Source organism: Bifidobacterium miconisargentati (assembly GCF_019331675.1).
GTDB classification, from domain to species: domain Bacteria; phylum Actinomycetota; class Actinomycetes; order Actinomycetales; family Bifidobacteriaceae; genus Bifidobacterium; species Bifidobacterium miconisargentati.
Genome location: NZ_JAHBBJ010000019.1, coordinates 1 through 57,584, shown reverse-complemented (window position 1 = coordinate 57,584; position 57,584 = coordinate 1). Strand labels below are relative to the sequence as shown.

Genomic DNA, 57,584 nt, shown 5'->3' with positions numbered 1-57,584 from the left:
CACGCCCCAATTCAACCCCTCCCAGGGAACCCAACCAAAACAAGGCCGGGCTTGAGGCATACTGGCAATCATTGACTATAAAGAAGTAGTACAAACACGCTCTTGAGTTCTCAAACCACCACCACACCAGCAGGCGACCAACCAACCAAAGGAAGGAAACCCGCCGTGCCGAGCGGCAACAGGTGAATAACTTACACGCCACAAACCAAACACGCAAATCGGCATCACAAAAAGCGCCGAAAAACGTTGCAACGCCGGCGTTCTCTCGGCGTGTCGCAAACCAGCCATATAAGGGCTCAACCACGCCGTTACTGCTCAACATACGCCGCAGATACGCTCCACAACCCCGGATATCCAAAAATATGAGATGCGTTTACCGAAATATCTTCTTCGGCGGGGTTCTCCCCTGCCCCGCCGTTCACGCAACGCGGGTATACCTGTATCTATGACAAAGAAGATTGCTGTATTGACTGGTGCCGGCATCTCGACTTCCGCCGGCATCCCCGATTTCCGTGGCCCCGACGGCGTGTGGACCAAGCACCCCGATCAGATGAGCGTGTATGACATCGATCTGTTCCTGCGCAACAAGGAGGATCGCGAGTACTCCTGGCGCTGGCAGAAGGAGTCGCCGGTGTGGAACGCGCAGCCGGGCACCGCGCATAAGGCGCTGGTCAAGCTGGAGAAGGCCGGCATGCTCACGTTGCTGGCCACGCAGAATTTCGACGCGCTGCATGAGAAGGCCGGCAACAGCCCGGATCTCATCGTGAACCTGCACGGCACTATCGGCACTTCGCATTGCATGAAGTGCCATCAGAAGTACGATACGGCGGACATCATGGCCCGACTGGACGAGGAGCCGGATCCGCACTGCCATCGCAAGCTCAAGTATCGCGGCGACATGCCGTGCAACGGCATCATCAAGACGGACGTGGTGTATTTCGGCGAGGCGTTGCCGGATGGTGCGATGGAGAAGTCGTACGACCGCGCCACCAAGGCCGACGAACTGTGGGTGATCGGCTCCACACTGGAGGTGTTCCCGGCGGCGAGCATTGTGCCGGTGGCCGCGCAGGCCGGGGTGCCGATCACGATCATGAACATGGGCCGCACGCAGTACGACCGTCTGGCCACGCGACTGATTCACGAGGACATCGCCGTGGCGCTGCCGCAGTTGGTGGACGAGACGATCGCGGAGAACGCGGAGTAGTCCCCCGACGATCAGATCGACGGACTAACGCAAGAACGGCTTCCCTCAACAGTATCGAGGGAAGCCGTTCTTGTATCACAGCAGATGCGCGAAACACCCAATCAGTAGATGCGCTTGGGCTGGAAGCCGGCCTGGCGCAGGGCCGCGAGGATGCGGTCGATGTGGTCCGGGCCGTTGGTCTCCACGGTGACGCCGAGGGAGACGGCGTTGGTGTAGTGGCCGGACGCCTTGAACTGGTCGTGGTCGAGGGCGATGACGTTGGCGCGCTGTTCGGCGAGCAGCGTGGCCACCTTGACGAGCTGGCCCGGCGTATCGGGCAGCTCCACCTCGAAGTTCATGATGCGGCCGCGGGCGATCATGCCCTTCTGGATCACGGCGCCCATGGTCACGGTATCGATGTTGCCGCCGGACATGATCGGCACCACCACATGCGGGCCACCGGCCTGCGCGAACTTGCGGGAACGCAGGTTCAGGTGCTCGAGCGCCGCCAGGGACACGGCACCGGCCGCCTCCACCACGAGCTTGTGCTTCTCCAGCATGAGCAGGATCATCTCGTTGATGTCACGCTCGGAGACGGTGACCAGATCGTCCAGGAATTCGTTGAGCAGCGCGAACGGCAGATCGCCCGGGTGCTTGACCGCCACGCCTTCGGCGGAGGTGAGCACCTGATCGGCCGGAGACACATGGCCGGAGGCCAGTGAATCCTTCCATGCCGGGGAGCCTTCCGGAATGGCGCCGATCACGCGCACGTCCGGCTTGAAGGTCTTGATGGCCAGCGCCACGCCGGCGCCGAGGCCGCCACCGCCGAGCGGGACCACCACATCGGTGACGTTCGGCACGTCTTCGAGAATCTCCAGGCCGATGGTGCCCTGGCCGCAGATGACCTCGTAGTCATCGAACGGCGGCACGTAGATCATGCCCTGGGTTTCGGCGAGTTCGGCGGCGTGGGCGGCGGCCTCGTCGAACACGTCGCCGTAGAGCACCACGTCGGCGCCGTAGGCCTTGGTGGCGTCCACCTTGAGCGGCGGGGTGATCTGAGGCATGCAGATGGTGGCCTTGGCGCCACGTTCGCGGGCCGCGTAGGCCACGCCCTGCGCGTGGTTGCCGGCGGACGCGGTGACGATGCCGCGGGCCAGCTGTTCCTCGGAAAGGGATGCGATCTTGTTGTAGGCGCCGCGGATCTTGAACGAGCCGGTGACCTGGAGGTTCTCCGGCTTGAGCAGAATCTCATGGCCGGTCATGTCGCTCAGGGCGGGCGAGGGAATGATCTCCGTGTGACGGGCGGTGCCCTTGAGTCGTTCGGCGGCGAGCTTCAGTTCCGCTGCGTGGTCACGCTGCAGCGCTTTCAAAACATCCTTTTGTTCCATGGTGGATATTGTAAGACGGCGGGCCGTTTTCCACGGTCCGCCGTCTCGGGTTTGGGTTGCTTTGGGGCTATAGGGTGCAGCCACCCATCACTTACAGCTGGACGACCACGGCCTCCCACGGGTCGAGCTCGCGGTTGGCCAGCGAGACCACGGCGTGGGATGCGTCGTAGGTGGAGATGACCACATCAGGTTCGGTGACGCCGCCGGCCACCAGTTCGGCGGATTCGCGCGGCAGATCGACCGTGCGGCCGGACATGTTGACCACCACGAGCAGCTTCTCCGCGCCCAGCGTGCGGGTGAAGGCGTAGACGTGCTCGTCGTCGGCGTCCAGCAGATGCCAGTCGCCGGCCGCGATCACCGCGCGCTCGTGACGCAGGGCGATCAGCGACTTGTAGAACGAGTACACGGAATCCGGATCGTCGAACTCGCTGGCGGCGTTGATCTCCGCGTGGTTCGGGTTCACCGAGATCCACGGTTCGGTGGCGGCGTCCGGGGCGGTGAAGCCGGCGTAGGCCGAGGCGTCCCACTGCATCGGGGTGCGGGAGTTGTCGCGGCCGCGGGCGGCGATGCCGGCCATCATCGATTCGGCCGTCTGCACCTTGGCCTCCTCGACGCGCTGGCGGTAGGCGTTGAGGGATTCGAGGTCGCGGTACTGGTCGAGGCGGGTGAAGTGGGCGTTGGTCATGCCCAGTTCCTCGCCCTGGTAGACGTACGGGGTGCCGCGGTGCAGGTGCAGCATGAGGCCGAGGGCCTTGGCGGAGCGGACGCGGTTCTCCTCGTCGGAGTCGTCGCCCCAGCGGGAGACCACGCGCGGCTGGTCATGGTTGCCGGTGAACAGGCTGGCCCAGCCGGCGTTCGCCACGGCGGTCTGGTAGCCGGCCATGATGCGCTTGAAGCCCGGCAGGTCAAGCGGCAGCGGCTTCCACTTGACGCCTTCGCAGTCGAAGTCCACGTGCTCGAACAGGAAGAGCATGTCCAGCTCGCCGTTGACGGGGTTGGTGATGTGCTCGTTGCGCTCGGCGGTGATGCCGGGGGCCTCGCCCACGGTGAGGAAGCCGTCGCGGCCCTCGAACACCTCGCGGCGCATCTCGGCCAGGAACTCGTCCTGACGCGGGCCGTCGGCGCAGAACGGGTTCGGGTTGGAGTAGCCCTCCTCGCCCACCGGCAGGTCCTCCAGTTCGGAGCCGGCCTCGCCGGGCAGCTTGCCATTGGCGTCCGTACGCTTGGAGATCAGGGTGATGACGTCCATGCGGAAGCCGTCGACGCCGCGATCGAGCCACCAGTTCATCATGTCGTAGACCGCGCGACGCACAGCCGGGTTCTCCCAGTTGAGGTCGGGCTGCTTCTTGGAGAACTGGTGCAGGTAGTACTCGCCGCGCTCCGGGCTGTACTCCCAGGCGGAGCCGCCGAAGTAGGAGCCCCACTGATTCGGTTCGGCACCCGGGGTGCCCGGCTCGTGGCCCGGACGGGCCGGACGCCACCAGTACCAGTCGGCGTGCGGGTCGTTCTTATCCTTGGAGGCCTTGAACCAATCGTGCTCGTCGGAGGTGTGGTTGACCACGAGGTCCATCACGATCTTCAGGCCGCGCTTGTGGGCCTCGGCCAGCAGCTCGTCCATGTCCTCCAAGGTGCCGAACAGCGGGTCGATGTCCTGGTAGTCGGAGATGTCGTAGCCGTTGTCGTCCTGCGGGGACTTGTAGACCGGGGAGAGCCACAGCACGTCCACGCCGAGGTCGGCCAGGTAGTCGAGGCGGGAGGTGATGCCCTTGAGATCGCCGAAGCCGTCGCCGTTGGTGTCCTGGAAGGAGCGCGGGTAGATCTGGTAGACCACGGCGTTCGACCACCACGGGTTCGGGGTGGCGCCGTTGGTGCGGATGGAGTCGGGGATGATGGTGCGCTGCGTGGTGGTCATCGCGTGAACCTTTCTGGTGCGGATATCGTCTTTGATTACTGCTTGGTAGTTATTAAAACAGCCCGATGGTTTTATTCCCATCGGGCTGTTTGGCGGGCGTGGCGGAAAGTAATTACTTGACCGCGTCCTGCAATTACGGACTCGCCTTTGGCGAGGCTCAGTATTACCTCGCGAGTACGCGGCCTATCGGCCGCCCGAGCCGGGAAACAGCCCAGTGGGCTGTTTCCTAATCGGCTCGTCTCGCTCGGCGCTGTGAAGTAATTGCAGCGCTTGCGCTGCAATTACTTCACAGCGCCCCTCATAACGCCACCCACGACCCACTTCTGGGCGAAGATGTAGACGACCAGGATCGGGGCCATGGCCATGAGGTAGCTGGAGAAGGCCATCGGGTAGTTGGTGGCGAACTGCGAGCTGAAGACGTACTGGGCCAGCGGGATGGTCTGGTTCGACTGGTCCGTGAGCACGATCAACGGCAGGAGGAAGTCGTTCCAGGCCCACAGGGCGGTCAGGATGGCGATGGTGGCGTTGATCGGGCTCATCAGCGGGAAGATGATGGTCCAGAAGATGCGCCAGGTGGACGCGCCGTCGATGCGGGCCGCCTCTTCAAGCGAGACCGGGATCGAGCGGATGAAGCCGGTGGCGATGAACAGGTTTGTACCCAGGCCGAGCACCGTGTACAGGATGATCAGACCCACCTGGTTGTCCAGGTGCAGGGAGCCCATCTGCTTGGCGATCGGCAGCATGACGACCGGGAACGGCACGAACATGGCGGCGATGAAGAAGTAGTACAGGAAGCGGAAGAAGCGCTTGTCCATGTTACGGGCCACCGCGTAGGCCACGAACGTGTTGGTCAGGAGGGTGAGCACCACGGCGGCCACCGTGATGATCGCCGAGTTGAGCGCGGCCTTGGGGTAGTTGACCTTGGCTGAGGCGTCGGCGAAGTTATGCCACTCCCACGAGGTCGGCAGGGCGAACGTGCCGGCTTCGGCCGGGGTCTTCAGGGCCGTGACGATGGTGAAGTACAGCGGCACGAGAATCGTCAGCGAGAGCACGGCCACGGCGGCGGTCAGCCACCAGTTGATGTTGTGGTCGCGACGGAACTTGGTAACGGAAGTACCGGTTGCAGTAGTCATGATTAAATCCTCTCCCCGTAGAAATCAGATCTGTTCCTGGCTGCGGGAGATGCGCAGCTGTACGAAGGCGATGATGGCCAGCACGATGAAGAAGAGCACGGCGTTCGCGGTCTGGTAGGCGTACTCGCCACCGGTCAGACCACCCTTCCAGATGAGGTAGGTGACCGTTTCGGTGGCGGAGTTCGGACCGCCATCCGTCAAGGCCACGACCTGGTCGAAGGTGCCGAGCGCGTTCTTCATGGACAGCACGAGGTTGATGGTGAAGAACGGTCCGATCAGCGGGAAAGTGATCTTCCAGAACTTCTGCCAAGCGTTGACGCCGTCGATGGCAGCGGCCTCGTAGATCTCGTCGTCGATGGTCTGCAGACCGGCCAGGTAGATGAGCACGGAGTAGGCCACGCCCTGCCACACGGCGAGGAAGACGATCGGAATCCAGCTCAGCTTCTCGTTGGTGAGCAACGACGTGGACAGCCAGTCGATACCGAGCGCCTTGCCGAGCTCGGGCAGCGGGTTCATGAAGATGTACTTGAACACGTAGCCGATGACCAGCACGGAGAGGGTGTAGGGCACGAAGAAGATGGCTCGGAAGCCGTTCTTGAAGGCGATCTTCGAGTTCAGCAACACCGAGAGGAACAGCGCGATCACGTTGATGAGCACCGTGATGGCGATGGCGATGAGCAGCGTGAACAGGTAGGCGTGGCCCACGCGGTTGTCCTGGAAGAGGGCGATGTAGTTCTTGAAGCCGATGAACTTGTAGTCGCCGTAGCCCTGGGAGTTGGTGAAGGAGTACTTCACGCCGTCGAGGAACGGCAGGTAGAGGAAGAAGGCGAAGATGATGGCCGCCGGGACCACCATCCAGTAGTAGGCCGGATCCACCTTGCGCTTGGAGAAGGCGTCCACCTTCTTCTTGGTGGCTTTGCGGGTTGCGTTGGACATGATTACTCTCCTCTCCTACTCGTCACTCGAAGGTCCTGGCCTGGACCTTGTCCCATTCGGTCTGCATCTGGTTCAGGAACCGGTCGGTGTTGCCGGAGGTCACCATGGTCTGCAGGTAGCCGCCGATGTTGATGGACGAGGGGATGTAGTGGTCGCAGAAGTCGGCCAGGCGGTTCTCCTCGAAGAACGGACGCACGGTCTCCAGCGCGTCATTGCCGAAGTACGTGTCCTTGAGCGGGGTGATGGCGGACTGGGCGTCGGCGTAGGAATCCAGCTGCTCCTTCTGCATCATGAACTCCACGAGCTTCATCGCCTCTTCCTTGTGCTTGGTGTTGGCGCCGATGGTGAGCATCACGTCGTCGCCGGCGGTGAGGATCTGCTCGTCAGCATTGTCGGTGGCGGGCATCTGGGCGAAGCCGAGGTTGATGTCTTTGTTGATGAGCAGAATCTGCGGGATGGCGTAGGTGCCGAGCGGGATGATGGCGGCCTTGCCCTGGGCGAAGCTCTGCGTGCCCTGCTGGTAGGTGACGCCGGTGTCCTCGGTGGAGTAGGTGAAGAGCTCGGCCTCCTTCTCGACCGTGGTCTTCCACAGCTCCTGGAACGTGGTCTTGCCCTGCTTGAGTTCGGTGTACTTGGTTTCGGGAACCAGCGTGCCGGCCAGGGATGCGAGCGGGGCCTGCGTGGTCCAGGCGTCGGCCACGGAGCCCTGCAGCGGGTTGATGCCGGCCTCCTTGAACTTGTTGAGCATGTCCGTGAACTCGGTCCAGGTGGTAGGCGGGTTGTCCGGGTCGAGGCCGACCTGCTCGAAGAGGTCCTTGTTGTAGATGTAGCCGGAGGCGTTGCCGGCGAACGGCAGGCCATACAGGCGCTTCTTGGCCGGATCGGTGGTCTGCACCAGGTTCTTGGCGATCTTCACCATGCCGGGGTTGAGGGTGTCCACGATCGGCTCATCGGTGAAGTCGTAGAACACGCCGGAGGCGGCGAACATGCCGAAGCTGATGTCGCCGTTGAAGGTGATGACGTCCGGCACGCGGTTCTTGACGAAGCGGGTGCGCAGATCGGTCTGGGCGTTGGCGGAGTTGTTGATGTTGACCTTGATGGTCGGGTTCTGCTTTTCGAAGTCCTTGACGATGGCCTTGAACGTGTCCGCGGCCTCGGACTTGAACTGGAAGAAGTCGAGGGTGACGGTTCCGGCGGTGCTGGAACCGCAGCCCGCCAGGCCGAAGCCGACGGCGAGCGCGCATGCCGCCGCGGCGATGCGCACGCCCAGACGCTTCAGTCTGGTTGTTGAGTTGGTGGAATCTGACAGCATATTGTGACTCCTTTATCTTTCCTTCCGAACCACCGGCCCCTATGCCCGCGGTCCTTCCACCATTCAAAGGTACCGATTCGGCCATTTCATTCCCACCGCCAGCGAGCCCGCTTGCATGTGCAATAAAAAAGGCGGTATTTTGTGATTAACGCAATTAATTCTTTCGCGAAGGGGCATGAGTTGGCTGAGTCCAATGCGATTCCGCAGTGGTTTTCCGGTTCAGAACACACGCATCGGGTGGCCGCGGCGGTGGCCCAGTACGGACCGATCGCACGCACCACGCTGGCCCAGATGCTGGGGCTGAGCCAGGGGGCGCTCTCCCGCATCACCAGCGACCTGATTTACGCGGGAGTGATCGAGGAGCTGCCATCCGCCGCCGGGGTCACCGGCAAGCTGCCCGAACGGTTCACGCCCAAGGAGAATTCCGATCGCAGGGGCCGTCCGCAGACCTCGTTGGTGCTGTGCTCGAACGCGCGCACGTTCGTGGGCGTCAAGGTGCATGGCACGTCGATCGTCTCGGCGGCGGTGAACGCGCACGGCGAAGTGGTCTCGAACCGGCATGAGGCGCCCATCGGCGAGGACCAGTCGCCCGAATACGTGACCGGCGCGATCGCCCGGCTTACGGCGGCGTGCACGGACGATGTGGTTTCGGCGGGCCTCCCCTCCCCCACCGCGGTCGGCGTGGCCGTGGGAGGCCATGTGGTCAACGATTCGGTGGTGACGTTCGCGCCGTTCCTCCATTGGGACGGCGAGACCGATTTCGGCGCGATGGTGGGCAAGGCCACCGGGCTGCCGTGCGGGGTGTTCAACGACATCGATTCGCTGCTGGTGGATGCCTCATGGTTCGGGCCCGGCGTCGGGCTGGACATGTTCGCCGTGGTGACCATCGGCATCGGCGTGGGCTATTCGCTGGCCGTGCATGGCGAGCCGGTGAGCTATCCGGACAAAAGCTACGGTCTGGTGGGCCATGTGCTGGTCGATCCGGAGGGGCCGCGCTGCACCAGCGGGCACATCGGCTGCTCGCAATGCCTGACCGATGATTCGATCGCGGAGCAGTATTCCGCGATCGTGGGCCGTCCGGTGACGTTCGAGGACTTCGCCCGCGACGCCCGCGCACATGTGCCGCAGGCTTCGCAACTGGTGCATCGCACGTGCTTCCGACTGGGTGCGCTGGTGTCCATGGTGGCGAACATCGCGATGCCAGGCCATGTGATGATCGCCGGGGAGTCGGCGTTCCTGGCCAAGCTGGGCACCGATTCGCTGCGCGACGGCATCAGGCATTACCGCCACAGCCAGGCCGCACCGGTGAAGTTCACGATCGTGAACCACGACTGGCAGCTGTGGGCCAAGGCCGCCGCCAGTCGCGTGATCGTGAAGCATATCGGATGATCAGCATTTCTTGGCTCCCCTTGACAGGGGAGCTGTCGAACGCAGTGAGACTGAGGGGTAGCTGAAGAGCAGACGTACACGTCTGCGGGCCAATGTATCGGCCATAGGCCGATTCCATATTTACGGCGATGCCGCATGTTTGGTATCGGCTTATGAAAGCCGATACTGTTTTCCCGCAAGCTTTGCCTGCTCTTCAGCTACCCCTCAGTCCGCTTCGCGTCCAGCTCCCCTGTCAAGGGGAGCCAAGTATGGCTTATTCCGCCACGGCCTTGAACAGGACGGCCTGCTGGGGGTGGAGGGACGGCGGACGGATGCCGTAGCGCTGGAGGGCTTCGCCGGTCATCAGCACGCCTTCCTCATTCCACCAGCCGAGCGTGCTCTGGCCATTGCCCAGACCGGTCAGGTCGAGGCTCGGGTCGAGCGGGCTGACGCGGTACGTGCGCTCGGGGTCGAGGCCGGGCAGGCGCACGGGCGCGGCCGGGTAGGTCTGGCCGGTGGTGAGCTGGGTGAAGCGGTAGATGGCGGCGTCCTTGCTGGGCATCACCATGCCGTCGAGGCGGACGGCCGGATCGTTGGCATCGGCGTGCACGCAGGTGTCGATGGCGAACCAATCGCGATGCTTCTTGAACTCGGCGACCCACACGGCCAGCTTGGCGAGCGCCTCGTCCGGTTCCTTGAGCAGGTTCCATTCGATGCCCATATGGCCGAAGAACGCCATGGCCATACGCAGTTCCTGGCTGGTGGCGCGCTGGGTGGAGTGCGCCGGGCTGGCGCCCACATGCTCGCCGATCATGGCCGGCGGCACGAGCAGCGAGGTGTAGCGCTGGATGTCCGCGCGCTCGACCGGATCCACGCAGTCGGAGGCCCAGATGCGGTCGGCGACTTCGAGGATGCCGAGGTCCACGCGGCCGCCGCCGGAGGAGCAGCTTTCAATCTCCAGTCCCGGATGGCGGGTCTTGAGTCCCTTGAAGATTTCGTAGACGGCGAGGGTCTGCGCGTGCACGGCCGGGCGGCCAGAGCGGCGGGAACCGGGCTCGGTGACGAGCTTGTTGTGATCCCACTTGATGTAGTCGATGCCGAGCTCGCCCACGAGGGCGTCCATGGCGCCGAAGATGTAGTCGAACGCATCCTGGTTGGTCAGGTCGAGCACCTGCTGGCTGCGGCCCTGCATGGGCAGACGGCCGGCCGTGGGCGAGAGGATCCACTCCGGGTGGGCGCGCACCACATCGGAATCGAGGTTGACCATCTCCGGCTCGAACCATAGGCCGAACTGCATGCCCTTGGCGTGCACGTAGTCGGCGAGCGCCTTGAGGGACTTATCGCCGTCGGGCCAGACGTCCTGCGAGATCTGCCAGTCGCCGAGACCGGAGGTGTCGTCGCGGCGGGAGCCGAACCAGCCGTCGTCCACCACGAAACGTTCCACGCCGGAAGCCGCGGCCTTGTCCGCCAGGGCCTTGAGCGTATCGAAGTCGTGGTCGAAGTACACGGCCTCCCAGGTGTTGAGGATCACCGGACGGCCCTGCGAGAACAGGCGCGGGTGACGGGAGCGCACGTAGGCGTGGAAGCGAGCGGCGATCTCGTTGAGGCCTTCGCCGAACGAACCGAACAGCCACGGGGTCTCGTAGGAGCTCTCGCCCTCGCCCTGGGCGGTGAGTGTCACCTCGCCGCCGAACAGGAGTTCGCCGCCGCCGATGATGCCCTGCGTATACGGCAGTCGCTCCGCGGACAGCACGGAGTTGCCGCTCCAGCCCACGTGGACGGACCATGCCTCGCCGTGCTCGAAACCGAAGCCGGGCACGCCGGCGGTGAGCAACAGGCTGGCGTCGAAGTCCGGGCGGCCGGCGAGCTGCGGCTTTTCGAAACGGCCGACGGTCAGCGGCTGACGCTGCGGACTGCGTTCGCGCAGGTGATGGCCGGTGGTGGTGAGGATTTCGCCGGCCAGTTCCGGCACGGGGAAGCCGAGTTCGATCTTGCCGATTTCCAGCGGGGTCTGGTCGGCGCCGGCGAGGTTGGTGACCGTGGCCTTCTGCCGGGCCAGTCCGCCGGGCATGAGCTCAAGACGCCATTCGATGCCGACGCCGTTCTCCTGGTCCTGGGCGGCGACCACGACGGCCGGCACGCGCGTCGGGCCTGTGGTGCGGGCATGGCCGGTCACGTCCGTGTACTGCTCGGCGGTGACGGCGTCCAGCGATGCGCCCAGCACGCCTTCGGTCTCGATGCCGGTCACGGTGAACTTGGGGAACAGTTCGACGCCGTCGCGGCGCAGGACCACGCGCTGCTCGCCGATCCAGCTTTCGGACTGGGTGGGCAGCACGGACGGCCACGCGGTTTCGTCGAGCGCGCCGGAGACGCGCTGCGGCTTCAGGGCATCGTACGCGGCGAGCAATGTCTGCGGATTGGCGAGCGGGCGGCCCCAGTGGACGATGTGCGGCAGGTCGTCGCCGGCGAAGACCAGGCCCAGGGCCACGTTGGCGGTGGGCTGGGCGAGGTATACGGCGGTGAGTGCGGTGCCGTCCGAGGCTGCGCCGGTGAAGGTGAGGGTTTCGTTCTCGGCCATGATGGCGGTGTCTCCTTTGACTTGATGGTTGCGGACGCTTTACTACTGGTTCCGATGGTAGGAAAAACGGAATATGTTGACTCGGTGCAGCGTGTTGGCCGGGGGAAGTAAGTATTTGGCGATTATCTGGCTCCCCTCTTTGAGGGGAGCTGTCGCCAAAGACGACTGAGGGGAGTCTCCCGGCATGATGAGTCACTCCCCTCAGTCAGCTTCGCTGACAGCTCCCCTCAGAGAGGGGAGCCGAAATATAGTACGGGGCTACGCTCAACAGAGTTAGCGACGGGCGGCGAAGAAATCGGTGAGGATGATCTGGCAGTCGCGTTCGAGGACGCCGCCGTACACTTCGGGCGTGTGGCCCACGTGCGGATCGCGCGGGATGTCCCAGATCGAGCCGCAGGCGCCGAGTTTGGCGTCCCACGCACCGAACACGATGCGGCCGATATGCGTCTGGATGCAGGCGCCCGCGCACATCGGGCAGGGTTCGAGCGTCACCGCGAGCGTGCAGTCGGCAAGGTTCCAGGAACGGTCCGGACCGGAAACGGCACCGGCATCATCGGCACGGGTCCGGCCGGCCGGCACGGTCGTATCGCCGATGGTCGCAGCCCGTTGCCGGCGCATGGCCGCGGCTTCGCGCATCGCGATGATCTCGGCGTGGGCCAGCGGGTCTCCCCCGGCCTCGCGGGTGTTGTATCCCCGGCCGATGATCCGCCCGTCGGCGTCCAGCACCACGGCCCCGACCGGCACATCGCCTGCGAGCGCGGCCTTACGGGCCAGGTCGAGGGCGGCGAGCATCGCTTCCTTATCGTTCATACGACGAGTCTAAGCCCGGACGAATCAAGCAACCACGTCCGATCCGCCGGTTTCCTCGCGGCGACTGTCCACTCTGGGCGTACGTTTACGCATGAGTTCCAATTGTTTTTCTATACTTTTCACGACACGAGAGAGGGTGGGATCATGGCGGTATTCGAGCTCATTGTATGCATCATCGCGGCAGTGGTGTTGAGCTCGTTCGTCAGTCGCTTCATTCCCAAGGTTTCCACGCCGCTGGTCCAGATCGTGCTGGGTGTGCTGGTGGCCTACCTGCCGTTCTTCCCGGACGCAAGCCTCGACCCCGAGCTGTTCATGGTGCTGTTCATCGCGCCGCTGCTCTATCTTGAGGCGCACGAGATCGACAAATCGTCCCTGCTGAAAACGCTGAAACTGAGCCTTTCGCTGGCCATCGGACTGGCCATAGCCACGATGGTGGCGGTCGGGTTCATCCTGCACGCCGTCTGGCCGGCCATCACCCTGGCTGCCGCATTGGCACTGGGCGCCGCACTGGGACCGACCGATGCGGTGGCGGTGAGCTCGCTGGGCAAGGAGGCGTCGCTCACGCAACGCCAACGCGGCGTGCTCAAGGGCGAATCGCTGTTCAACGACGCTTCCGGCATCGTGGGATTCCAGTTCGCGCTGGCGGCGGCGTTCACCGGAACCTTCGCCGTGGGCGAGGCCGCCGGCGAGTTCGCGGTCTCGTTCATCGGCGGCACCGTGTTCGGCCTGGTGGTCGGCATGCTGGCCAACTGGGTGTTCGAGACCGTGCGGTCGATGGGTTGGGAGACCACCACCACGCGCATCCTGATGGAGCTGTTCCTGCCGTTCCTGCTGTACCTGGGTGCCGAGGACTTCGGTCTGTCCGGCATTCTGGCGGTGGTGGCCGCCGGCCTGTTCACCCGGTTCGACCGCACGGGCGTGGGCCCGAACGTGGCGCGCACGAACATCGTTTCCGCCTCCGTGTGGGGCGTGCTGAGCTTCTCGCTCAACGGCGCGGTGTTCATTCTGCTCGGCATGCAGCTGCCGCTGGCCATGCAGGCCAGCTGGTCCGACCCGCACATCAGCAACAACAAGCTCATCGGCATCATTCTGCTGGTCACCGCGGTGGTGATCGTGCTGCGGTTCATCTGGGTGGCGGCCATGCTGCGCATCGCGCGCGACATCAACACCGGCCAGCGCCGCAAGATGACGCCGGAACGCTGGCGTTCGGCCGCGGTGATGACGTTCGGCGGCCCCAAAGGCACCATCACGCTGTCGCTGATGTTCACCATCCCCTACTATCTGGCGAGCGGCGTGCCGTTCCCGATGCGCGACGAGCTGATCTTCATCGCCTCGGGCGTCATCATCGTCACGCTGCTGCTGGCGAACTTCCTGCTGCCGTTGCTCGCACCGAACCGCGGCAAGGATCCGGCCGCAGAGATGGTGCCGATCACCATCGAGGTGCTGCGTTCCACGGTCGAGGAGCTGACCGGGCGTATCACGCCGGAGAACCGTCGTGCGGTGCTGGTGGTGATCGACCTGTACACCAAGCGCATCAGCCGTCTGAAGCAGCGCATCGGTGAATCCGACCCGCAGGGTCTGGAGCATCTGCAGATCGAGGCGCTGCATTGGGAGAAGGAGTTCGTGCGCGACAGGCTGGCCGAGCTCAAGGCGCATCCGGATGCGGATCAGGCCACGCAGGAGCTCAACATCGAGGCCTGCGAACGTATGCTTGACCAGATCATGAACACGCTGCGCCATACGTCCACCGACCCCACTTCCGGGCACACGGTCTCGCAGATCCGCGGCCGCGGCCGCATGCTGCAGCGCCGACTCAGCAACCTCACCAAGCGCACGATTTCGAAGATCCGCCATACCACGCCGCTGGTGAGCGAGGACCAGATCTTCGCCCGCACGCGAGAGATTCAGGTGGAGGCGATTCACCACGTCATCGACCGCCTGGTGGATGAGATGGGGCAGGATACGTACAACACCGAGCACTGCTCGGCGCTACTGCTCGACTACCGTCGTGCCGAGGCCTCGCTGCAGTCACGTCCGAACATGAGCGGCAGTGCGGCGGCCATCACGCAGATCGAGGAAGTCAAGAAGGAAAGCTACGGCATCGAGCTCAGCGTGATTCAGGACATGTTCGAGGCCGGCGACATCAACCGCGCCCAGATGCGTACGCTGAGGCGCAACATCTACGTGATGCAGGTCGATGCCGATTCCGGCATCTGATCTTTTTCTTGGCTCCCCTCTCTGAGGGGAGCTGTCGAACGAAGTGAGACTGAGGGGAGTCGTCAGGTGATTCCCGTGGCGCTCCCCTCAGTCGCCTTCAGCGACAGCTCCCCTCGGAGAGGGGAGCCAAAGGTCTCACCGCCGCGTGGCCTTGATCGCCACCCAGAGGGAGCGGACCAGCAGCACGCACAGGTAGACGGTGAATAGGATTGCGCCCACGCGCGGGGTCACGGCGGCGGCCATCCACGTGCCGAGCGGCGCAGTCAGGGCGGCAACGATACCGATGATCAGAGCGGCCTTGACATGCACGAGCCGCCGTCGCGTGTTCGCCACGGACGTGGTGATGGCGTTCGGGAACATGGCCAGCAACGACGTACCACGGGCGATCAGATCGCTCGCACCGAAAATAATGGACAGCGCCGGCACGCAAATGGCGCCACCGCCGATGCCCAGCAGACCGGCCAGAATACCGGCGATCACACCGAACGCGATGAGCCCGATCACCGTACCCACGCTCATGACGATCTGCGAATCACGCGACGGATTCGACATGGCCTGATTGACGATCACGAACACCAGGAACAGCACGAACGCCCATCGCAGTACGAGTTCCGGCAGCTTGGACAACAGCCACGATCCGATCTGCCCGCCCACGAACATGCCGCAGAACACCAGCGCGGCCGCGGCCCAATCCACATCACCCTCCACGGCGTAGGAGACCACGCCGGAAATCGCGGTGGGCACGATCGCCATCATCGACGTGGCCGCCGCATGGCGCTGCGTCAGTCCCAGCCAGACCAGCGCGGGGACGATCACCGTGCCGCCGCCGATGCCGAACAGACCGGACAGGATGCCCACGGCCACGCCCACCACGGCCATGATCACAATGCCGCGCGGGGACTCATCCAGATGGTTCTCGTTGATGCTCACTTCACTCATGGCATCAGTCTATGACCGGATCCCGCGGAAGCAGTCCCGGCGTCCGTTCCCGCATCACGTACCGCGCCTGGGACGGCTCACGGCCTACAGTACGCCGGAAGTGATGTCGTGGTCGAGCAGCCATTGGCGCAGGTCGGCGAATTCCTCAAGGCTCACGTTGTGGTCGAGGCCGTGGTAGCTCTTGGTCTTGAGCCACGTGTGCTCCTCGAGCCAGGCCGCGGCGGCGAACAGCTCGTACTTGGGAATCACGTCGTCGAGTTTGCCGTAGGTGTAGAAGACGGGGATGTCGTAATCGGCGAGACGTTCGTCGGCGGGGGCCGTGCCGGGCACCTGGCCGGGCGCGTTGAAGCCGGACAAGGAGATCACCGCACGGTAACGCTCGGGATTGAGCCGCAGCAGATGCACGGCCACGAGCCCGCCCTGCGAAAAGCCGAGCGGCACCACGTCACGATCGGCGGGAATGTTGGCGGCGACCCAGCGGTCGACCGCCACAGCCGCCGCGTAGGCGTCGTAATCGAGATCCTCGCCCACGGGCAGCGAGTCATGCAGCCAGGCGTAGTTGCCGGGCTCGCGACTGCCGGGTTCCGGTTCGGCGAGCGTGAGCGGCCCGCGCAGGGCGGCGAAGTCGTTGTAGGGGGCGATGAGGCGCATGATGTCCGCCATCTCCTCCTCGTTGGAGCCCCAGCCGTGCAGGCACAGGAACAGCGGATGCGTGGGGTGCTGTCCGATGCCGCCGCGGGAGGCCAGCACGTGCTCCACGGTCAACGGGTCGCCGAAATGCCCCGGAACGGTGGTGGATTCGCGGCCGATGAGCGGCCGTTCTGCATTCGCTTCGTTGCTCATACCTGCCAATGGTACGGCCGCGCCGTTACGCCCCGCCCGACCCGGCTCATGATCTGGGTCACAAAAAAGAACCCCGGCGGGGTGTCCGCCGGGGAGAGAAAGGAGAGAGAAGAAGAAAGGGGTTCAATTGTCGGGAACTGCTGCGGCTCCTGATCAGCGTCTTGTTTTGCTGACATGACTTATATAACCATTGGTTTCTGGGTCTATCTCTAGGTTTTTCTGAGAATAACCTGAAAATCGGTGTCTCCACACAGAACGCTAGACTGGGCAACAGTATAAGAAAGCAAGGAGTTTGTATGCTGCTGTCCGACCGCGATATTCTCGCCGCCCAGGCCGCCGGTCATATTGCATTGGATCCGTGGACCCCGGAGATGGTGCAGCCCGCCTCCATCGATGTCCGTTTGGACCGTTATTTCCGTCTGTTCAACAACCATGCCTACACGTATGTGGATCCGGCCGAGAACCAAGGCGCGCTCACCGAGCAGTTCGAGGTGGGCCCGGACGAACCGTGGATCCTGCATCCCGGCGAGTTCGCGCTGGGCTCCACGTGGGAGTACGTCAAGCTCGATCCGACCGTCGCCGCCCGTCTTGAGGGCAAGAGCTCGCTGGGCCGACTCGGCATCCTGACCCACTCCACCGCAGGTTTCATCGACCCCGGTTTCGAGGGGCACATCACGCTGGAGCTGTCCAACGTCTCCACGCTGCCGGTCAAGCTGTGGCCGGGCATGAAGATCGGCCAGATGTGCTTCTTCCAGTTGAGCTCGCCGGCCGAGCACCCGTACGGTTCCGCGGGCACCGGCTCGCATTACCAGGGCCAGCGCGGCCCGACCCCCAGCCGGTCCTACGAGAACTTCTACCGTGCGCATATCGACGACTGACGTCCGCCCAGCGCGTTCCCCCATACTTTCGGCCGGCCTCAGCGCCGGCCTTGCCGTTCTGCCCGTTGTTTTCAAGGAGATGCCATGACCAATATCGATGGCGGTTTTGATTTCGATTTCCAGCACCATGAGAAGTCCTCCAAGCCCACGGTGCCGCCGCTCGACGCCCCCACGGTGGCCCAGCCCGCTGCGGTCTCCCCCACCGTGCCGGTCGCCCAGTCGGCCCCCACAACGCCCGCCGCCCCCGCAGCCGGCGCCTCGACTGCCGGCCAGCAGCAGTACATCTGGGATCAGGCCACCCAGCGATTCATCCCCATCGCCCCCACCGCGGCTCCCGCAACCGCACAGCCCGCGGCCGCAACCCAGCCGATGATGCAGCCGCCCGCACAGCCGTCCGCCTACGCAGAGGCGACGCAGCCCATCACTTCCGCCGCAACCCAGGCGACCATGGCGTACGGCCAGCCCGTCCAGCCGACCCAGCCCGTGCGTCCCTCGGCCTCCTCCGCGGCGACGCAGGTGTTCCAGCCCACGCAGGCCGGCGCCACGCAGGCGATGCCGTACGCAGGTGCCGCCGCTCCGGCTCAGTCCGCACAGGCGACTCAGGCGACTCAGGCATACGCCCCGCTGGGCACCACGCCGATGCCCCGATCCACGGCACCGGCCGCACAGCCGCTGGCGCAGTCCGCCCCGGCTTTCGCACCGTCGGGCATGCCGTCCGCAGCCGCAGACAACGAGGCCGCCACCCAAGTGTTCCAGCCGTTGACCGATGTCGTGCAGCCCGCCGCCCAGCCGGCCACGCTGCCGCCGTCGATCCTGCCGGGCGATCCGGTGGATGACGAACCGGACGACGACGAGTCGAAGGGGCACGGCTCCCGTCGTGGCGGCGGCAAAAAGAAGAAGCACACCGGTGCCATCGTGGGCGGCGTCATCGCGGCTATCGTGGTCATCGCGCTGATCGTGGGCGGCGTGATGTTCTGGCGCGCCAACAGTTCCAAGGTGAGCCATGCGGCGGCGTTGGTGGAGTGCAAGGCCGCCGCCACCCAGTATGACGCGGCCAAGGCCAAGCTCACCGCCGCCGTGACCAACGGCCAGGCCAGCGCGCAGACCTCCTCCAGCCAGGTGGCGGACTCCACCACCATCGACACGCTGAACCAGGCGCTGCAGGATGCTGCCAATCCGACCGAAACCGCCAGTTGCGATTCCTCGCTGACCGCCGACGAGCTCAAGACGCAGGCCAAGGACATGCAGACCAAGGTGAGCGACGTGACCGACAAGACGGACGCCATCAACAACGCGATCAAGGCCCTCAAGGCCTCGAAGGACACGGCCAGCACCGATTCGCTGAAGTCCAACCTGAGCTCGGCCATCTCCAGCGCGCAGACCACGTTGAACAACTCGGCCGGCGCCGTGGCGGACGAGTCCACCCGCACCGCGCTGCAGAGCGCCATCACCGATGCGAACAACGTGCTCGGCAGCTCCAACCCGTCCGAATCGGATGTGAACAACGCCATCTCCGCGTTGCAGAAAGCGGAGTCGGACGTGAACGCCTCGATGCAGGCCCAGCAGCAGGCCAACTCCAGCACCTCGAACAATTCCGGCACCAGCAACGGCAACGGCACCACGGAGAACGGCACGACCGGCGGCACCACCACGAATAACGGCGGCACGACCGGCAACGGCACGGGCACCGATTCGTCCAACACCGACGACTCCGGCACGGCGGACGACTCATCCGCCAACTAAGCCACGGCTTCCCGCCACATGGTGTAGGGGATTCCCCATGATGTAGGGAAATTCCCATGATGCAGGGTCGCAAAACGGCTCTATTCCGCCAAAACCGAAAATCGCATCCCTACATCATGGGACTTTCCCTACATCATGTGCCCCCGCAACACCCGCCGAACACATGTGCAACGGCCCGGACCTTCGCAATTGAGGGTCCGGGCCGTTGGTTTTTGTCCCTAGGATTAGAAGAATTCAGGCGTTATTGGCGCTTAGCCATTATTCTTAGCACAATCTTGCGCAACTCGGAAGCGACAAGCACAAATGCCGCCAAACCGATACATTCGAGCCACGCCATCGCGCCGAGCGGCGTGGTGCCGAACGCGGAGTTGAGGAACGGCACGTAGATCACCACGAGCTGCAGCACCACGGACAGGCCGATCGCGCCCCACAGCCACTTGTTCGAGAACAGGCCCACGAACGCGGACTGCAGGTGGGAGCGGGAGGCCAGCGCGTTGAACAGCTGGGCGAACACCAGGATCGTGAAGCCCATGGTGCGGGCCTCGGTCATCTGAGCCTCGTGGCCGAGCGCGTCCACCGAACGGTCGGTGAACAGACCGCCGGCGAGGTGCATGTCCATGCCGATCAGCGTCACGACGGCCATGATCACGCCGATGTAGATGATGTCGCCCCACATGGAGGCGTCGATCACACGGTCGGTCACCTTGCGCGGGCGGCGGCTCATCACGTCGTCGGTCTGCGGGTCCACGCCCATGGCCAGCGCCGGCGCGGCGTCGGTCAGGAGGTTGATCCACAGCAGCTGCGTGGCAAGCAGCGGCACGGTCACGCCCACGGTCTCCGGCTGTCGGATGCCGAGGAAGCCGGCCAGTACCACGCCGAAGAACACGGTGAACACCTCACCCACGTTGGAGCTCAGCAGGTAGCGCAGGAACTTGCGGATGTTGTCGAAGATCACGCGACCCTCGCGCACGGCGGCCACGATGGTGGAGAAGTTGTCGTCCGCCAGGATCATCTTGGCGCTCTGCTTGGTCACCTCGGTGCCGGTGATGCCCATGGCCACGCCGATGTCCGCAGACTTGACGGCCGGGGCGTCGTTCACGCCGTCGCCGGTCATAGCCACGATGTTGCCCTGGCGCTGCAGGGACTCGACGATCTTGAGCTTGTGCTCGGGGGCGACTCGGGCGTACACAGACACGTCCGCGGTGGCCTTGTCGAGCGCGGCCTCGTCGGGCAGGGCGTCCAGCTGGTCGCCGGTCAAGGCCTTACCGTCCTTGGCGATGATGCCGAGGTCGGAGGCGATACGGGCCGCGGTGAGCGGGTGGTCGCCGGTGATCATCACCGTGCGGATGCCGGCGCGGTGCGCCTCGGCCACGGAGTCGCGGACCTCGGTGCGCGGCGGGTCAATGATGCCGACCATGCCGTTCCAGATGAGGTCGGTTTCGATGGCCTCGGACTGGTCGGCGATGTCCGCCACCTGTCCGGCGGCGTTGACGGTCACGCCGGGCACATCGGCCAGACTGCTGGTCTCCAGCGGGCGGCAGGCCTGGCCCAGCGTGCGGTAGGCCTCGGAGGAGAGGCGCTCCACGGTCGACAGGATGGACTGGCGGTCGCCTTCGGTGAGCTTGCGCACGTGACCGCCCACGCGGATGCGCGAGCAGTAGCTCAGGAGCACGTCGGGCGCGCCCTTGGCGAACACGGTGAGCTTGCCGGAATCGGTGTCGTCCTTGGCGATGATGGACATGCGCTTGCGTTCGGAAGTGAACGGGATCTCGGCCACGCGGGTGAAGCGTTCGGCCTTGCGATCGGCCTTGACCTTGCGGGCGGCCACGATGAGGGAGACTTCGGTGGGGTCGCCCACGATCTCCCAGCGACCGTTGGCGTCCTGCCGCAGTTCGCCGTCGTTGGCCAGCGCGCCGGCGGCGAGCGTGGCGACGACCTCGTCCGCGATGGTGCGGGCCTCGCCCGATTCGGGCGAGACGCCGCCGGTCATGACCATGCGGCCTTCCGGAGCGTAGCCGGTGCCGGTGATCTGCACCTCGCCGGACGGGGTGACCACACGTTCGACGGTCATCTCGTTGCGGGTCAGGGTGCCGGTCTTGTCCGAGCAGATCACGGATGCGGAGCCGAGGGTCTCGACCGAATGCAGCTTCTTGACGATGGCGTTGTGGGCGGCCATGCGCTGCACGCCGAGGGCCAGTACCACGGTGAGGATGGCGGCCAGGCCTTCCGGCACGGCGGCCACGGCCAGCGAGACGGCGAGCAGCAGGGAGTCGATGACGTCCTGCGTGTCGTTGAAGCCTTCCAGCACGGCGAGCGCCGCGAGCACCACCACGGCGATGATGCACACGGCTATGCCGAGGATCTTGGAGACGTAGTCCATCTCCTTCTGCAGCGGGGTCTTCTCGTCCTCGGTGGCGGAGAGCATGTCCGCGATCTTGCCGACCTGCGTGTTCATGCCGGTGCCGGTCACGATGGCACGGCCGGTGCCCTGCGTGACGGAGGTGCCGTTGAAGATCATGTTGGCGCGGTCGCCCAGGGCCTTGGCGGATTCCAGGGTGTCTGGCTTCTTGCCCACCGGCACGGATTCGCCGGTCAGCGAGGCCTCGGCGATACGCAGGCTCGCGGCGTTGACCAGTCGGCCGTCCGCGGAGACCGAGTCGCCTTCGGCGAGGACGATGATGTCGCCGGGGACCACGTCCGCGGTGTTGATGCGCTGCACCTTGCCGTCGCGCAGCACGGAGGTCTGCGGGGCGGTCATCTGCGCGAGCGCCTCGACCGCGGCTTCCGCCTTGGCCTCCTGGATGTAGCCGAGCACGGCGTTGACGATGAGGATGAGGACGATGACGATGGCGTCGAACGGCAGCGCCTCACCGCCTTCGGCTCCCGGGTGGGCGTTGGCCTTCTCGATGAACCAGGCGATGACCGAGATGACGGTGGCCGCGAGGAGCAGATAGACCAGCGGATCCTGGAACTGGGCCAGGAACTTCTTCCATTTGGGCACGGGCGGCGCGCTGGCGAGCTCGTTCGGTCCGAATTTGGCGAGGCGGCGCTTGGCCTCCTCCTCGCTCAGGCCCCGGCTTGGGTCCACATTCAGGGCTTTGGCCACATCGGCGGCACTGGTCAGGCTGGGATCCGTATCCCCCAACAGCGCTTTCTGGGCGCGCACTTCTTCTGATTCCGGGACCTCTTGCGTTGCGGTCGCGGACTGTTCGGATTGATCCTTCAGGCGATCAACCATACTGTTCTCCTTGGTATAGCCGCGGAGTAGTCAGTCCTGCGGCCTTTGCCGGGTTTTCTCTCCCGGCCGCCACGCAAGGACTGCGCGGTTATGGGCATCGACGCAACTGCTGCCGATGCATACGATTGCCATTATTCCATAACTGCGCGGCGCGCTTGGCGCACAGCGTAATGGCGTTTTGTATGGTTATCCCCGCATGGCCGATGCGGCCGGCGTGGACGTGCGGCTCAGCCGGCGAGCTGGTCCTGGAGATTGCGGGCGATGGCACGGTCGCGGGAGGATTTGGTCAGTCGCAGGCCGATGGTGACGGCGATGAGCACGAGCGTGCAGGCGATCCACAGCGTGCGGCCGCCGAAGCCGCTGATGGTCCAGCCGCCCACGAGCGGCGCCAGCGCGATGGAGACGGACCAGATCACGTTGTAGACGCCTTGGTAAGTGCCGCGCGCGGAGGCCGGGGCCATGGCGGCCACGGTGGTGGTGGCGATGGGGAACGTGCCCAGTTCGCCGAGTGTCCAGAGCACCACGGCGAGCGCGAATCCGGCCCAGGAATGGGCCACGATCTGCACCGCGTATCCCACGACCGTGACGGCGAGGCCCACGACGAGCACGCGCGAGTTGCCCATGCGCGCGAACAGTTTCATGGCGGGGATCTGCAGCGCGCACAGCATGAAACCGTTGATGGTGAGCAGCACCGAGTACTCCCCCAGCCCCAAGCCGAGATCGGTCATGGCGATGGGCAGGCCGGAGGTCGACTGGAAGTAGACGAGATAGTAGCCGAACATCAGCACGGAGAAGGCGAGGAAGGGTACGTCGGTCAGGACGCGGCGCCAGTTGTCGCGCAGGGACGGGGCGGCTGGCTTGGCAGTACCGGGATCGGAAGAGGTGGCAGTCACGTCGGCGGTGGCCCTGTCGCCACTGTTGGTCGTGTCACCGTCACCGGCGATGCCCACGTTCGCCGCACCGTCGCCACCGTCCTTGCCATCCGCACCGGCAGTGGCCGCACGTACGGCACCGGACGGACCGGGCGCGGTGATGCCGAGGTGCCGCACCTCGCGGAAGAAGGCGATCAGCAGCACGGTGACGGCCACCATCACCGCAGCCTCGACGTAGAACATCAGCGAATACGAGACCTTGACGAGCTGGTTCGCCACGATCGGGCCGATCGCGTACCCGAAGTTGATTGCCCACGATTGCAGCACGTAGGCGCGCTGCTGGCGTTTGACGGGCACCACGTCCGCGATGTACGCGGCGATGGCGGGGCTGGGCAGCGAGGCGAACGCGCCGTAGACGAACAGGGCGGCGCCGATGGCCACCGGTGCGGTGAGCGCGGAGACCACGAGCAGGGCGATGGCCGCGCCGATCTCGCCGATGATGATCATGGATTGACGGCCGAAACGGTCGGAGAGCGTGCCGCCGAACAGGCAGCCGATGATCGAGCCGAAGCCGTACATGGAGACGACCGCGCCCACCACGCCTTCGTTGATGTGCAGCGCGGAGACCAGGTAGATGGAGAGGAATGAGGTGACGAACCGGCCCATCCACAGGATCAGAATCGCCAGCCACAAGCCCCAATACACCAGGGGCAGTCCGAATATCATGCGCTGCTGCTTCACGCTCAATACCTTAGCAACACCCGGCACGCTTGGGCTGGGGTGCTGGGAGAATGGCACCTATGGCTATTAAGAAAGGACCGACCAAGGGGTCGGGTGGCAAGCATCGTAACAAACTGAAGGGTCACGGCCCCACTCCGAAGGCCGAGGACCGCGTCTATCACAAGGCCTACGCGGCCAAGAAGGCGGCTGATCGCCGTAAGATGGCCGATCCGCGTCTCGCGGCCCGCAGGCGCGTGGACAAGTTCGCCTCCGCGGACACCTCCGATCTGGTGTTCGGCCGCAACTCCGTGCTGGAGGCGCTGCGCGTGGGCGTGCCGAGCTCCACGCTGTACATCATGTCCCGCATCGAGCATGACGACCGCACGCGCGAGATCGTGAAGCTGGCGGGCACGTCCGGTCTGCACATGATGGAGGCCGACCGTCTGGAGATGGACCGCATCGCCCGCTCCGGCAACCATCAGGGCGTGATTCTCAAGGTCAACCCGTTCGAGTACTCCTCGCTGGCCTCGCTGGCCGACCGTGCGGAGAAGAAGGCGAAGGCGATGGAGGCCGCGAACTCGGCGGCCGCGCGCATCGCCGCCCGACCGCTGTTCATCGCGCTCGACGGCGTGACCGATCCGCAGAACCTGGGCGCCGTGATCCGTTCGGCGGCCGCGTTCGGTGCCAACGGCGTGATTCTGCCGGAGCGTCGTTCCGCTTCCGTGACCGCCGCGGCTTGGAAGGTGTCCGCCGGTGCCGCCGCGCACATGCCGGTGGCCCGCGTGGTGAACCTCAACAAGGCGATCGAGGGCTTGAAGGAGCGCGGCTACTACGTGGTGGGCCTCGACGGCGGCGGCGACAAGCTCGTGGGCGAGACCGGTTTCGAGACCGATCCGCTCGTGGTGGTGCTGGGCTCCGAGGGTAGCGGCCTGAGCCGTCTGGTGCGCGAGGCGTGCGACGCCATCGCCGGCATCCCGATCAGCTCGTCCGTGGAATCGCTCAACGCCTCCGTGGCGGCGGGCATCAGCCTGTACGCCGTGGCCAACGCCCGCCGCAAGGCCGGCGCGGCTGAGGCAGCGAAGTGACGGATACTGAAGTGACGGCTTGACGGCCGATTCAGCCGATTGACATAAGTGAGGCGGCTCTCCCCATACCAAGGGGGAGAGCCGCCTCACTTGTTTTCTATGACACATATTGGGCACGGAAGCCCTCATGGCGTTTGAGAGCCCAAACCCACACTATGTATGCGGCTGAACGAAGGGCCCGCATACTTAGTGTCGTTTCGCACGTCCAAACCCACACTATGTATGCGAGGGCATGGTCGAGCCGCATACTTAGCGCCGGTTTGAGACAGGCGCCGACTCGAATCTATATAAACCAAGATTGACATGTCCCCCTATTCTTGGCTCCCCTTGTCAGGACATCGCCGTGAAGCAAACAGCAGAGCTGTTTGTAGGCGATGTCCTTCAAGGGGAGCCGAGAATACGGGTGTCAATCCTGGTGTAACGGCGAATAGCGAACAGGCCGGTACCGTGATGGCCTTGAGGGCTTCACGGTACCGGCCTGCTGTGTTCGTTATTCAGTTATCAGTCCTTGGACCAGAGGGCGTAGAGGGTGCCGTTGCGGTCGATCGGGATGAGGCTCTTGCCGTCGGTGTCGAAGCCGAAGGCGCTGCCGCCCGAGAACGTACCGTTCTTGTTCGAGGCGAAGGCGTCGTTACGCACGGTGGTCCAACCCTGGAAGGTGTAGCCCTCGCGGGTCAGCTTGGTCTTCGGCTTGGTCAGGTACTCGCCGTCCGGCACTGTCTGCGTGGCAAACACTTCAGAAAGGTCGCCCGCATTGGTCTTGAACGTAATCGTCCACTTCCTGCCTTCCTTCACCCACTTGGCATAGAGGGTGATGTCGGCCGTCACCAGCGAAGGCTCCTCGTCCTTGCTGCCCTTGAACACGAACTTCGTGCTCAGCTCGGTATCCGCATACCATCCCTCAAACGTGTACCCCTCACGGGCCGGCTTGGGCGAAGGCTCCGCAACGTAAGCGTTCGCGCCATCGTCCACCATCTGCGCGGGCACCGAACCGTCCTCACCGGCAGCCGGAGCGCCCTCGTAGTTGAGGTCGAACGTCACCTTCCAAGCCCGCACCCAATGCGCGTACAGCGTCAGATCGCCGGTCACGCCCGTCGCGAAGTCGTACGCCGTGCCGCTGCCGTCCGCGGCCGTGTACCAGCCGGTCAGACGGTACCCGTCGCGGGTCAGCGTAGGCGCGGTCAGCTTCTCGCCGGACTTGACGTACATCGCCGTGGCCTCGTCGGCGCCGGTCGTGCCGTCGTTGCGGTGGAACGTCACCAGGTAGTACTTCGCGGACGGCTCGTCATCCCACTTGGCGTACAGCGTCAGGTCGCCGGTCACCGCCGAGCCGAACACGTACGGCGTCTTGCCGTCCGCGTCCGTCGTCCAGCCGACGAACGTCTTGCCCGCCATCGTCGGATCGGCCGGCCGCGTGACCGCATCGCCGTGATTGACGGTCTGCTGCGCGATATCCGAACCACCCTCGCCGGTCACGAACGTCACCGTGTACTGCTTGATCTTCCACACCGCGTACAGCGTGATGTCACCGTTCACCGGGGTGCCGCCGTCACCGATCGTGAATTTCGGTTCCGTCGCTCCCTTCTCAGTGCTCCAGCCGAGCAGGTCGTAGCCGTCGCGGCGCGGCACCTGGTTGGCGGCGATCGGAGCCACGGTTCCACCGGTCCTCACGGTCTGCGACGAGACGTTCCAGTCGATGCCCGTATCGAACTTGACCACGTTCGCCTTCTCGTACTGGGCCCACAGCTTGAGACGTTCGGTCACCGGAGTGCCGCCCTCGCCGATCGTGAACGGCTCCTTGCCGTCCGCGTCGGTGGTCCAACCGGTGAGGATGTACCCCTCGCGCTTCGGCACCTGGTTGTCGGCGATCGGGCGGACCGTGCCGCCGTAGACCACGGCCTGCGGGCTGACGTTCCAATCGAAACCGGTCTCGAACGTCACGCCGAGCACCGACGGACGGTACGTGTAGATCGTCGGATCGCCGCTCACCAGCCAGATCTCGGCCGTACCGGTCTCCGTCTGGCCGGCCGCGACCTGAATCGCGGACTCGGGGATCAGTCGGTCGTTGCCGTCCGGATCCTTGCTCATCCACGAATCACCGCCCTGGCGCAGGACGAACTCGGGCGTGCGGTTGCCCTTGGTCGGCTGGTCAAGCGTGTAGCGCGCGATCATGCCGTAATCGTCATGCTCGGTGAACGAGACCGGGGAGCCGGACTGCTCACCCGACCATGTCCACAGATCCCAGCCCTTCCAGGCGTCCGTGTCGAGGTCGTACTCCTGGTAGTTGCCGTCGGCTCGCATGTAGTGCACGATCACGTTGAGCTGCTTCGGGTTCTTCACGTCGTTCGGCGTGGGCACGGAGGCCGGGTTGCGCGATTCTTCGGACGAGTCGTACGACTTGCCGTCGGAACCGTCGGCCCATGCTTCGATGGAGCCGCGCACCTTGGCGACCACGCTGCCTTCCTTCTTGTCGATCACGGAAGCCGTGTACGAACTCTCCGTGCCGGAGACCGCATCAGCGTCCACCGAGCCGCCCTCAGCGGAGACGATACGGTAGTTCACCGTGGTAAAGTCGCCGCCCAGCGTCGTGCTCATGCGCTTGCCCCACGAATCGGAGGTCTTGTCGAACGCATGGTACGTCTTGCCCAGCGGGTTGCCGTTCACGTCCGTACCCCAGACGACCACGCCGGTCGCCTGCTTCTGAGCGTCGCTGGCGGCCTTGAAGTGCACGGTGAACGTGGTCTTGGTCGAGGCGACGCACACGAACGGCACGCCGATCGTCTCGTCGTGGTTCTCGACCGCGGTGATGGCCGTGCCGACCGCGTTCTCGTACGGCTTGGAGCCGCCGGCGTTCGAATAGCCGTCGCGGTAGTCCCACAGCGCGCTGTCGGCACCGGCCGGGTCGTTGGTGAACCGGTACTTGAGACGCTTCGCCGTGGCGTCCTTGATGGTGGTCTTGTACCAGCCGTCCGCCGCCTCGCAGGCCGCGTCGCTGCCGGAGACCTTCTCCATCTTCACGGGCGTGCCGTTGAGTAGCGTGTCGCCGATCGCGTACTGGATGTACACGTCGTCGCCCCAGTCGGAGCTGGGCTTGTAGTAGATCGTGGCCGAATCGTCGCCGATGCGGTCGGTGTTGACCTGATCGTCGTAACCGGTGTCCGCGGTCTCGTAGCCAACCCAATCAGCCGGCTTGTCAGCGGCCGCGTAGATCGCGACGGCGGAGCGCTTGGCGATCGTCACGCTCAGCTTGCCGCCCTTCACGGTCACCTTGTTGCAGGTCTTGCCGGACGTGTACACGTCGCAGTACTCGCCATCGGGCAGGTTCGTCTCATACGTTTCCTCATGTTCCTGCAACGTGTTGTTGATGGCGATGAAGCCCTGGTCGTTGCCGTTGGCGTCCTGACGGGCGAAGCCGATGTTGTTCGCGCCGTTGTCCTGCCAGCGACCGACCGTAGTGCCGGCCACCGCGTTGTGGAAGCCGATCATGCCGCGCACGGACGCCCAGCGCTGTTCGCACAGCCACTGGCCCTGTTCGCGGGTGCCGCTCGTCTTGCACGCCTCGTCGAAGTCGACGTCGGTCACATGCGTGTCCGTGGTGCCGTTCGGGCCGGCGTCGGAGTTGGCGTCGGTGAAGTAGTAGTCGGAGATGAGCTTCGGCTTGCCGTAGTCGTAGGCGAGCATGAAAGCGTTCGCAAGCTCGTAGCGTGAGCCGGAGTCGACGGTGAGCGTTTCGGAACCGCGTGCGGTATCCCAGTTGGTCACGAACACGGTGGCCTTGTTGCTCGGCAGCAGTCCGTTGCTGATGTTCTTCAGGTTGGAGACGTCGCCGTTGAAGTACTGCCGCAGCTGGTACGAATAGGAGAATTCGGTGACGTCGCCGTTGGTCGTGTAGTTCTTCGGCGCGAGCAGCGGGGATTCGCCCTGGTGGTAGATGACCTCCTGCTGGAACGGGATGTCAGCGGCCTTCACGCCGATCTTCTGGGCAAGCTTCGCCTTGATGGCCTTCAAATCGAGCGTGTCGATGTGCTTCGCGGAATCGATGCGGAAGCCGCGCACGCCGAGGTTCCACAGCTTGGCGAGATATTCGGCCTGGATGGTCTGCACACGGCTGGAGCCGGTGTTGATGTCCCACATGGTCGACAGACGGCAGTCCTGCACTTCGTCGGCGTTGGTGTAGTCGGCGATGTTGGTGCGGCAGGAGTGGAAGTCGCCCGTGGCAAGGCCGTACTGGTGGTTGTTGCCGCTTTCCTCGTACTGGTAGATGCCGATGCCCGGATAGCGGCCGTACGTGCCGTTGTAGGCGGTGCCGGCCACGCCGTACTGGTCGTCCACCCACGAGACGTCGTGGCCGGAGGTGTGGTTGAGCACCACGTCGGCGATGATCTGCACACCCACGCTGTTGCAGGTCTTGATCATGCTCTCCAGCTCGGATTCGGTGCCGAAACGCGAGTTGAGCGAATAGCTGATCGGCTGGTAGACCGTCCACCACTGGGTGCCCTGCACGGACTCCTCGGGCGGGGAGATCTGCACGTAGCCGACGCCTTCCGGCCCGTACGTGGCCTTGCATTCCTTGGCGATGGTGTTCCACGACTGCTGGAATGCGATCATCGTCACGTCGGACTGGGCCTTGGTCGGGTCGATGGTCGTGCTGGTCTTGTCCGCAGCCTGCTGCTGCGTGGCGTTGGCGTTCATCTCGTCGGCGACGGCGGCGGTCGTCGCGGCCGCGCCGCCGAGCGTCATGGCCGCGCCCAGCATCATGGCGAACAGCTTCGACACTCCCTTGCGGAAGGATCGGGCCATCGTCGCCTTGGCCCGCCTGGTCAGGTGGGCCGGCTTCTCAGCGGACCGGGAGGCGGTCAGGCCGCGCATCGCGGTATTCCGAGTCATCGGAGATCTCCCTTCTTGTTGCGCTTGCCTGCGGCGGCGAGCGCCTTGCGGCCGAAGAACGCGCCGGACAGTGCGATGAGCGTCATGCCGAGCAGCAGGATGCGGGTCGTGCCTTCACCGCCGGCTTCCGGTAGGATCGGCAGGCTGGTGTTGGTGATGGTGTAGCCCTTGGTTGGGTTGCCGGTGATGATTGGCGAGTAGTAGCCGTCGAGGGCGGAGACCGGAGTGCCATCTTTGTTGACCTCGCGCACCTCGTACTGCTTGTGCTTGCTGATCCCGGTGAACGTGTACGACCACTTGTTCTCTGCGGTCAATTCGACCGGATCACCAACGGCGGTCAGGTTGCTGTTGTCGGCGTTAGTGATCTTTGGCCCGGTCGTGGTATCAGCGAATACGAAATCAGTGTTACTGATGTTCTTCTCGTAGAGCCGCACCCAGATGGAGCCGGGGCGGGTCTTGTCCTTGTCGCTGTTGTCATTCCACACCTTGTACACGTTGAGGTCGGTCTTGTCCGGCACGTTGCGGTTGCTCAGCGTGAAGGAGTACGCATCCGGTTCGCCGGCCGTCGTTTGGGTCGCCGACGTGTCCGTATCGCCGCCTTCGGACGGGGCCGACGTCGTCGGATACTTCGTGGTGTCCTCGAACGTCGCGGTGTAGTCGTCCACGGCCTCCTCGGTGACGGAGTAGCGCAGCAGCTTGCCGTTGCGGTACTTCGGCAGGTTCTTGAACGTGTACGTCCACGTATCGGCCGTTGCGGCCTTGGTCGCATCGGACTTGCTATCCGTTTCGTTCGATTCGCCGGCGGGCGTCTCCGTGTCGGTCTGGTCCGTTGCGGTTGCGTCGCCGTCAGCGGGCTGATCGGACGATTCGGACTGCATGGACGCGGACTGGCCGGACTGGCTGGTCTCGGACGGAGCGGTCTCCGACTGATCAGTGCCGGACTGCTCGGTCTTGCCGGATTGGGACTGCTCGGTCGATTCGGAACCAGTCTGCTCGGTCTTGGACGGCGTGGATTCGGACCCGGCGGTGTCCGCATCGGCACCGTCGGCCGTATCGGACTTGCTCTCGTCTGAGGTTTCCGTCGTTGCCTTGTTCTTAGCGGTCAGCACGGCGCAACTCACGCCGACCAAGTCACCGGCGCACTGATCACCCTGCGGCTCGGGCCAGCCGTTGGACTGGTCCCACAGGCTGGTGAGCAGCCAGACGGTCACCTGCTTGGGGCGTTGACCGTTGAAGTCCTGGGCGTCGTCCCACACCTTGCTCACGGTCACGGCCGTGGTTTCGGGCTTGTGCGTGTTGGTGATGGAGAACTGCTCGTTCGGGTGGTCGGCGTCGGCCTGCGTCTTCGTGAAGGTGACGTTGCACTGCGTACCGGTCGGTTTATCCACCGTGCACACGCCGGAATCGTCGAAGTCGTTGTATCCGGCCACCGGCGTCTCCTTGACGGAGTACGTGTACTCGTAGCCGTACACGTTCTTCTTCGGCAGGTTCTCAAGCGTCCACTTCCACGTGTTCTTGTCGGCGTTATCCGGGACCTTGAGCGTGGTGACGATCATGGTTTCGGAGTACTTCTCCGTCTTGCCGGCCGCACCGCCGTCCTTCGGACGCTCGCTGGTGCCGGTCACGGTCACCTGGATCGCCTCGGGCCGCTTGCCGTCCTGATTGTCGGCGTCGTCCCACGTCTTGGTCAGGTCGATGCTGCGCGAGTCGGGCTGGTGGATGTTGTAGATCACGACGGCGTATCCGTTGGCGTTCGACGTCTTGACGATCGAGGCGTGGTACTTGTCCTTGTCGGCACCTTCTGTCTTCTCGCCCACGGTGTACGTGATCTCGTTGCCTTCGCTGTCCTTGGCGTCCAGTCCAGTCCAGTCCAGTCGTGCGACCAGCCGTTGTCCTTGTTCAGCTCGACATGGTAGGCCTCGCCTTCCATCTCCTTGCCGTTCGCGTACAGCACGGCCGTCACCTTCACGTTCTCGCGCAATTTGTCGGAGTCGTTGTTGTCCTCCCAGCGCTTGGTGACGGACACGGCCGTGTACGACTTGACCGCATCCTCCACGCGCACCAGGTTGCCGCTGCTGACCACCTCGTCGACCACGACCTTGCCGTTCTCCACAGTGAACGTGATCGGTTTGGACGCCACGTCGTAGCCTTTCGGGGCCTTGGTCTCGGTGAGCGTGTACGTGCCGTTGGGCAGCTGGAAGGTCTTCGGGCCGTTCGCGGAAGACGTCCACGTGAGCATCTTGCCGTCCGTCGAAACCATCACGCCGGCCGGCACATCGAAGCCCTTGTTGTTGAACGGACCCTCGTCACCTTCGAACGTGACGCCGGTCAGTTCGAACTCGGCACCGGCGAGTTCGGCCACGCCGCCCACGGCGACCTTGGAGACGGTCACGTTGGTGGTGTTGAGCTCGTCGGTCATGGTGACGGTGTTGTTCTTGTCGGTCTTGCCGTCGACCGTCACCGTGCCGTCGAGGTTCACGGTGAACGCGATGTCGCGCGCCGGCTGGTAGCCGGACGGGGCTTCTGCCTCGTGCAGGTTGTACGTGCCGGGCACGAGCGTGATGTCATACGGCTTGCCGGTGGACACCCATTGAATCGGGTTGATCGTCTCGCCCGCCAGCGTGGTGCCGGTGACGGTGAGCGTCGCGCCGGCGATCTCGCCCACGCCGTCGGTCAGGCTCACCTTGGATACCTTGACGTCGACCGGCTTGTAGATATCGGTCATGACGATCAGGTTGCCGTCCGCGGTCTTGCCGTCGATCGTGACGGACAGCGAGTTGTCGCTGTTGCGCACGACTTTGAAGCTGATCGGGTCGGCCACGTAGTAGCCGTTCGGTGCCTTCAGCTCGGTGAGCGTGTAGGAGCCGGGCTTGAGCTCGACTTCATACGACTTGCCGGCCTCACTGATCCACGTTTCAGTGACCTTCTTGCCGCTCTCGTCTTCCGTACCGTCGATCTCCATCTTCGCGCCGGCGATTTCCGCACCGCCGAGGTCGCGCTTGGAAACGCGGATCTTCGTGTCGGTCGGATAGTGCGTGTTGGTGATGGTGATGCCATCCTTGGCACTGCCGCTGGTCGACACCGTGTAGCCGGCGGTCGGGCTGACCTCCTGCACGGTGTACGTGATGAGCGCACCGTTCTCGTACTTCGGCAGGTCGGTGAACGTGCCCTTCCAGTTGTCGTCGGCCTTGATCTTCAGCGTCTTGCCGGGCACCGCGACGCCGTTGGCGTACAGCTGCACCTCGATGTTCTGCGGGCGCAGCCCGTCCTGGTCGTTCGCATCGTTCCACTTCTTGGTGACGGGCACCGAGACGGTTTTCGGCTTGTACGTGTTGGTGAACGTCGTGGTCGACACGCCGTCCGATTCGGTTGCGGTGGTGTCTTCGGACGTGTAGTCGCCTTCGTTCGCGTTGACTTCGATGACCTGGTACTTGACTTCCTTACCGCCCTCGAGCACCGGCAGATCGGTCCATTCAACCACAGCCTGCGATTCCGGCGTGCTCTCGTTGATCACCTTTGCCTGGCCAACATTGGTCCACGCACCACCGCCCACAGACTTCTGCAGCTGGAATCGAGCCGGCTGACGCTTGCCATCCTGGTTGTTGCCGTCATTCCACTTCTTGCGGGCGCGGATCGACGTGACGTCCGAATGATCGACCATCGTCACCTGACCGACCCCGTCCTTGTCGCGCACGTCGACGCCGTTGACCAGCACCGCGCCCTTGTTGGTGACTTCGATGACGATCGGCGCGGCGGTCTGGTAGCCCGCCGGAGCCTGCGTTTCGGTGAGCGTGTACGTGCCCGGGGTCAGGCCGTCGATCTGCACCTTGTCGCTGGTCGTCGGCCATGTCTTGATCGGAGCGGCGGCACCGGACTTGGTGAGTTCCAGCGTCGCGCCGGGAACGGCGATGCCGCTTTCGTCGGTCTTGTTGAACGCGATCTTGGCGGTGACGTCACTGACGTTGTTCACCGACCACAGGTAGGACTGCAGGGTCGTATTGGTCGCGCCCGCCGTGGCGACGGTCAGCGGAATGCCGCCTACGGTCTTGCCGCGATAGAACGACGCATCATGTCCACTGGGTTCACCACCCGGAAACACGACATACAGTGTCGTATCGCCGGCGTATCCCTCAGGGGACTGCGTCTCGGTGACCCGGTAGATCTGGTCCGCGCGCAGACCAACGACCGGAGTGTAACCGGTGGTGCCGGACGACAGGCTCTCGCTCACCGTCTCGGCAACACCTTTCGAAGTCCACTTCTGGTCCTGCGTCATGGGCACGTTGAGCCGCTCGACCTTGAATCGAGCGCCGTTCAGCGGCTTGGTGACATCGCCGTCGGCGTACTTGTAGATCTGCAGCGAGTACAGATCAGAGCTGACGCCGCCCTGCGCCTCCTGGACCGTGCCGGTCTGCGTGGTGCTGGACGTACCTTTGTTGTTCTCGTAGCCCTTCAGCACGATCGTGTTGTTGCCCAGATTGTTGAAGCTCTGCCCCGGCTTGAGCTGCACGGCTGCCTTGTACGTGATCGTGAGCGCGCGCGAATCGGGCACGGTGAACGTGATCGTCCGCGAGTCCGGATCGTACGCATACGTCGCGCCGGTCACTTCGGCCTTGGTGTTCTTGTCGGTGATGGTCACGCTGTCCATGCGCAGGGCGAGCGCCTCGCCGAGCGTATCGGTGAGCGTAAGCGAATTGCCCTTGTTGAGCGTGGCAGCACCGGGGTTTACGGTCACCGTGTAGTTGATGTACGGCGCGGTGTTCTTGTCGTACACGCCCTTCTTGGCGACCAGGTTGCTGGGACCTCCCCAGATCTTACTGTCATCGTGCAGCTGAGCCTCACCATCAATATGGATGACAGCGCTGTTCGTGTACGAATGATCCTTACTCAGCGCATCGTTGAAATTCGTATACGTGGTGTCGTACTGGATGAGCAGCGAACCACTCTGCGCCTTGGCGAACGCCGGGCTATCCTTGGCGATGACAAACGTGAGTGTATGGTCGCCGTTATCAGTGACGGTCACACCGGTGTAAGTTTTACCCTTGGAGTCCTTGGCTACCATCGAGCCGGGAATGTACTTGTGATCGCCGAGGCCGTTGCTTCCGTCGGACAGCGTATCGGTAATAGTCACGGACTGCGCGTTGTCCGGAATGTCATGCACCTTGAGCTGCCAACGCATGATGTTGCGGCTCAATGGCGTGCCATTGCCGTCATCGTTGTATGACGCGCCCGCAGACTTGTCCATGTTATCAACCACCGGCTCGTGGCTGTCGGTAGCCTCCTTGTTCACGAACCTGGCCGTGTTGTAGAACGTGGTGCCGGTGGGCGCACCATCAAGCACGGAGGACGTGTACGAGATGTACAGTTTGTCGCCCTTGTTGATCTTGTCATTGAAAGTGATCGTGAACGACTTGCGATCCGCGGCGACTGTCTTGGTGACGCTACCGTCATACTCCTTGGTCAGCTTGCTATCGGTATAGATCTTGATATTGTTCGCATCCGGATCGAGCACCTGCCAGTTGGGCTTGACATAGTTCTTGTCGTTCGTGTGGTCCTTGCCGTCGTCGTCGACAGTATCAGTCAGCACCTTGCCGGCCGGTAGCTCTTCCTTGGCGGTGAACGTGGTGAGCCACTTAAGAGTCTTTGTCGCAGTCGCGTCGCCGGCGTACTTCTTGCTCAGGTCCACGGCGTCCTTGCCAATTGTCACCGTGCCACTGCCGGGCAGTTTGCCGCTGTTATCACCAGGCGTGACCGTCACGTCGTTCTTATACGTCAGCTTGTCGCCGCTACCAGTCTCGGGCAGCTTCGTGACTTCGGTGGAATACGTGATCACGTACTGGCGATGTGGCTTGCCGTTGTTGTCCGGCAGTTTTGCCGTACCGTTTTCCAAATCGCTCCAGTTGAGAGTGGTCTCGTGGTACTGCCAGTTCACGTCAGTGTATCCAACCTTCACGGTGCCGGTCGGAGCCTTGAGGTTGGCGCCAAGCGCATCCTTGATCGTCGTCGCATTGGGCATTACGTCGGATTCCGGATCAGCGTTCACGGTGATCGTCCAGTTGATCACCGTGGACTCCTTACCGTTGGCGTCCTTGGAAGTGACGGCTTGACCGTTCTTGTTCACGGACCATCCGCTGTTCAGCCAAATGCTCTGCTCAGTGGTCTTCCTTTTCGTGGAATCGTCGCTGTAGTACTTGACCTTGTTGTTAACAAGATCCCACTCCTTGTTTTTGACTGCGTCAGCGACGGCCTTGCGATCGATTTTCACGCTGTAGCGCGCATAGAGCACCTGGCCATCGGTCATCTGGTCGATGTTGGCTGTGAATCCCTTAAGATCGGCGTTGTCTGCATACTCCCACTTGCCTTTGTATTCCTGTGTGCAGTTGGCGTCCGTGTACAGCTTGAGCGATTTCTCCTGCAACGTGAGCAGTTCACCCATCGAGTCTTCGAGCTTGACGTTCTTGTTGGAGCCGGTCGAGTGCACTTCGACGACGAAGTCGAACACGCTGGGGTCGTCGGTGGAGATGGCACCGTTCTTCTGCGCCCACAGGCTGTGCTTTTCGTTGACGTCGACCTCGAGTTGACCGATGCCGGGGAATTCGAAGCTAGCTTTGCCGCCGTTGTTGTCGCCGGTCGATTCCTCGTTGATCGTGCCGTTGACGGTGACGTATGCCTTGATGTTGGAGCCGTTGTCGGAGCGGTTGAAGGTGGCCACGATACGGCTGCCGTTGACGGTGAAGGTGCCTCGCTCGCCGCCGTCTTCGCCGTAGATGGTGTAGGTTTCGCCGGACTTGAACGTGATGCCCTTCGGCAGGTCGTAGATGAACTGGTCGCCTTCCTTGATGCCGTCCTTGCCGTTCAGCACGGTCCAGTACAGCTTCATCTTGACGTCGTCACCGTAGCTGACCTTCATGCCGGTGGTGTACGGCCGGCCGTTGATGGTGATGGACGTGTCGTCCTTCAGGACCGGGGCCTGTTCGCTGCCGATTTCATAGGTGTTCGCAGCCTGCGCGACCGGCACGCCCACGATTGCGGCGGCCAACAGCATCGCAATCACCACAAGCATTGATGCCAACGTTCGCAACAACGGATAACGGGGGTATTGCCTGCTCTGAACGAACATCTTCTCTCCTACCATGGCACTACGTCATCGATTGATACCACTCAGTCGTCTAGATTTCAGAATACGTCAGGCCATAGTCTTTTTGCAAACGATTGCCAAATGGTGATTCCCTTCAGGAACTTAACTAATAAGCCATTTTTGTCAATGATTTTCTTGCATCACTTTCATGAAAGTAAACTGCAAGTGCAAACGTTTGCGGCATAAAGGCAAAAAAGGGTGGCCGCACGTTGGCAACCACCCTTTCAGGGGGTACAGACGGCCTACGGCCGCATTTTGCGGCCTTTGGCTGCTTCTACTACCCCTCAGTCAACCGACACGGTTGACAGCTCCCCTGACAAGGGGAGCCGAGGTACCTTCATTTAATGGCTCCACACCGCCGCATCCGGATCGTCGTCGGGGTTGTAGCCGTCATCGCCGTAGGTGTATTCGTCGTCCACCACGCCGGAGTCGGCTTCGGCGTTGAGGGCGTCCACATCCTTCTTGTCGAGCTTGTACTGCGGGAGCACGTTCTCGATGTAGCTCTTCACGGCCTCGCCCATCGGCACGTCGTGACCGGCCTTCTCCGCCAGGAACCAGCGGTGGGTGAGCACCTCGTGGAAGAACTGGGCGGGCTCGATCTGCGAGCGGTATTCGCGCGGAATCATGCGCACGGTGGGCTCGTAGACCTCGCGCATCCAGTCCGTGGCCACGATTTCCAGCTCCTCGTCGTCACGCCACATGGAAGCGCGGTAGGCGTCGAGATCGTTGAGCAGACGGCGGGCCTGGTTCTCCTGCACGTCCAGGCCGGTCAGGCGCAGCAGCTTGCGGGAGGCGTAGCCGGCGTCCACCACGCGCGGGCGGACCAGCACGCGCTTGCCGTCCTCGGCGGTCTTCATCTCCAGCTCGTCCACGTCGAAACCGAGCTCGTTGAGCTTGTTGACGCGCTGCTCGATCTTCCACATCTCGTCCGGGCCGAACTTGTCCGTGTCGGTCAGGGCGCTCCACAGCGAGTGGTAGCGGTCCACCAGGCGGTTGCCGACCTCGATCTCGTCCATGTCGCTCGGCAGGAGACGACCGGAGGCCAGATCCATGAGTTCGCCGATGATGTTGGTGCGGGCCAGGTCGATATCGTATTCGCGCTGGCCTTCGGTCAGGTTCACGTGCAGATCACCGGTCTCGGCGTCCACCAGGAAGGCGGAGAAGGCGTCAGCGTCGCGCAGGAACAACACGTTCGAAAGGGACACATCGCCCCAGTAGAAGCCGGCCAGGTGCAGGCGGACCATGAGCACGGCAAGGGCGTCGATGAGTCGTTCGGCGGTGTCCGGACGCAGGTTGCGGGCGAACAGCGCACGGTACGGCAGCGAGAACTTGAGGTGTTTGGTGACCAGAATCGCCTCCAGCGGCTCGCCTTCGCGGTTGCGACGGCCGGTGACCACGGCGATCGGCTGGACGGTGGGCAGGTCGAGCTTCTGCAGGCGACGCAGCAGCTCGTACTCGCGCTCGGCAACCTGACGGGTGATCTCCTTCATGGCGTAGACCTCGTCGCCCACGTGCACGAAGCGCACCACGTGGCGGGAGATGCCTCGCGGCAGGTTGGCGAGCAGGTCCTCGGGCCAGGTGGCCAGGGGCTTGTGCCACGGCAGCGTGAACATCTTCGGGTTCGAGCTGGCGGCGGTGATCTTCAATGCTTGCGGCTCGCCGGAATCGACCTTTTCGTCTTCGGCTTTGACAGACGTGGCCTTCAGCGCGCGCGGATCCAACTGGGGTAATTCGTTCAACTCCATGTGTTCGATTTTACGGCGCATCGGGGATGTCCGGGCCAAACGGCGGTGCGAACGGTTGCAACATTCACAGCCAATACAAGAAAAGCCCCGCAGCTATGCGGGGCTTTTCCAACGAGGTCATAAGAGAGGAAGAGAACAACCTCGTTTAATGGTTGACGAAGCGGTTAGACCTCGCCAAGTGTATCTACGCCGTGACCGGCGATCGACTAGTTCAGACGCAGCTCGGTCGACGGAGCGAACAGGTGCATCTTGGCCGGATCGATCTTGATCTTGACGGTGGCGCCGACCTTCGGAAGCGCACGCGGGTTCACACGAATCGTGGTGAGCTTGTTCTGGTCGGACATGACCTGAGAGGCCTCGGCAGCGGAGCCATCGGTGATGATGTTGCCGTAGATGTAGCCATCGGAGCCCAGATCCTCGACGTTCACGACCTTCAGGGAGAAGGCGTTCGGGTCGTCGGCCGGAGCCAGGCCAGCGTCCTCAGGACGGAAGCCGACCACGATCTGGTTGTTGTCCTCCGGGGTGAGCTTGTTGACGGCCTCAGCCGGCAGGTCCACGGTGTCCTCACCGATCTTCGCCTTGCCGTTGACCACCGGGTGGGTGTTCAGGTTCATCGACGGGGAGCCGATGAAGCCGGCGACGAAGACGTTGGCCGGGCGATCGTACAGCTCGGTCGGGGCGCCGACCTGCTGCAGGATGCCGAGCTTGATGACGGCGATGCGATCGCCCATCGTCAGAGCCTCGGTCTGATCGTGGGTCACGTACAGGGTGGTGACACCCAGCTGACGCTGCAGAGCGGCGATCTGGGTACGGGTCTGGACACGGAGCTTGGCGTCGAGGTTGGACAGCGGCTCATCCATGAGGAAGACCTTCGGCTCACGGACGATTGCACGGCCCATGGCCACACGCTGACGCTGACCACCGGACAGAGCCTTCGGCTTGCGGTCGAGGTACTCGGTCAGGTCGAGGATCTCAGCGGCCTTCTCGACGCGCTTGCGGATCTCATCCTTCGGGGTGCCGGCGATCTTCAGAGCGAAGCCCATGTTGTCCGCGACGGTCATGTGCGGGTACAGAGCGTAGTTCTGGAACACCATTGCGATGTCGCGGTCCTTCGGCTGCATCGTGGTGACGTCCTTGCCACCGATGAGGATGCGGCCCTTGTTGACCTCTTCCAGGCCGGCGAGCATGCGCAGGGTGGTGGACTTACCACAGCCGGAAGGGCCGACGAGGACGAGGAACTCGCCATCCTTGATATCAAGATTCAGATCATCCACGGAGGGCTTATCGTTGCCCGGGTAGATACGAGTGACGTGGTCGAAAACGACTTCTGCCATAATTACTAATCCTTTCAGAGGCAGGTACGTGCCTCACGATCCGTTGTAAAGGGATTTGTGGTTATTACTATGCTTCGACCTACCGTAGCCATCTACTACATTGCTTCCGGGAACTGCAAGCCTCAGCGTTCACTTTTCCTGGTTCAGTGAAGGTTCTCTTCGTTGAGCCACCACTCACTATACACGGCCCTCGTACAAACTCAAGGACAGACGCGCGAAAACTTTCGCATCGCGTGTCGCGTGTCAGGCGATCCCCGGTGGGGTGTCTAACGGGGTGTTCGTCGGCTCTCGGATGCCGACAAACACCAACCGGTCTGGGCTCCCCTCAGTCGGCTGCGCCGACAGCTCAGCCGTAATTGCGGACGAACTTCGTTCGCATTTTGTTGGCTCGACTGTCGTCTCGCACATTGCCTGCAAACAGCTCCGCCGTTTGCTTCACGGCAATGTCCTCACAGAGGGGAGCCGAAATGAATCACTCCTGTTCGAAGGTGACGCCGTTGCGGTGGGCCTCACGCTCGGCCTTGCGCTCGTCACGGCGTTCCTCGGCGGCCTCGATGCGCTGGATGCGCAGCTGGCGCCAGTCCTCGCGCATGTCGCGGAATCGTTCGAGCAGCGTCGGATCGGTATCGTCGTCAGGCAGGACAGCGGGTTTGGCCGCGGCGGCCCCGGCCGCGCCATCGGCGAGGTGGGCGACGCCCATCTTCAGCAGGCCCAGCAGTTCGCGCAGGGTCTCCGGAATGGGCTCGTCGCCTTCGTCGGCGGACTTGGCGAGCCCCTCGATGCGACGGCGCAGGGCGTCCGCGTCCTCGGGGTCGATCTTGAGCCCGGCGATGAGCGACTGACGGATGGTCTCGTAGTCGAGGTTGGCGAAGAAGTTGAGCTGCTGAAGGGTCATGAAGCCCTTGAGCTCGGGGAATCGGTGGACGATGTACTCCTCGCGGTCATCGGCGGCGCGGGTCCAGTCGCGGGTGAGCTGCGGGTCCCAGCTGGCGGTGATGGAGCCTTCGCGCATGCGGTAGTGGTAGAGGGCCTTGGGCAGACGCACCACGCGCGTGGCCTCACCGATCACGTTGCAGATGCGGGAGAGGTCCTCGATCTTGCGGCCCACGGGAAAGGCGAACCCGGTGTTCTGGTAGGTGGAGGCCGGGGCCAGGAACGCCCAGAAATAGCCGTCGATCTCGGCCTTGACCTGCTTTTTGATGGCCTCGACCGGGGTCAGGACCTGCACTTCGGAGTAGTCGTTGTGGCGGTAGCTGGACAGCAGCGGCTTGTCATTCTCGGAGATGGTGTCGAACTGGAACATCACCAGGTCCGCGTCGTAGTCGCGCATGGCGTCGAGGCAGTCCTGGACCAGCGTGGGAGCCACGGTGTCGTCCGAGTCGGCGAAATAGATGTACGCGCCGGTGGCCTTGGCGATGCCGGCGTTGCGCGCGTCGGACAGGCCTCCGTTGGGTTTGTGGATGACCTTGATGCGACCGTCCTTGGCGGCCCAGGCGTCGCACATGGCCGGACAGCGGTCCGGGGAGCCGTCGTCCACCAGCAGGATCTCGAGGTTGGGGTACGTCTGCGCGGTCACGCTCGCCACGCATTCGTCAAGATAGCGTTCGACTTTGTACACCGGGATGATGATGCTGACCAACGGATCATGTTCCATATATCCAGCGTAACGCCACGATGCGAACGTTCGCCAGAGCGCGGGCGGCATTCGGGCGGGGTCGATGGACGGCCGCCGCATCATACGGGACTCTTCGGCGATTCCACGGGCGCCCCACGGCAGAACAGCTGCCGAAAATGGCAGTCTGCGCACCGGCTCCCCCGGTTATCGGGGCGACTGGGTTAGGATTTGCAGGTAAAGGACATGGCAGGAGGTGCGGCGATGCGCAGCGTCAGGGTCGGCGTGGTCGAGGATGACCCGGTGGCATGCCAGCGGATACTGGACTACCTCAATCAATATCGCAGCGAGACGGGCGTGGAGTTCACGGTCGCCGTGTTCGACGACGGCGAGGCCATCGTGGAGCAGTACACGCCCACGTACGACATCCTTTTCCTGGACATCGAGATGGCGCACCTGGACGGCATGTCCGCGGCGCGCCGGATCCGCGAGCGCGACGATTCGGTGGTGATCGTGTTCATCACGGCGGCCCCGCAGTACGCCATCAACGGATATCAGGTGCAGGCGCTCTCATACCTGCTCAAGCCGGTGCCGTACTTCGCGTTCCGTCAGGAGCTCAAGCGGTCCATCGATATGGTGCGCCGCCGTTCGGACGGGTCGCTGCTCATCGAGGCCGGCGGGCGGCAGATCCGGCTGGAGCTGGCGGATGTGGTGTATATCGAGTCGATCCGGCACACCATCATCGTGCATACGTTGGATGGCAAGCTCTCGGTGTCCGGCACGCTGAAGGATTTCGAGGAGCGGCTGGCCGAGCAGGACTTCTTCCGTTCCAACTCCTGCTATCTGGTGAACCTCAGGCATGTGGTGGGCGTGGATGGGCAGGACTGCGTGATGTCGAACGGCGAGCTGCTGCGGGTGAGCCGGCCCCGCAAGAAGGCGTTTCTGACCGCGCTGACGAACTACATGGGCGCGGCCGGGCCGACCGCACGGGCCGGCATCGGAGCCGGTGCCGGTGGTGTCGGTACCGGTGGTGTCGGTACCGGAACCGGTGAGACCGGCGCTGACGAACGGCCGGCAGACGGCCAGACCGCTGCGACCGGGACAGGAGCCGCGTGATGGGCGGGACGACCATCACCAACGCGCTGCCGGACATCCCCCGCTTCTACACGGCCATCTGCGAATGGATGGCGTGCGTGACGTATCTGCTGGTCATCTACCGGCGCGTGCCCCTGTCGCGGACGATCGCGGTGGGCGTGCTGGGTCTGGCGGGCATGATCGGCATCCAGTACTTCGATGGCGCGATGCCGCTGTGGTTCTGGGTGATCGGCATGCTGCTGGCGTTCGGCGGCATGTGGGCGATCGTACGGTTGGGGGCCGGCACCGGCAATCGCGAGGGCCTGTACATCACCGCACGCGCGTTCGTATTGGCGGAGTTGGTGGCCTCACTGCACTGGCAGCTGGTCACGTTCCTGCAGTACGGAGTCGGCATGCCGCCCAGGGAACCGTACGCCACGCTGGTGCTGATCGCCACGTACGCGATCGGGTTCGCGGCGGCCTGGGCGATCGAACGCAACAACTTCGCGCACGATGCGCCGACCGACACGACCCTGCAACTTTCGGTGGGCACGGTGGCCATCACCATCGTGACGTTCGCCATGAGCAACCTGAGCTTCATCTCCACCAACACGCCGTTCTCCGGCACCGTGGGCCAGGAGGTGTTCTACATCCGCACCTTGGTGGATTTCTGCGGGTTCGCGATCCTCTACGCCCAGCAGGAGCAGGCGCGGCGCATGGCGGCGAGCGCCGAACTGGCCTCCATCAACGCGCAGCTCAACAGCCAGCATCAGGAGTATCTGGCGTCCAAGGAGAACATCGAGGCCATCGGACGGCTCGCGCATGACCTCAAGCATCAGATCGCGGCGTTGCGGGCCGAGGTGGATCCGGAGCATGCGGCTGCCGGATTCGAGCAGCTGGAGGCGTCGGTCGCGGCGGCGAGCGCGCAGCAGCATTCCGGCAATCCAGTGCTGGACGTGATCCTGACCACCAAGATGCGCACGTGCGCGGACCGGGACATCACGCTCACGGCGGTGGCGGACGGCAAGCTGCTGGCGGACATGTCGTCGATGGACATCGCCTCGCTGTTCGGCAACGCGCTGGACAACGCCATCGAGGCGACCAGCAAGCTGCCGGACAAGCAGCAGCGGCTCATCCGGCTGGCCCTGTACGGGCAGGGGCGGTTCACGGTGATCCGCGTGGAGAACTACTACGACTCCACGCTCAGGAAGGACTCGACGGGCGCGTTGCGCACCACCAAGCGGGATGCCGCGCGGCACGGGTTCGGCGTGAAGTCGATCCGTCATATCGCCGCGCAGTACGGCGGCGAGGTGACGATCCGCACCGAGGACCACTGGTTCGTGCTCACGGTGCTGATTCCGCGGTAGGCGGGGCTCCGGTCACGCTAAGGCACGGTCGAACGACCGTAACCGCACGAATACCCCAGTGACTCATCAGGCGGTTGCCGGACCAGTACGGGCTGGCACCGGACGGCGAACCGGACGGACCGGACGGACCGAACGGACCGGACGAACCGGACGAACCGAAAACGCAGCTCCAGGACCAGCCGAACAGACTGTATGTTCGCGTCCGAACGATGGTCACGCGAACTTACAGTCGTTTCGCGGCCCTCAACGGACTGTATGTTCGCGCCGGCCTCGTTGAGACGCGAACATACAGTCCGTTGGATGGTATTTCGGCACAATGCCGGGCGATTACCGTTTCCGCGGTAGGCGTCAGAAGTCCCAATCGTCGTCGTCGGTCTCCTCGGCCTTGCCCATCACGTAGGAGGAGCCGGAACCGGAGAAGAAGTCGTGGTTCTCGTCGGCGTTGGGGCTCAGGGCTGCCAGGATCGCGGGGTTCACGTCACAGATCTCGGCCGGGAACAGGGCCGGATAGCCGAGGTTCATGAGGGCCTTGTTGGCGTTGTAGTGCAGGAACTTCTCAACGTCCTCGACCAGGCCCACGCCGGAGTACAGGGATTCGGTGTATCCCACCTCGTTGTCGTACAGCTCGTTGAGCAGGTCGTAGGTGTAGTCCTGCAGGTCGGCACGCTCGGTGTCGGTGAGCTGGGCGATGCCCTTCTGGTACTTGTAGCCGATGTAGTAGCCGTGCACGGCCTCGTCGCGGATGATGAGGCGAATCACGTCGGCCGTGTTGGTGAGCTTGGCGTGCGCGGAGAAGTACATCGGCAGGTAGAAGCCGGAGTAGAACAGGAACGATTCGAGCAGGGTGGAGGCCACCTTGCGCTTGTACGGGTTGTCGCCCTCGTAGTAGTCGAGCACGATCTCGGCCTTCTTCTGCAGGAACTCGTTCTGCTCGCTCCAGTCGAAGGCGGCGTCGATCTGCTCGGTGGAGCACAGGGTGGAGAAGATGGACGAGTAGGACTTGGCGTGCACGGACTCCATGAACGCGATGTTGGTGTACACGGCCTCCTCGTGCGGGGTGAGCGCGTCCGGGATGAGGGAGACGGCGCCGACCGTGCCCTGGATGGTGTCGAGCAGGGTCAGGCCGGTGAACACGCGCATGGTGAGTGTGTGCTCCTCCTCGCTCATCTGCTGCCAGGAGGGGATGTCGTTGGAGACGGGGACCTTCTCGGGCAGCCAGAAGTTGCCGGTGAGGCGGTCCCAGACCTCGAGGTCCTTCTCGTCCTCCAGACGGTTCCAGTTGATGGCCGAGACGCGGTCGATGAGCTTGAGCGGCTTGCGCGGAATGGAAATCGGTGCCATGGTTCTTTGTTCCTTTTACGGTTGGTGCGGTGGGTTGAAGACATGCGGTTTCTCTGGCTTCCCTCTCTGTGAGGGCATTGCCAACAAAATGCGAACGAAGTCCGTCCGCAATTGCGGCTGAGTTGTCAGCGACAGCTGACTGAGGGGAGTTCCGCTGCGATGAGACTCCCCTCAGTCACCCTGCGGGCGACAGCTCCCCTCAGAGAGGGGAGCCAGAGAGTGGTCAACGAGAACGGACTCTGATTGTCTGATGCGTGTGGCCTCTAGGCGCACCGAGAGAAGGCACCAAGGACATCAGATCACCAGCGGGCAGAATCGCGAATGATGTGTGCGGAGACCGCCGTCTAAGGCCGAAGGTGCTGAGCCGTATAAGGGACAGCCCAGTGGGCTGTCCCTAGGCGAGGGGAGCAACTTCGCTGCGACGATTGCGCGTCAGCGCAATAGGTACGTCGAGTGCCGCAGAAAGACGGTATACGCTCCATCATTCGCGATTCTGTCAGAGCATGCAGGAGACGCAGCCGGCCACTTCAGTGCCTTCCAGGGCCTGCTGGCGGATGCGGATGTAGTAGAGGGTCTTGATGCCCTTGCGCCAAGCGTAGATCTGGGCCTTGTTGAGGTCTCGCGTGGTGGCGGTGTCCGGGAAGAACAGCGTCAGGGAGAGGCCCTGGTCGACGTGCTGGGTGGCTTCGGCATAGGTGTCCACGATGGCCTTCCAGCCGATCTCGTAGGCGTCCTTGTAGTACTCCAGATTGTCGTTGGTCATGTAGGCGGCCGGGTAGTAGACGCGGCCGATCTTGCCTTCCTTGCGGATCTCGATCATCGAGGCGATCGGGTGGATCGAGCTCGTGGAGTGGTTGATGTACGAGATGGAGCCGGTGGGCGGCACGGCCTGCAGGTTCTGGTTGTAGATGCCGTCGCGGATGATCGCGGCCTGCAGTTCCTTCCAGTCGTCGACCGTGGGGATCGCGACGCCGAAGCGAGCGAACAGCTCGCGGACGCAAGCGGTGCGCGGCTCGAGCGAACGGCGGCCGTCGGTGTACTTGTCGAAGTAGTTGCCCTGGCCGGCCGGCTTGGCGTACGCGGAGGTCGGGAAGCTCTTGAACGCCTGGCCGTGCTCCACGGCGAGCGCGTGCGAGGCGCGGTAGGCATGGTAGGCCACGGTCATAAAGTACATGTCCGTGAAGTCGAGGCCCTCCTCGGAGCCGTACATGATGCCTTCGCGGGCCAGGAAGCCGTGCAGGTTCATCTGGCCAAGGCCGATGGCGTGACCCTCCTCGTTGGCGCGGCGGATCGAGGGCACGGCGTTGATGCTCGTGTGCTCGGCCACGGAGGTGAGCGCGCGGATCGCGGTCTCGACGGCGCCGGCCAGGCCGCCGCCCATCGCCTTGGCGATGTTCAGCGAGCCGAGGTTGCAGGACACGTCGCGGCCCACATGGTCGTAGCTCAGATCCTCGTGATAGGTGCTCGGCTCCTGCACCTGCAGGATCTCGGAGCACAGGTTGGACATGGTCACGCGGCCCTCGATGGGGTTCGCGCGGTTGACCGTGTCCTCGAACACGATGTACGGGTAGCCGGATTCGAACTGCAGTTCGGCGATGGTGGTGAAGAACTTGCGGGCGTCGATGTAAGTCTTCTTGATGCGATCGTCCGCCAGCATCTCCTCGTAGTGTTCGGTGACGGAGATGTCCGCGAAGGGCTTGCCGTAGACGCGCTCCACGTCGTACGGGCTGAACAGGGCCATCTGCTCCTTGCGCTTGGCCAGTTCGAAGGTGATGTCCGGGATCACCACGCCGAGGGCCAGGGACTTGATGCGGATCTTCTCGTCCGCGTTCTCGCGCTTGGTGTCCAGGAAGCGCAGGATGTCCGGGTGATGGGCGTTGAGGTAGACCGCGCCCGCGCCCTGGCGCGCGCCGAGCTGGTTGGCGTAGGAGAAGGAGTCTTCCAGCAGTTTCATGACCGGGATCACGCCGCTGGACTGGTTCTCGATGTGCTTGATGGGCGCGCCGAGCTCGCGCAGGTTGCTCAGCAGCAGGGCCACGCCGCCACCGCGCTTGGACAGTTGCAGGGCCGCGTTGATGCCGCGGGAGATGGATTCCATGTTGTCTTCGATGCGCACCAGGAAGCAGCTCACCGGCTCGCCGCGCTGGGCCTTGCCGAGGTTGAGGAACGTGGGCGTGGCCGGCTGGAATCGGCCGGCGAGCATCTCGTCCACGTACGCGATCGCCTGCCGCTCGTCGCCGGCGGCCAGTTCGAGGGCCACGGCGGCGCAACGCTGCGGGAAGTCCTCGAGGTAGCGCTTGCCGTCGAAGGTCTTGAGCGCGTAGGAGGTGAAGAACTTGAAGGCGCCGAGGAACGTGCCGAATTCGAAGCCGGTGGATTCGGCGTGCTCGTAGAAGCTATCCAGGAAGTCGGCGGAGTACTGGTCGAACACCGCGGGGTTGTAGTACTGGTGCTCGATGAGGTAGTTCAGGCGCTCGACGGTGGAGTCGAAGGTCACGGTGTTGGGGGCCACGTGTTCGGTGACGTACGCGCGCTCGGCGGCCTTGTCCTTGTCGAACTGGATCTTGCCGTCCGCATCGTACAGGTTGAGCATCGCGTTGAGCGCGTGGTAGTCGCGGGACGGGTCGTTGGTGCGTTCGGCGGCGGTTGCGGCGGTGTTGTCCAGCGACAGGCCGGTGTTGGTGAAATCGGTCATAGTGATTCGGGGGTTTGGAGTTGGTGGATGGGTCGTAAGCGAGTTGCCGTGCAGGGACACGTTTGTTTTTCTGGCTCCCCTCCCCGAGGGGAGCTGGCTCGCGCAGCGAGACTGAGGGGCGCCACGAAGCAGGCTGGCCGGGACTCCCCTCAGTCGGCTTTGCCGACAGCTCCCATCAGAGAGGGGAGCCAGAACCAATCAGGACGTGAAGAAGCGGACGAGGCCGTCGCGTACGGCGGCGGTGTCCTCCGGGGTGCCCATGAGCTCGTATTTGTAGAGGAACGGCACGTGGCATTTGGCGGAGATGATGTCTCCGGCTGCGCAATACGCCTCGCCGAAGTTGGTGTTGCCGGAGGCGATGACGCCGCGTATCCACGCCCGGTTCGCGGGGTCGTTCAGGAAGCGCTTGACTTGGATCGGCACGGCCTTCTTGATCACGCCGCCGCCGTACGTGGGCACCATGATGACGTATGGTTCGCGCACGTTGAGCGGCGGGTCCGCAGGTCTGAGCGGCACACGGTAGACGTTGATGCCGTACTCCCCCAGCTTGCAGCCGGCCACGAATCGCGCGGTGTTCTCGGATGCCGAGGAGAAGTAGACCAGCGCGCCGATCGGCTCGCCCTGCGCCGCGTATTCGGGGGCGCTGGGCGTTGCGGCAGTCGCGTTGTCCGGCGAATTTCCTGACGTGGCGGCCACGGCCACACCGTCACGACCGGCGGCCGATACCACCCCACCAGACGAAGGTGCGGGCGCGGCCGTTACGTCCGGGCTCACGCGGCGACCGGAGCGGTCGCGGCCACGACGGCCTGCTTGGCGACTTCGCGGATGAGGTCCGGACGGTAGCCGCTCCAGGAGTTGTCCGGCGTGATGACGACCGGGGCCTGGCGGAAACCGGCGGCCGTGAGCTGCTCGAGCGTGGAGGGGTTCTCGGAGAGATCCACGGTCTCGAACGGCACACCGAGCTTGGTGAACTGGCGCTTGGTGGCCTCACACTGCGGGCAATGCGGCTTGGTGAACACGGTGACGGTCATGGTGGCTCCCCTTGACGTAGAACAATGAAGCGAACGCCATATTACAGCCGCACGATTCGCAATCAAGCCACTATGGGTAGTGGCGTGTTGCGTACGCAAATACTAGATGTAGTGTTTTTGTTGATTTTCCGCCGTTTCCGCAAGACAGCCGCGAAGTCCCGTGGAACGACCCGCCCATCCGCATGTGGCATTGTTCACATTTGCCGGTTCACCGACGGGCCCCTCATCGAGGGGCCTTACCGCACCGGCAATAATCGAAATTCCGCAAGACTACCCCTCAGTCGGCTTCGCCGACAGCTCCCCTGACAAGGGGAGCCATGGTCGGGAGCAAAAAGCCCGGCCGGACGCTCACGGGGAGACGTCCGGCCGGACCTTGGGGAAGAGAAAGAAGAAATCAGAAGAATTGAGATAGGCTCTGTTAAACCAAGATTGACATAGCCCTTATTCTTGGCTCCCCTTGTCAGGGGAGCTGTCGGCGAAGCCGACTGAGGGGTAGTCCAATGGAATTCATGTCAATCTTGGTTTAACAGAGCCTTGAGATATGGGTTATGCGGCCTCCTACTACTTGTTCTTGGGCATGATCCAGAACTTGAGCAGCGGGTAGCTCACCACCACGGCCAGCAGCGTGTTGACCACGGAGGCGATGGTGCCGGCCACGCCGGCGTTCATGCCCCAGCCCTGGCACAGCGCGGTCACGTAGCCCGGCAGCACGAGGTTCACCACCACGATCACCACGGCCAGGATCGCGTACTTCCAGGCGGCGTCCCTGAAGCTGGAATCGGACTTGAACACCCACTTCATCTGCACGAAGAAGTTCACCACCTGGGCGATCACCTCGGCAAAGAGGAAGGTGAGGAAGCCGCCCAGGCCGTTGCCGGACTCCGGGTAGTTGAAGATGAGGAAGTGGAACGGCGTGGTCAGACCCAGTCCGGCCACGAACACCGCGGTGCCGATCCACGTGACCACGAAGCGGGAGATGGTGGAGATGTTCGAGAGCACGTTGAACAGGATGAACTCCCAGATGGTGGGGTGGTCCTTGATCCACTGGCGGATGGGGCCGAGTTTCTTGCCTTCGGCCGGGGCGGCGGCCTTGTTCGCGGTGTCAGTCATGGTTGAGCTCCTTTGCGGTGCGCTTGTTGGCGGATTGGTTGCGGAAGAATCCGGCGATGAGTCCGCCGAGTCCGCGGAAGGTGTGGCCGTTGGCGATCTTGACGATGGCGTCCACCATGGCCGAGTCGACCATGCCCTGCGTCATCTTGCTCATGGCGCGTGGCGGCATGTTGAGGATGAACAGCGTGTTGAGGTCGGGAGCACCGGTCTTCTGGCGGGTCTTGGCCTCGCGGCTGATGAGCGTTTTGGCCACGGTCCGGGCCACGAATCCACGTGAATCGACCCAGCTGGAGATCGGGTCGTTCACACCGAACACGGTGGGCTTGCCGGGGGCGATGACCTCGCGACCGAACAGCACGGCCATTTCGGTATCGGTCACGTGCTTGACGTCGCCGCCGAGGTAGTGGCCCAGCGCGGGGTCGGCGGGAGCGGCGTCCACGTCGCCGGCCACGGCGAACGGTGTGACGAGCGGCAGATGTTCGGCATCCGTGCCCACGGCGAGCGTCCAGATGCCCGATTCGATGGCCCAGCGGTCGGTTTCGGTGTCGAAGTGACGGAAGGTGTACCGGTCGAAGTCGATGCGCACGGCCTTCGACTCATGCGCGTCCAGTTCGACCTTGACGAAGCCCTTGAGTTCGCGGGCGGGGCGCAGCACGCCGCCGGTCGGCTCGCCTGTGCCGAGTTCCGTCCGGGAGGGTCCGGAGACGTACAGCTGGGCGACGGTGGCGCCGGGCACGTCGGAATCGTTGGTGACGGTGAACTGCACGCCGGTTTCGTCGGCGGTGAGTCCGGTGTACGTGAACGTCGAGTAGGACAGGCCGTAGCCGAACGGGAAGCGGACGGGTACGCCGGCGGTCTCGTAGTACCGGTAGCCGACGAATGGGCCCTCGCGGTAGATGGCGTCGCGTCCGATGGCCGGGTACCAGCCGGAGGACGGGCAGTCGTCGTAGCGCAGAGGCCAGGTTTCGGCCAGGTGGCCGGACGGGTTGACCTGACCGGTCAGCGCGCGCACGGTGGCGGAAGCGCCGGCCTGGCCAGACAAGCCGACGTACAGCACGGCGGCCACGGCATCGAACCACGGCAGTTCGACCGGGGAGCCGGCCACGAGCACCACGATGACGGGCTTGCCGGTGGCGGCCAGGGAGTCCACGAGGTCGTTCTGGACCTGCGGGATGGCCATGGTGGAGCGGTCGAGGCCCTCGGATTCGCTGCGCTCGTCAAGGCCGACCACGGCGATGACGGCGTCGGTCCCGTCCGCGGAGGCGAGCGCGACGGCCTCGTCGATGAGGGACTGGCTGGCGGCGCCCTGACGGTCGTAGCCCTGAGCGTAGCCGGTCACGGTGATGCCGGTTTCGGCGGCCGGGGCGGAGTGTCGCAGCTCGTCCAGGATGTTCTCCTCGCGGGTGGCGTTCACCTTGGAGGAGCCGGAGCCTTGGAATCGCGGCGTTCTGGCCATGTCGCCGACCACGGCCACGCGGGTGCCGGGTTTGAGCGGGAGGATGGGCGCGGCGGCCGTGTCGGATGCGGCAGCGGCTGCGGCGGCACCGTTCTTGAGCAGCACGGCCGACCCTTCGGCCACCTTGCGGGCCACGGCATGGTGCGCGGCGGCGATGTCGTCCTTGAGCAGGTCGTTGCGGCCCACGCCTTCAGTGCGGGTCAGGCGGGCGATCTTGGCGATCTCGGCGGCGCGGGCGCTCAGGTCCGCCTCGGAGAGCGTGCCAGCCTTGACCGCGCCTTCGAGCTCGCGCACGGACGTGTATCCGGGGCTCGGCATTTCGAGGGAGCCGCCGGCCTTGACCGCGGCCACGGCGGAGTTGGATCCGCCCCAATCGGAGACGACCATGCCGTCGAAGCCCCATTCGTCGCGCAGGATGTCCTGCAGCAGGTGCTTGTTCTCGTGCGCGTAGACGCCGTTGACCTCGTTGTAGGAGGTCATGATGGTCAGGGGCGCGGCCTCGCGCACGGCGATCTCGAAGCCGGTCAGGTAGATCTCGCGCATCGTGCGCTCGTCAATCACCGAATTGGAGGCCTGACGGCGCAGCTCCTGGCTGTTGACGGCGAAGTGCTTGGGGCATGCGGACACGCCGTTGGACTGGATGCCGCGGATGAGGCCGGCGGCCATGCGGCCCGCCACGATCGGATCCTCGGAATAGTACTCGAAGTTGCGGCCGCACAGCGGGTTGCGCTTGATGTTGAGGCCCGGTCCGAGCAGCACGTTCACGTCGAGATCGTGCGCCTCCTTGCCGAGCGCCTCGCCCATCTCCTCGGCAAGCGCCGGATCCCACGAGTTGGCCACGGTGCCGGCGGTCGGGAAGCAGGTGGCGGGCTTGGATTCGCCCAGGCCCAGATGGTCGCCCTCGCCGAGCTGGCGGCGCACGCCATGGGGGCCGTCGCTCATCACGAAGCTGGGGATGCCGGCGCGTTCGTTGCCGCGTGAATCCCATTCGGAGCCGCCGGAAAGCATCGCCGCCTTCTCGGCCACCGAAAGTTCTTCGAGTTCCATCGCTGTCTCGTCCTTCCTTGCACTGTCTGCCGGGCACCGGGCGCGCACCGGTTGGTTGCATGCGTCCGGGCCGCGTACTCGCGTACTGGTTGCGTATCTCTCCAGCGTGATCGCCGCGCCGCCTTGCAGCATGCGATCCGCCGCTAGTCTGATTCAATCAGGTTCGCGAGGCCGCGGTGGGCCGCATTACACAACCTGTCGTTTCCCGCGCACAATCGGTCGGAAGGACGTATTGGAACGATAAGCGGTCTTTTGGATAGAGAACCACATGCCTTCTGTATCCAAAAGACCGCAAATCACTCTCCTAGCGGTCTTTTGAGTACAGAACCACGTCCCTTCTCAGCTCAAAAGACCGCACGGCGATTGTTTGAGGCTAGAAACAGATGTCTTCTAGCCCCAAACAGTCGTGAATCGCCGTGCTGGAGATTGTTTCGTGCTAGAAGCAGCGATCTCCTATCACGAAACGGTCGCGGACTGCTGTCCCAGACGTTCCTTTGCTCATGGGAACGACTACCTGCGGAATCAAGGAGACCGCGGCCGAGGCTTATGCGGCCTTGGTCTCGCGCACCAGCTCGTCATCGGCGAAGGTCATGCCGGGGCGGTATTCGGCCATGTCCGTTTCGCTGATCTCGCGCAGCACGCGGCAGGGCACGCCGACCGCGACGGTGTGCGCGGGGATGTCATGCGTGACGACCGAGCCCGCACCAATCGTCGTGCCTTCACCGATGGTCACGCCGGGGCAGATCGTCACGTTCGCGCCGATCCAGCAGTCGTCGCCGATGGTGACCGGATCGGCGAACATGAATTCGCGCATGGCCGGGTTGATGGGGTGGCTGACGGTGGCGATGTTCACGGACGGGCCGAACATGACCCGCTCGCCGATGGTGATGCGGCCGTCGTCGATGAACGAGCAGTTGACGTTGATGTACGTGCCGTCGCCGATGGTGATGTTCGTGCCGTAGCAGAAGTAGAACGGCGGTTCGATCCAGGCGTTCGCCGGAGCGCCGAGGATTTCGGCGATGAGTGCGGTACGGCCCTGCGTATCGGCCGGGTCGATCTCGTTGAATCGCTTCATCCGGCGCTTGGCCGCGAGCCGGTCCTCGGGCAGGCCTTCGCAGTAGTCGGTGAAGAGCTTGCCTTCCGCGATGCGCTGGCGCATGGTTTCCTGCATGATGGTTCCTTTCTTTCGGGCCTTTCTGGTCTTTCTGGTCGTTTGGGTGAGGGGCGTGTCAGTCGGATTCTCGCGTCACATTCCGCAGCCATCGGTGGGTGCGATAGTGGACGATGACGGCGGGGATCTTGAGAAGTTCGTCGATGTTGAGGATGACGTACACGGCCATGACCGGCAGCTGCCAGACGAACGCGGCGAGCATGCCCATCGGAATCACGATGGCCCATATCGTCACCGCATCGCACACCATGCCGAACCGAGAATCGCCGCCAGCCGGGAAGATGCCGCCCACGGTGATGGAATTGAGGGCCTTGCCGACCACGTAGTAGGCGCAGACGAGCAGCATGCCGGACAGGTACTCGTTGGCCTGCGCATCCAGAAGCGACCAGCGTAGGACCAGCGGGCGAATCATGAGGATCACCGCGCCGATTGCCGCGCCGAGCGCCAACGCGCTGCGGCACAGCCAGCGGCCGACATGGCGCGCCTGGGCGAGGTCGCCGCGGCCCATGATGCCGCCGAGGAGGATGCCGCCGCCGGAGCCGAGTCCGGCGCACAGGCAGACCAGCAGGTCCTTGATGATGTTCGCCACTGAGTTCGCGGCCACGGCGTCCGTGCCGAGGTGGCCCATGATGATGGTGTAGGTGGCGAATCCGCCGCCCCAGATGATTTCGTTGCCGAGCACGGGCAGGGTGTACCGCCAGTAGTCGCGTTCGAGGATGGACGTGGACGTCCGGGTGGTGCGGCGGTCGGTATTGCCGGGGATGGTGTTGCCGGAGCCGTTTGCGGGATCGGCTTTGGCATTGACGGTGCGATTGATTCCGGTGGTCTCGACCTTGGCCTTGCATTGTGCGGACACGGGGATCATCGCGTGCCATTGCACGCCGGGAGCGTTATGGCGCCTCGAATCCTGCCAAACCTTCCAACAGGACCAGACGCATTCGACCGTACGGGAAACGACCGTGGAGATCGCGACGCCGGTCACGCCGAGCCGCGGCATGCCGAGCCAACCGAACAGGAGCATGGCGCTGGTCACGATGTGCAGCGCGACGCCGGCGGCGCTGATGATGGTGCCGGTCCGCGCGCGGCCGGTGTTCTTGAACAAACAAAGGTTGATCTGGCTGACGCCGATCAGCACGAACGCGAGCGACGTGACGACAAGGTAGTGGGAGCCAAGGCCGATGAGTACCGCATCGTTCGTAGTGATGCGCATCAGCAGATGCGGGACTGCGGCAGCCAGGACGGCGAACACGGCCGACAGCGCAATCGTATGCCGCATGACGAACGTGATGACCTGCTGCACGGCACCGGCATCTCCCTTACCCCAATACTGGGCGATGAGAGTGCTGGCACCGATGGCGAAGGCCATGAGGAACAGGTCGAAGATGAATTGGAATTGCGTGGCGAGGGACACCGCGGACAGGGCGTTCTGGTCGACCGCGGCCAGCATGAACACGTCGAAGGCGTTGGACAGGACCAGCACGAATTGCTGGAATGCGATGGGCAGGGCCAGCGGACGCAGTTGACGGGCGAAATCGCGGAAAGTCGATTCACTGGCCATCATTGGCTCCTTCCGCCCTTGTTTGCCTTGTTGATCTTATTGCGCATGGCTTGCAACCGTCATCCATTACACAGCAATATCGGATTGAGAGGCACGGAAAAATAGCAGAATCAGCATGGTTTTTAGCATTATTTGCTATGTTGGCAGCAGTGCCATACGCGGCATACACACTCCTTTGCCAAAGTATTCAAGGAATCGATGAGTCATGGCAGCACGCAATAGCGACATCCAGCAGGAAATCGCCGGGCCGGATCCGGCACGGCTGCGGGTTGACGGTTCGGAGCGAGTCCGGTACGACTATCCCACGTTCTTCTCGTATATCCGCGAAGGACGGCTCTCCTCGTACCCGCACATGCGCGCGGAATGCCATTGGCATGACGATTGGGAGTTTCTTATCGCCCGGCGTGGGCATCTGACGTATTTCGTGGACGGCGAGCGGATGCGCATCGAGGAGGGGCAAGGCATCTTCGTCAATGCCAGGCGACTGCATTACGGGTATTCGGAGGACGGCACGGATTGCGAGTTCCTGTGCGTGCTGGTGAACCAGATGCGCGTCGGCGCCACGAAGGACGTGCTGGAGCGGTTCATTCTGCCCGCCTGCAGGACGGACAGGCCGCCGTATCTACTGCTCGATGGCAGTGACGGTTATGGTTACGCCCATACGGTTCTGGAGTCATTGGACGCGATGGCGACCGCGCGGGACGAATACGATGCACCGCTGGCCGTGCTGAGCGGGTTCTACTCCATCGCGCGGGCGTTGAACGGCATGATGGAGACCCGCACGTCCAACGATGGGTCGGGCGATATTGCGAATGGAATCACGACAGTCAAATCGGACAATCGTCGCGTATCCGCAACGCATCGCCGTACCAGCAGCCGTCTCACCGCGTTGACTGCCATGGTCGATTCCATACAGGCGAGTTACGCCCGTCCGTTGGCGCTGGACACGATTGCCGTCGCCGGTGCCGTAAGCCGGAGTACATGCTCCGCGATCTTCCGTGACTATCTGCATCAATCGCCCATCGACTACGTCACGGACGTTCGTTTGCGGGCGGCCACGGAACTGTTGAAGACCACCGACCTGTCGGTTTCCGCAGTCGCCGCACGTTGCGGGTTCAATTCAGCGAACTATTTCACGCGCGTCTTCCGCGCCACGCTGGGTCTTACTCCTCTTGTCTATCGTGAGGGGCGGGGTCGGTAGCGTTCATACGGGTTGCACGGTCCTTCGGGTACGCAACCGTGTGCCTTCTGTACGGGAAGGACCGCGAATCGGCTTATCAGCGGTCCTTTGGGTCCGGAAGGGACATATTCCTGTACTCAATGGACCGGAAATCCCATGGCTCTGTTAAACCAAGCTCGACATGGCCCTTATTCTTGGACTCCCCTTGCCGGGACATCGCCGTGGAGCAAACGGCGGTGCCGTTCGCAGGCGATGTGCGAGACGACAGTCGAGCCGGCGGAACGCGAACGGAGTTCGTCCGTAATTGCAGGACGGGCTGGCCGCGAAGCCGACTGAGGGGTGGTCAGACATGGATTCATGTCGATCCTGGTTTGACAGAGCCAATCCCGTTCCAATGGTCTCTTGGGCACGGGAACGATGCTTTCCACCCCGAAGACACCGGATATCGCCGGAACGGTCAGTCCGTGCGGGGCAATGGGAGGGCCCATACGGTTCTTTTGTCCGGATATGCGAGAAGGGGAGGAACCATGTGGTTCCTCCCCTTCTCAGGAAATATATAGCGGCGGTGTGCTACTCTCCCACACCCTGTCGGGTGCAGTACCATCGCCGTGCCAGGCCTTAGCTTCCGGGTTCGGAATGGGACCGGGCGTCTCACCTGGGCCATGACCGCCGCAAATCTTGAATTA

At 63.6% G+C, this 57,584-nt stretch carries 34 protein-coding genes and 1 rRNA gene; 9 read left to right on the top strand and 26 right to left on the bottom strand.

The genetic code is table 11. The features are described 5' to 3' along the window. Positions 1-445 precede the first annotated feature (445 nt). Positions 446-1,204: a Sir2 family NAD-dependent protein deacetylase gene (locus KIH81_RS10705; protein ID WP_109058195.1), complete on the top strand. Its 759-nt coding sequence runs from the start codon at positions 446-448 to the stop codon at positions 1,202-1,204. 101 nt (positions 1,205-1,305) lie between these two features. Here KIH81_RS10705 and ilvA read toward each other — a convergent pair whose 3' ends face one another. The 5 genes from ilvA to KIH81_RS10680 form a co-directional block, all read right to left on the bottom strand. Then, complete coding sequence (ilvA, locus tag KIH81_RS10700) at positions 1,306-2,571, bottom strand: threonine ammonia-lyase (RefSeq protein ID WP_109058194.1); 1,266 nt, start codon at positions 2,569-2,571, stop codon at positions 1,306-1,308. Between the two features lie 91 nt (positions 2,572-2,662). Further along, positions 2,663-4,483 carry a glycoside hydrolase family 13 protein gene (locus tag KIH81_RS10695; protein ID WP_214305303.1) on the bottom strand — a complete coding sequence of 607 codons (1,821 nt, stop codon included), beginning with the start codon at positions 4,481-4,483 and terminating at the stop codon, positions 2,663-2,665. A gap of 281 nt (positions 4,484-4,764) precedes the next feature. Then, positions 4,765-5,616 carry a carbohydrate ABC transporter permease gene (locus KIH81_RS10690; protein WP_214305302.1) on the bottom strand — a complete coding sequence of 284 codons (852 nt, stop codon included), beginning with the start codon at positions 5,614-5,616 and terminating at the stop codon, positions 4,765-4,767. 24 nt (positions 5,617-5,640) lie between these two features. Further along, positions 5,641-6,552: a carbohydrate ABC transporter permease gene (locus tag KIH81_RS10685; protein WP_109058191.1), complete on the bottom strand. Its 912-nt coding sequence runs from the start codon at positions 6,550-6,552 to the stop codon at positions 5,641-5,643. A 22-nt stretch (positions 6,553-6,574) separates the two neighbouring features. Next, complete coding sequence (locus tag KIH81_RS10680; RefSeq protein ID WP_214305301.1) at positions 6,575-7,864, bottom strand: ABC transporter substrate-binding protein; 1,290 nt, start codon at positions 7,862-7,864, stop codon at positions 6,575-6,577. A gap of 180 nt (positions 7,865-8,044) precedes the next feature. On the opposite strand from KIH81_RS10680, the gene KIH81_RS10675 reads away from it, so the two are divergent. Further along, the gene (locus tag KIH81_RS10675) at positions 8,045-9,253 is read left to right on the top strand and encodes an ROK family transcriptional regulator (RefSeq protein ID WP_214305300.1); all 1,209 of its coding nucleotides are present in this window, start codon (positions 8,045-8,047) and stop codon (positions 9,251-9,253) included. 253 nt (positions 9,254-9,506) lie between these two features. Here KIH81_RS10675 and KIH81_RS10670 read toward each other — a convergent pair whose 3' ends face one another. Together KIH81_RS10670 and KIH81_RS10665 are read right to left on the bottom strand one after the other, a co-directional pair. Then, a complete protein-coding gene (locus tag KIH81_RS10670; protein WP_214305299.1) occupies positions 9,507-11,810 on the bottom strand; it encodes an alpha-galactosidase in 2,304 nt (767 codons plus the stop codon). 273 nt (positions 11,811-12,083) lie between these two features. Then, complete coding sequence (locus KIH81_RS10665; protein ID WP_214305298.1) at positions 12,084-12,620, bottom strand: nucleoside deaminase; 537 nt, start codon at positions 12,618-12,620, stop codon at positions 12,084-12,086. A 144-nt stretch (positions 12,621-12,764) separates the two neighbouring features. Between KIH81_RS10665 and KIH81_RS10660 the strand changes: the two genes are divergently transcribed. Continuing rightward, on the top strand, positions 12,765-14,837 hold the full coding sequence (locus KIH81_RS10660; protein WP_109058211.1) for a Na+/H+ antiporter: 2,073 nt from the start codon (positions 12,765-12,767) through the stop codon (positions 14,835-14,837). Positions 14,838-14,972: 135 nt separating this feature from the next. Here the strand turns inward: KIH81_RS10660 and KIH81_RS10655 are convergent, their stop codons facing one another. Then, the gene (locus tag KIH81_RS10655; protein WP_214305297.1) at positions 14,973-15,776 is read right to left on the bottom strand and encodes a sulfite exporter TauE/SafE family protein; all 804 of its coding nucleotides are present in this window, start codon (positions 15,774-15,776) and stop codon (positions 14,973-14,975) included. 84 nt (positions 15,777-15,860) lie between these two features. After that, entirely contained in the window at positions 15,861-16,619 is a 759-nt protein-coding gene (locus KIH81_RS10650) for an alpha/beta hydrolase (protein WP_214305296.1), read from the bottom strand. 296 nt (positions 16,620-16,915) lie between these two features. Between KIH81_RS10650 and dcd the strand changes: the two genes are divergently transcribed. Both dcd and KIH81_RS10640 read left to right on the top strand, forming a co-directional pair. After that, on the top strand, positions 16,916-17,497 hold the full coding sequence (gene dcd / locus KIH81_RS10645; protein WP_214305295.1) for a dCTP deaminase: 582 nt from the start codon (positions 16,916-16,918) through the stop codon (positions 17,495-17,497). A gap of 84 nt (positions 17,498-17,581) precedes the next feature. After that, positions 17,582-19,240 carry an FIVAR domain-containing protein gene (locus tag KIH81_RS10640; RefSeq protein WP_214305294.1) on the top strand — a complete coding sequence of 553 codons (1,659 nt, stop codon included), beginning with the start codon at positions 17,582-17,584 and terminating at the stop codon, positions 19,238-19,240. 241 nt (positions 19,241-19,481) lie between these two features. Here the strand turns inward: KIH81_RS10640 and KIH81_RS10635 are convergent, their stop codons facing one another. Both KIH81_RS10635 and KIH81_RS10630 read right to left on the bottom strand, forming a co-directional pair. Beyond that, a complete protein-coding gene (locus KIH81_RS10635; protein ID WP_214305293.1) occupies positions 19,482-22,478 on the bottom strand; it encodes a cation-translocating P-type ATPase in 2,997 nt (998 codons plus the stop codon). 227 nt (positions 22,479-22,705) lie between these two features. Next, complete coding sequence (locus tag KIH81_RS10630; protein WP_476695650.1) at positions 22,706-24,091, bottom strand: MFS transporter; 1,386 nt, start codon at positions 24,089-24,091, stop codon at positions 22,706-22,708. Between the two features lie 59 nt (positions 24,092-24,150). Here KIH81_RS10630 and rlmB point away from each other — a divergent pair, with 59 nt between their 5' ends. Continuing rightward, positions 24,151-25,155: a 23S rRNA (guanosine(2251)-2'-O)-methyltransferase RlmB gene (rlmB, locus tag KIH81_RS10625; RefSeq protein WP_214305292.1), complete on the top strand. Its 1,005-nt coding sequence runs from the start codon at positions 24,151-24,153 to the stop codon at positions 25,153-25,155. A gap of 501 nt (positions 25,156-25,656) precedes the next feature. Here the strand turns inward: rlmB and KIH81_RS10620 are convergent. The 6 genes from KIH81_RS10620 to KIH81_RS10595 form a co-directional block, all read right to left on the bottom strand. Continuing rightward, entirely contained in the window at positions 25,657-30,042 is a 4,386-nt protein-coding gene (locus KIH81_RS10620) for an InlB B-repeat-containing protein (protein WP_214305291.1), read from the bottom strand. Next, positions 30,039-31,859: a Cna B-type domain-containing protein gene (locus KIH81_RS12300; RefSeq protein ID WP_214305290.1), complete on the bottom strand. Its 1,821-nt coding sequence runs from the start codon at positions 31,857-31,859 to the stop codon at positions 30,039-30,041. Before KIH81_RS12300 ends, KIH81_RS10620 begins: the two co-directional genes overlap by 4 nt. Continuing rightward, positions 31,772-37,102 carry a SpaA isopeptide-forming pilin-related protein gene (locus tag KIH81_RS10610; protein WP_214305289.1) on the bottom strand — a complete coding sequence of 1,777 codons (5,331 nt, stop codon included), beginning with the start codon at positions 37,100-37,102 and terminating at the stop codon, positions 31,772-31,774. Before KIH81_RS10610 ends, KIH81_RS12300 begins: the two co-directional genes overlap by 88 nt. Before the next feature lie 416 nt (positions 37,103-37,518). Next, positions 37,519-38,922, bottom strand: coding sequence for a DUF4032 domain-containing protein (locus KIH81_RS10605; protein WP_214305288.1), 1,404 nt, complete (start codon positions 38,920-38,922; stop codon positions 37,519-37,521). Between the two features lie 206 nt (positions 38,923-39,128). After that, positions 39,129-40,256: an ABC transporter ATP-binding protein gene (locus KIH81_RS10600; RefSeq protein WP_109057808.1), complete on the bottom strand. Its 1,128-nt coding sequence runs from the start codon at positions 40,254-40,256 to the stop codon at positions 39,129-39,131. 472 nt (positions 40,257-40,728) lie between these two features. Continuing rightward, positions 40,729-41,910 carry a glycosyltransferase family 2 protein gene (locus tag KIH81_RS10595; protein ID WP_214305287.1) on the bottom strand — a complete coding sequence of 394 codons (1,182 nt, stop codon included), beginning with the start codon at positions 41,908-41,910 and terminating at the stop codon, positions 40,729-40,731. A gap of 204 nt (positions 41,911-42,114) precedes the next feature. Here KIH81_RS10595 and KIH81_RS10590 point away from each other — a divergent pair, with 204 nt between their 5' ends. Together KIH81_RS10590 and KIH81_RS10585 are read left to right on the top strand one after the other, a co-directional pair. Beyond that, positions 42,115-42,984: a LytR/AlgR family response regulator transcription factor gene (locus tag KIH81_RS10590; RefSeq protein ID WP_236029537.1), complete on the top strand. Its 870-nt coding sequence runs from the start codon at positions 42,115-42,117 to the stop codon at positions 42,982-42,984. Further along, positions 42,984-44,309: an ATP-binding protein gene (locus KIH81_RS10585; RefSeq protein WP_214305286.1), complete on the top strand. Its 1,326-nt coding sequence runs from the start codon at positions 42,984-42,986 to the stop codon at positions 44,307-44,309. Before KIH81_RS10590 ends, KIH81_RS10585 begins: the two co-directional genes overlap by 1 nt. A 348-nt stretch (positions 44,310-44,657) precedes the next feature. On the opposite strand, the gene nrdF is transcribed toward KIH81_RS10585, so the two are convergent. From nrdF to KIH81_RS10545, 8 genes are all read right to left on the bottom strand, one after another. Further along, positions 44,658-45,650 (bottom strand): class 1b ribonucleoside-diphosphate reductase subunit beta, encoded by a 993-nt coding sequence (nrdF, locus tag KIH81_RS10580; RefSeq protein ID WP_214305285.1) that lies wholly within the window; start codon positions 45,648-45,650, stop codon positions 44,658-44,660. Between the two features lie 496 nt (positions 45,651-46,146). Next, positions 46,147-48,345 (bottom strand): class 1b ribonucleoside-diphosphate reductase subunit alpha, encoded by a 2,199-nt coding sequence (nrdE, locus tag KIH81_RS10575; RefSeq protein WP_214305284.1) that lies wholly within the window; start codon positions 48,343-48,345, stop codon positions 46,147-46,149. A gap of 198 nt (positions 48,346-48,543) precedes the next feature. Further along, positions 48,544-49,041 (bottom strand): class Ib ribonucleoside-diphosphate reductase assembly flavoprotein NrdI, encoded by a 498-nt coding sequence (gene nrdI / locus KIH81_RS10570; RefSeq protein WP_338024763.1) that lies wholly within the window; start codon positions 49,039-49,041, stop codon positions 48,544-48,546. 74 nt (positions 49,042-49,115) lie between these two features. Beyond that, complete coding sequence (locus KIH81_RS10565) at positions 49,116-49,376, bottom strand: glutaredoxin family protein (protein WP_214305283.1); 261 nt, start codon at positions 49,374-49,376, stop codon at positions 49,116-49,118. A 561-nt stretch (positions 49,377-49,937) separates the two neighbouring features. Next, a complete protein-coding gene (locus tag KIH81_RS10560; protein ID WP_214305282.1) occupies positions 49,938-50,486 on the bottom strand; it encodes a GtrA family protein in 549 nt (182 codons plus the stop codon). After that, positions 50,479-52,989 carry a beta-glucosidase GluB gene (gene gluB, locus KIH81_RS10555; protein ID WP_214305281.1) on the bottom strand — a complete coding sequence of 837 codons (2,511 nt, stop codon included), beginning with the start codon at positions 52,987-52,989 and terminating at the stop codon, positions 50,479-50,481. The genes KIH81_RS10560 and gluB overlap by 8 nt, the downstream gene beginning before the upstream one ends. Positions 52,990-53,533: 544 nt before the next feature. Then, a complete protein-coding gene (locus KIH81_RS10550; protein ID WP_214305280.1) occupies positions 53,534-54,160 on the bottom strand; it encodes a sugar O-acetyltransferase in 627 nt (208 codons plus the stop codon). 58 nt (positions 54,161-54,218) lie between these two features. Beyond that, positions 54,219-55,721 carry an MATE family efflux transporter gene (locus KIH81_RS10545; RefSeq protein ID WP_214305279.1) on the bottom strand — a complete coding sequence of 501 codons (1,503 nt, stop codon included), beginning with the start codon at positions 55,719-55,721 and terminating at the stop codon, positions 54,219-54,221. 202 nt (positions 55,722-55,923) lie between these two features. Between KIH81_RS10545 and KIH81_RS10540 the strand changes: the two genes are divergently transcribed. Then, positions 55,924-56,919, top strand: a complete 996-nt coding sequence (locus tag KIH81_RS10540) for an AraC family transcriptional regulator (protein ID WP_214305278.1) — start codon at positions 55,924-55,926, stop codon at positions 56,917-56,919. A 536-nt stretch (positions 56,920-57,455) separates the two neighbouring features. On the opposite strand, the gene rrf is transcribed toward KIH81_RS10540, so the two are convergent. After that, a 5S ribosomal RNA gene (gene rrf / locus KIH81_RS10535) occupies positions 57,456-57,572 on the bottom strand. Positions 57,573-57,584: the final 12 nt, after the last annotated feature.

Excerpts from the sequence above, each read along its gene's own strand:
- KIH81_RS10590 (WP_236029537.1), top strand. The coding sequence starts at position 42,115 with ATGGCAGGAGGTGCGGCGATGCGCAGCGTCAGGGTCGGCGTGGTCGAG.
- KIH81_RS10690 (WP_214305302.1), bottom strand. The coding sequence starts at position 5,616 with ATGACTACTGCAACCGGTACTTCCGTTACCAAGTTCCGTCGCGACCAC.
- gluB (WP_214305281.1), bottom strand. The coding sequence starts at position 52,989 with ATGGAACTCGAAGAACTTTCGGTGGCCGAGAAGGCGGCGATGCTTTCC.
- KIH81_RS10585 (WP_214305286.1), top strand. The coding sequence starts at position 42,984 with ATGGGCGGGACGACCATCACCAACGCGCTGCCGGACATCCCCCGCTTC.
- KIH81_RS10545 (WP_214305279.1), bottom strand. The coding sequence starts at position 55,721 with ATGATGGCCAGTGAATCGACTTTCCGCGATTTCGCCCGTCAACTGCGT.
- rlmB (WP_214305292.1), top strand. The coding sequence starts at position 24,151 with ATGGCTATTAAGAAAGGACCGACCAAGGGGTCGGGTGGCAAGCATCGT.
- KIH81_RS10595 (WP_214305287.1), bottom strand. The coding sequence starts at position 41,910 with ATGGAACATGATCCGTTGGTCAGCATCATCATCCCGGTGTACAAAGTC.
- KIH81_RS10565 (WP_214305283.1), bottom strand. The coding sequence starts at position 49,376 with ATGACCGTCACCGTGTTCACCAAGCCGCATTGCCCGCAGTGTGAGGCC.
- KIH81_RS10560 (WP_214305282.1), bottom strand. The coding sequence starts at position 50,486 with ATGACTGACACCGCGAACAAGGCCGCCGCCCCGGCCGAAGGCAAGAAA.
- KIH81_RS10610 (WP_214305289.1), bottom strand. The coding sequence starts at position 37,102 with ATGCTTGTGGTGATTGCGATGCTGTTGGCCGCCGCAATCGTGGGCGTG.
- KIH81_RS10550 (WP_214305280.1), bottom strand. The coding sequence starts at position 54,160 with ATGCAGGAAACCATGCGCCAGCGCATCGCGGAAGGCAAGCTCTTCACC.
- KIH81_RS10540 (WP_214305278.1), top strand. The coding sequence starts at position 55,924 with ATGGCAGCACGCAATAGCGACATCCAGCAGGAAATCGCCGGGCCGGAT.
- KIH81_RS10680 (WP_214305301.1), bottom strand. The coding sequence starts at position 7,864 with ATGCTGTCAGATTCCACCAACTCAACAACCAGACTGAAGCGTCTGGGC.
- KIH81_RS10650 (WP_214305296.1), bottom strand. The coding sequence starts at position 16,619 with ATGAGCAACGAAGCGAATGCAGAACGGCCGCTCATCGGCCGCGAATCC.
- KIH81_RS10670 (WP_214305299.1), bottom strand. The coding sequence starts at position 11,810 with ATGGCCGAGAACGAAACCCTCACCTTCACCGGCGCAGCCTCGGACGGC.
- KIH81_RS10605 (WP_214305288.1), bottom strand. The coding sequence starts at position 38,922 with ATGGAGTTGAACGAATTACCCCAGTTGGATCCGCGCGCGCTGAAGGCC.
- ilvA (WP_109058194.1), bottom strand. The coding sequence starts at position 2,571 with ATGGAACAAAAGGATGTTTTGAAAGCGCTGCAGCGTGACCACGCAGCG.
- KIH81_RS10705 (WP_109058195.1), top strand. The coding sequence starts at position 446 with ATGACAAAGAAGATTGCTGTATTGACTGGTGCCGGCATCTCGACTTCC.
- KIH81_RS10660 (WP_109058211.1), top strand. The coding sequence starts at position 12,765 with ATGGCGGTATTCGAGCTCATTGTATGCATCATCGCGGCAGTGGTGTTG.
- KIH81_RS10685 (WP_109058191.1), bottom strand. The coding sequence starts at position 6,552 with ATGTCCAACGCAACCCGCAAAGCCACCAAGAAGAAGGTGGACGCCTTC.
- nrdE (WP_214305284.1), bottom strand. The coding sequence starts at position 48,345 with ATGACCGATTTCACCAACACCGGCCTGTCGCTGGACAACACCGCCGCA.
- KIH81_RS10635 (WP_214305293.1), bottom strand. The coding sequence starts at position 22,478 with ATGGTTGATCGCCTGAAGGATCAATCCGAACAGTCCGCGACCGCAACG.
- nrdF (WP_214305285.1), bottom strand. The coding sequence starts at position 45,650 with ATGGCACCGATTTCCATTCCGCGCAAGCCGCTCAAGCTCATCGACCGC.
- KIH81_RS10695 (WP_214305303.1), bottom strand. The coding sequence starts at position 4,483 with ATGACCACCACGCAGCGCACCATCATCCCCGACTCCATCCGCACCAAC.
- KIH81_RS10620 (WP_214305291.1), bottom strand. The coding sequence starts at position 30,042 with ATGACTCGGAATACCGCGATGCGCGGCCTGACCGCCTCCCGGTCCGCT.
- dcd (WP_214305295.1), top strand. The coding sequence starts at position 16,916 with ATGCTGCTGTCCGACCGCGATATTCTCGCCGCCCAGGCCGCCGGTCAT.
- KIH81_RS10600 (WP_109057808.1), bottom strand. The coding sequence starts at position 40,256 with ATGGCAGAAGTCGTTTTCGACCACGTCACTCGTATCTACCCGGGCAAC.
- KIH81_RS10655 (WP_214305297.1), bottom strand. The coding sequence starts at position 15,776 with ATGAGTGAAGTGAGCATCAACGAGAACCATCTGGATGAGTCCCCGCGC.
- KIH81_RS10640 (WP_214305294.1), top strand. The coding sequence starts at position 17,582 with ATGACCAATATCGATGGCGGTTTTGATTTCGATTTCCAGCACCATGAG.
- KIH81_RS10665 (WP_214305298.1), bottom strand. The coding sequence starts at position 12,620 with ATGAACGATAAGGAAGCGATGCTCGCCGCCCTCGACCTGGCCCGTAAG.